Source organism: Hymenobacter sp. CRA2 (assembly GCF_002007105.1).
Classification (GTDB): Bacteria; Bacteroidota; Bacteroidia; order Cytophagales; family Hymenobacteraceae; genus Solirubrum.
Genome location: NZ_MVBC01000003.1, coordinates 57,672 through 115,342, shown reverse-complemented (window position 1 = coordinate 115,342; position 57,671 = coordinate 57,672). Strand labels below are relative to the sequence as shown.

Annotated in this window: 44 protein-coding genes (2 of these 44 cut by a window edge); 21 read left to right on the top strand and 23 right to left on the bottom strand. The window is 65.2% G+C overall.

Features of this window, described 5'->3' with window-relative positions; genetic code table 11:
• The 3 genes from B0919_RS06860 to B0919_RS06850 form a co-directional block, all read right to left on the bottom strand.
• On the bottom strand, positions 1–608 hold the 5' portion of the coding sequence (locus B0919_RS06860) for a pectinesterase family protein (RefSeq protein ID WP_078011492.1). It extends 346 nt beyond the left edge of the window; 608 of the gene's 954 nt are visible here — the first part of the coding sequence; its start codon is at positions 606–608; its stop codon lies beyond the left edge, outside the window.
• On the bottom strand, positions 605–1,423 hold the full coding sequence (locus B0919_RS06855; RefSeq protein ID WP_078011491.1) for a rhamnogalacturonan acetylesterase: 819 nt from the start codon (positions 1,421–1,423) through the stop codon (positions 605–607). The genes B0919_RS06860 and B0919_RS06855 overlap by 4 nt, the downstream gene beginning before the upstream one ends.
• Positions 1,424–1,598: 175 nt before the next feature.
• Positions 1,599–2,375: a rhamnogalacturonan acetylesterase gene (locus tag B0919_RS06850; protein WP_078011490.1), complete on the bottom strand. Its 777-nt coding sequence runs from the start codon at positions 2,373–2,375 to the stop codon at positions 1,599–1,601.
• Positions 2,376–2,626: 251 nt separating this feature from the next.
• Here B0919_RS06850 and B0919_RS06845 point away from each other — a divergent pair, with 251 nt between their 5' ends.
• Complete coding sequence (locus tag B0919_RS06845) at positions 2,627–3,052, top strand: hypothetical protein (RefSeq protein ID WP_139361963.1); 426 nt, start codon at positions 2,627–2,629, stop codon at positions 3,050–3,052.
• Between the two features lie 166 nt (positions 3,053–3,218).
• Here the strand turns inward: B0919_RS06845 and B0919_RS06840 are convergent, their stop codons facing one another.
• A complete protein-coding gene (locus B0919_RS06840; protein WP_078011488.1) occupies positions 3,219–4,172 on the bottom strand; it encodes an aldo/keto reductase in 954 nt (317 codons plus the stop codon).
• Positions 4,173–4,538: 366 nt separating this feature from the next.
• On the opposite strand from B0919_RS06840, the gene B0919_RS06835 reads away from it, so the two are divergent.
• Together B0919_RS06835 and B0919_RS06830 are read left to right on the top strand one after the other, a co-directional pair.
• Positions 4,539–5,861 (top strand): hypothetical protein, encoded by a 1,323-nt coding sequence (locus B0919_RS06835; protein ID WP_078011487.1) that lies wholly within the window; start codon positions 4,539–4,541, stop codon positions 5,859–5,861.
• Between the two features lie 84 nt (positions 5,862–5,945).
• Positions 5,946–7,538, top strand: a complete 1,593-nt coding sequence (locus B0919_RS06830) for an N-acyl-D-amino-acid deacylase family protein (RefSeq protein ID WP_078011486.1) — start codon at positions 5,946–5,948, stop codon at positions 7,536–7,538.
• Positions 7,539–7,662: 124 nt separating this feature from the next.
• Here B0919_RS06830 and B0919_RS06825 read toward each other — a convergent pair whose 3' ends face one another.
• Positions 7,663–9,114, bottom strand: coding sequence for an alpha-amylase family glycosyl hydrolase (locus B0919_RS06825; protein WP_078011485.1), 1,452 nt, complete (start codon positions 9,112–9,114; stop codon positions 7,663–7,665).
• Positions 9,115–9,198: 84 nt separating this feature from the next.
• Here B0919_RS06825 and B0919_RS06820 point away from each other — a divergent pair, with 84 nt between their 5' ends.
• Positions 9,199–9,804: a DNA-3-methyladenine glycosylase I gene (locus B0919_RS06820; RefSeq protein ID WP_078011484.1), complete on the top strand. Its 606-nt coding sequence runs from the start codon at positions 9,199–9,201 to the stop codon at positions 9,802–9,804.
• A gap of 3 nt (positions 9,805–9,807) precedes the next feature.
• Here B0919_RS06820 and B0919_RS06815 read toward each other — a convergent pair whose 3' ends face one another.
• From B0919_RS06815 to ggt, 4 genes are all read right to left on the bottom strand, one after another.
• Positions 9,808–10,956 (bottom strand): acyltransferase family protein, encoded by a 1,149-nt coding sequence (locus tag B0919_RS06815; protein WP_078011483.1) that lies wholly within the window; start codon positions 10,954–10,956, stop codon positions 9,808–9,810.
• Between the two features lie 58 nt (positions 10,957–11,014).
• On the bottom strand, positions 11,015–11,470 hold the full coding sequence (locus B0919_RS06810) for a hypothetical protein (protein ID WP_078011482.1): 456 nt from the start codon (positions 11,468–11,470) through the stop codon (positions 11,015–11,017).
• Positions 11,471–11,483: 13 nt separating this feature from the next.
• Positions 11,484–11,936 carry a hypothetical protein gene (locus B0919_RS06805; protein ID WP_078011481.1) on the bottom strand — a complete coding sequence of 151 codons (453 nt, stop codon included), beginning with the start codon at positions 11,934–11,936 and terminating at the stop codon, positions 11,484–11,486.
• 96 nt (positions 11,937–12,032) lie between these two features.
• Positions 12,033–13,784, bottom strand: coding sequence for a gamma-glutamyltransferase (gene ggt, locus B0919_RS06800; protein WP_078011480.1), 1,752 nt, complete (start codon positions 13,782–13,784; stop codon positions 12,033–12,035).
• 125 nt (positions 13,785–13,909) lie between these two features.
• On the opposite strand from ggt, the gene B0919_RS06795 reads away from it, so the two are divergent.
• Both B0919_RS06795 and B0919_RS06790 read left to right on the top strand, forming a co-directional pair.
• Positions 13,910–16,012, top strand: coding sequence for an OmpA family protein (locus tag B0919_RS06795; RefSeq protein WP_078011479.1), 2,103 nt, complete (start codon positions 13,910–13,912; stop codon positions 16,010–16,012).
• 197 nt (positions 16,013–16,209) lie between these two features.
• A complete protein-coding gene (locus B0919_RS06790) occupies positions 16,210–18,279 on the top strand; it encodes an alpha amylase C-terminal domain-containing protein (protein ID WP_078011478.1) in 2,070 nt (689 codons plus the stop codon).
• A 254-nt stretch (positions 18,280–18,533) separates the two neighbouring features.
• Here the strand turns inward: B0919_RS06790 and B0919_RS06785 are convergent, their stop codons facing one another.
• On the bottom strand, positions 18,534–19,022 hold the full coding sequence (locus B0919_RS06785) for a DUF1905 domain-containing protein (protein ID WP_078011477.1): 489 nt from the start codon (positions 19,020–19,022) through the stop codon (positions 18,534–18,536).
• A 13-nt stretch (positions 19,023–19,035) separates the two neighbouring features.
• Complete coding sequence (locus B0919_RS06780; RefSeq protein WP_139361962.1) at positions 19,036–20,136, bottom strand: glycosyltransferase; 1,101 nt, start codon at positions 20,134–20,136, stop codon at positions 19,036–19,038.
• A 166-nt stretch (positions 20,137–20,302) separates the two neighbouring features.
• Between B0919_RS06780 and B0919_RS06775 the strand changes: the two genes are divergently transcribed.
• The gene (locus B0919_RS06775; RefSeq protein WP_254846505.1) at positions 20,303–22,756 is read left to right on the top strand and encodes a TIM-barrel domain-containing protein; all 2,454 of its coding nucleotides are present in this window, start codon (positions 20,303–20,305) and stop codon (positions 22,754–22,756) included.
• 119 nt (positions 22,757–22,875) lie between these two features.
• On the opposite strand, the gene B0919_RS25160 is transcribed toward B0919_RS06775, so the two are convergent.
• The 3 genes from B0919_RS25160 to B0919_RS06760 form a co-directional block, all read right to left on the bottom strand.
• The gene (locus B0919_RS25160; protein ID WP_176132904.1) at positions 22,876–24,129 is read right to left on the bottom strand and encodes an esterase/lipase family protein; all 1,254 of its coding nucleotides are present in this window, start codon (positions 24,127–24,129) and stop codon (positions 22,876–22,878) included.
• 95 nt (positions 24,130–24,224) lie between these two features.
• Positions 24,225–25,130, bottom strand: coding sequence for a T9SS type A sorting domain-containing protein (locus B0919_RS06765; RefSeq protein WP_176132902.1), 906 nt, complete (start codon positions 25,128–25,130; stop codon positions 24,225–24,227).
• A gap of 123 nt (positions 25,131–25,253) precedes the next feature.
• Positions 25,254–26,033 carry a rhomboid family intramembrane serine protease gene (locus B0919_RS06760; protein WP_139361961.1) on the bottom strand — a complete coding sequence of 260 codons (780 nt, stop codon included), beginning with the start codon at positions 26,031–26,033 and terminating at the stop codon, positions 25,254–25,256.
• 127 nt (positions 26,034–26,160) lie between these two features.
• On the opposite strand from B0919_RS06760, the gene B0919_RS25155 reads away from it, so the two are divergent.
• The 8 genes from B0919_RS25155 (at position 26,161) to B0919_RS06720 (ending at position 33,659) form a co-directional block, all read left to right on the top strand.
• Positions 26,161–26,520 (top strand): hypothetical protein, encoded by a 360-nt coding sequence (locus B0919_RS25155; protein ID WP_078011472.1) that lies wholly within the window; start codon positions 26,161–26,163, stop codon positions 26,518–26,520.
• Positions 26,521–26,624: 104 nt separating this feature from the next.
• Positions 26,625–26,837 (top strand): hypothetical protein, encoded by a 213-nt coding sequence (locus B0919_RS06750; protein ID WP_078011471.1) that lies wholly within the window; start codon positions 26,625–26,627, stop codon positions 26,835–26,837.
• Between the two features lie 23 nt (positions 26,838–26,860).
• Positions 26,861–27,298: a hypothetical protein gene (locus tag B0919_RS06745; protein ID WP_078011470.1), complete on the top strand. Its 438-nt coding sequence runs from the start codon at positions 26,861–26,863 to the stop codon at positions 27,296–27,298.
• 62 nt (positions 27,299–27,360) lie between these two features.
• Positions 27,361–28,656 carry a serine hydrolase gene (locus tag B0919_RS06740; protein ID WP_078011469.1) on the top strand — a complete coding sequence of 432 codons (1,296 nt, stop codon included), beginning with the start codon at positions 27,361–27,363 and terminating at the stop codon, positions 28,654–28,656.
• A gap of 5 nt (positions 28,657–28,661) precedes the next feature.
• Positions 28,662–29,303, top strand: a complete 642-nt coding sequence (locus B0919_RS06735) for a M15 family metallopeptidase (protein WP_176132900.1) — start codon at positions 28,662–28,664, stop codon at positions 29,301–29,303.
• A 249-nt stretch (positions 29,304–29,552) separates the two neighbouring features.
• On the top strand, positions 29,553–31,337 hold the full coding sequence (locus B0919_RS06730; RefSeq protein WP_254846504.1) for a glycoside hydrolase family 10 protein: 1,785 nt from the start codon (positions 29,553–29,555) through the stop codon (positions 31,335–31,337).
• Positions 31,338–31,497: 160 nt separating this feature from the next.
• Positions 31,498–32,406, top strand: coding sequence for an AraC family transcriptional regulator (locus tag B0919_RS06725; protein WP_176132898.1), 909 nt, complete (start codon positions 31,498–31,500; stop codon positions 32,404–32,406).
• Between the two features lie 95 nt (positions 32,407–32,501).
• A complete protein-coding gene (locus tag B0919_RS06720) occupies positions 32,502–33,659 on the top strand; it encodes an FAD-dependent oxidoreductase (RefSeq protein ID WP_078011465.1) in 1,158 nt (385 codons plus the stop codon).
• Positions 33,660–33,778: 119 nt separating this feature from the next.
• Here B0919_RS06720 and B0919_RS06715 read toward each other — a convergent pair whose 3' ends face one another.
• The 3 genes from B0919_RS06715 to B0919_RS06705 all read right to left on the bottom strand — a co-directional run bounded on the left by B0919_RS06715 (position 33,779) and on the right by B0919_RS06705 (position 39,878).
• Positions 33,779–35,065 carry a hypothetical protein gene (locus tag B0919_RS06715; RefSeq protein WP_078011464.1) on the bottom strand — a complete coding sequence of 429 codons (1,287 nt, stop codon included), beginning with the start codon at positions 35,063–35,065 and terminating at the stop codon, positions 33,779–33,781.
• A 44-nt stretch (positions 35,066–35,109) separates the two neighbouring features.
• Entirely contained in the window at positions 35,110–36,660 is a 1,551-nt protein-coding gene (locus B0919_RS06710) for a SusD/RagB family nutrient-binding outer membrane lipoprotein (RefSeq protein ID WP_078011463.1), read from the bottom strand.
• Between the two features lie 89 nt (positions 36,661–36,749).
• On the bottom strand, positions 36,750–39,878 hold the full coding sequence (locus B0919_RS06705) for a SusC/RagA family TonB-linked outer membrane protein (RefSeq protein WP_078011462.1): 3,129 nt from the start codon (positions 39,876–39,878) through the stop codon (positions 36,750–36,752).
• Between the two features lie 341 nt (positions 39,879–40,219).
• Here B0919_RS06705 and nagB point away from each other — a divergent pair, with 341 nt between their 5' ends.
• The 5 genes from nagB (at position 40,220) to B0919_RS06680 (ending at position 49,556) form a co-directional block, all read left to right on the top strand.
• Positions 40,220–42,142 carry a glucosamine-6-phosphate deaminase gene (gene nagB, locus B0919_RS06700; protein WP_078011461.1) on the top strand — a complete coding sequence of 641 codons (1,923 nt, stop codon included), beginning with the start codon at positions 40,220–40,222 and terminating at the stop codon, positions 42,140–42,142.
• 247 nt (positions 42,143–42,389) lie between these two features.
• Entirely contained in the window at positions 42,390–45,602 is a 3,213-nt protein-coding gene (locus B0919_RS06695) for a SusC/RagA family TonB-linked outer membrane protein (protein ID WP_078011460.1), read from the top strand.
• A 22-nt stretch (positions 45,603–45,624) separates the two neighbouring features.
• On the top strand, positions 45,625–46,938 hold the full coding sequence (locus tag B0919_RS06690) for a RagB/SusD family nutrient uptake outer membrane protein (protein ID WP_078011459.1): 1,314 nt from the start codon (positions 45,625–45,627) through the stop codon (positions 46,936–46,938).
• Between the two features lie 198 nt (positions 46,939–47,136).
• A complete protein-coding gene (locus B0919_RS06685) occupies positions 47,137–48,318 on the top strand; it encodes an acyltransferase family protein (RefSeq protein ID WP_078011458.1) in 1,182 nt (393 codons plus the stop codon).
• A gap of 53 nt (positions 48,319–48,371) precedes the next feature.
• A complete protein-coding gene (locus B0919_RS06680; protein WP_078011457.1) occupies positions 48,372–49,556 on the top strand; it encodes an acyltransferase family protein in 1,185 nt (394 codons plus the stop codon).
• A gap of 167 nt (positions 49,557–49,723) precedes the next feature.
• Here the strand turns inward: B0919_RS06680 and B0919_RS06675 are convergent, their stop codons facing one another.
• From B0919_RS06675 to B0919_RS06665, 3 genes are all read right to left on the bottom strand, one after another.
• A complete protein-coding gene (locus B0919_RS06675; RefSeq protein ID WP_217701005.1) occupies positions 49,724–51,346 on the bottom strand; it encodes a 3-(methylthio)propionyl-CoA ligase in 1,623 nt (540 codons plus the stop codon).
• Positions 51,347–51,568: 222 nt separating this feature from the next.
• Positions 51,569–52,774 carry a hypothetical protein gene (locus B0919_RS06670; RefSeq protein WP_139361960.1) on the bottom strand — a complete coding sequence of 402 codons (1,206 nt, stop codon included), beginning with the start codon at positions 52,772–52,774 and terminating at the stop codon, positions 51,569–51,571.
• A gap of 338 nt (positions 52,775–53,112) precedes the next feature.
• A complete protein-coding gene (locus tag B0919_RS06665; RefSeq protein ID WP_078011455.1) occupies positions 53,113–53,772 on the bottom strand; it encodes a hypothetical protein in 660 nt (219 codons plus the stop codon).
• Positions 53,773–54,031: 259 nt separating this feature from the next.
• Here B0919_RS06665 and B0919_RS06660 point away from each other — a divergent pair, with 259 nt between their 5' ends.
• Positions 54,032–54,517 (top strand): DUF2059 domain-containing protein, encoded by a 486-nt coding sequence (locus tag B0919_RS06660; RefSeq protein WP_078011454.1) that lies wholly within the window; start codon positions 54,032–54,034, stop codon positions 54,515–54,517.
• Between the two features lie 43 nt (positions 54,518–54,560).
• On the opposite strand, the gene B0919_RS06655 is transcribed toward B0919_RS06660, so the two are convergent.
• From B0919_RS06655 to B0919_RS06645, 3 genes are all read right to left on the bottom strand, one after another.
• A complete protein-coding gene (locus B0919_RS06655) occupies positions 54,561–55,478 on the bottom strand; it encodes a helix-turn-helix domain-containing protein (RefSeq protein ID WP_078011453.1) in 918 nt (305 codons plus the stop codon).
• A 17-nt stretch (positions 55,479–55,495) separates the two neighbouring features.
• Complete coding sequence (locus B0919_RS06650) at positions 55,496–56,374, bottom strand: alpha/beta hydrolase family protein (protein WP_078011452.1); 879 nt, start codon at positions 56,372–56,374, stop codon at positions 55,496–55,498.
• A 484-nt stretch (positions 56,375–56,858) separates the two neighbouring features.
• Positions 56,859–57,671, bottom strand: the 3' portion of a protein-coding gene (locus B0919_RS06645) for an aldo/keto reductase (protein ID WP_078011451.1). The gene runs 183 nt beyond the window's last position; the window shows 813 of its 996 coding nt (coding positions 184–996); its start codon lies off the right edge, out of view; the stop codon is at positions 56,859–56,861.

The window sequence follows — 57,671 nt, the reverse complement described above, 5'->3', positions numbered from 1 at the left end:
GCCGTGAAGAAGCCGCCGCGCTTGCCAAAGAGCGTGCAGTTCTCAAACCACGCCGTGCTCGATCCGAAGATGAAATCCACCGTGCCCTCGATGTAGCAGTCCTGGTAGTACTGCCGCGAGCCGTAGCCGTAGGTGTAGAGCGTGTCCTGAAAGCCCAGGAAGCGGCAGTTTTTGAAGCGCGCTTTGTCGCCGGCTACCCACATGGCTACGGCCTGACCCACCGGCCCCGAGGAGTTTTCGAAGGTCAGGTTTTCGGCCGTGAAGTCGGCCCCGTAGATGTAGCAGCTCGACGAGCCCGAGGTGCCCTTGTCTTCGCCGAAGATGTTTTTCTTCTGGTTGTAGTCGTCGTAGGTCAGGATGGTCCGGTCCCGGTCCTCGCCGATGAGGCGCACGAAGTTCTTGGAGCCGGCCAGAATGAGCTTCTCCTTGTAAGTGCCCTTCTTGACGAAGATGGTGGTGACTTTCTTGCGAAAGTCCGGTACGGCGTTAAACGCCTCCTGCACCGTGCGAAACTGCCCGGAGCCGTCCTGGGCCACCACAAAATCGTAGCCGAAGGCGCGGCCGAGCACGAGCCAGCTCAGGCACAGGAGGGACAACAACTGCTTCATGGCGTGGTGGGTTGGGCGTCTTTGCCGGTATTGGTGGGCGGCACGGCGTTTTTGGCCGTGGGCCGGGCCAGATGGTCGGCCAGGCCCGGCAGCTTCTGAGTTACTACCTGGCTGACCACCAGCTGGGCCATCTTGCGCCCACCCAGTTCCGAGAAGTGCGTGTTGTCCTGCCTGCCGTAGGGGTAGTTGGGATGCTCGCCGGGCTGCAACTGCAGGAAGAGCAGCTTGCTGGTTTCCTCCCCGAACTGCTGCAGCAGCTCCCGGCTCAGCCCGTCGAGGTCAATCAGCGGCACCTTCAGTGCCTGGGCCACTTCCGTGGTCACGCGCGAGTAGTGCACGTGGGTTTCCTGCTGGCGGCCGTCCTTGAATTTGCGCCGCGTCACTGGGGTGATGAGCACCGGATTGGCCTTCTTGCGCCGCGTCTCCGTCACGAACTTGATGAGGTTCCGGCGGTAGTCCTCGGGTGAGGTGTAGCGGTCCGGATGCGCTTCCGATTCGTCGTTGTGGCCGAACTGAATCATGACGTAGTCCAGGGGCTGCAGCGCGTCCACGATGGGTTGCCAGCGGTTTTCGGCCAGAAAGGTGCGGGTGCTGCGCCCGTTCTGGGCGCGGTTGTCCACCACCACCGTCGAGTCGAAAAACGTCTTCAGTGGCATGCCCCAACCGGTTTCGGGAAACACCTGCGGAATTTTCTGCGCAATGGTGGAGTCGCCGATGAGGTAAAGCGTGGTTTTCCTGGGCGGGGCCGGAGTGGTGAAAGCCGCGAGCAGCAGTAGCAAAAGCAGCGGCCCGAAGCGGCGGAAGTGAGTAGGCATAGAGTGAGTGGGCATTACGAAACGGTCATCCTGCCTCTGGCGTACCGCGCAGCCAAAGGGCTTTACTACGCGAGAACAGTCGACGTCAGGGAGTTACCTATCCGGTGTGAGAAGGTCCTTCGCAAGCTCAGAGACCAACAATTGGCTTGCGGCTCAGTGTGACTGACGGAAGAACTTACCGGGCCTGCGCGTCCACCGTCTTTTTCACCTCGCGCTTCACGATGCGCTCGGCCAAATCCAGCTTCAGCGCGCGGATGTCGGCCAGCACCAGCTCGGCCATGCGGCGGGCGCCCAGCTCCGAGAAGTGCGTGTTGTCGTCGCGGCCGTCGGGGTAATTGGGATGCTCGCCGGGAGCCAACTGGTTGTAGAGCAGCCGGGAGTTTTCCACTCCGAACTGCTGGAGCAGCGCCATGCTGGTCTGGCTCAGGTCGATGAGCGGCACGTTGTTGGCGCGGGCCACTTTGCGCACCAGCTCGGCGTAGGCCGCGTGGGTGTCTTCCACCTTGCCGGCGGCGTCGAACTTACGGCGGGCCACCGGCGTGATGAGCACCGGCGCGGCTTTTTTGGCCCGCGTTTCCTGCACGAAGCGCAACAGGTTCTGCTGAAACTCGGTTTCGGTGGTGTACGTCTTCTTGGTGGGCACCTCGTCGTTGTGGCCGAACTGGATGAGCACGTAGTCGCCAGGCCGTAGCACGTCGTACACCGACTGCCAGCGGTTTTCGCTGATAAAGCTCTTGGTGCTGCGTCCGTTCTGGGCGCGGTTGTCCACGGTCACGGTTTCATCAAAGAATACCGCGAAGGGCATGCCCCAACCGGTTTCGGGGTAAGCCTTTACCTCTTTGACCGACATGGTGGAGTCGCCGACGAGGTAGACTTTGATGGGGGCCGGGGCGGGGCGGAACGCCGCCAGCAGCCCCAGCAGCAGGGCGCCGGCAACCAGAGAAAAACGCATACGCAAACCAGAAAGTGGGAAATGCAAGCAGCCCACGACGCCAATTCTGTGCCTGTGGGCAACGGATCGACGCCGGGGCATTTCACTCACCAGCCGATAGTTGCAGGTTTCGCGCGCGGGTAGCAAGCCGGCCCCGGGTTTTTTCTGCGCAATCGTTATCGGGAACGTTGCCGGAAAAAAGCCACTGCCAACACGTAGGAGTAGAAGCGCTACGTCCCCGTATACTACCTTCGTACCTCTCACCAATGCCTATGACTTCACACGACCCTTCCACCCCGGGTACGCTGTTGTTTGAAAATGCCGCCGGCTGTGTCTACCACCAGGAGGCCGGTTACCTGCATCTCGCCTGGAGCCGCAAGCAAGCCCGCGACGCCGACGTGAAAGCGCTTTACGAGGCTACCGCACAAGCCCTGGGCCAGTACAAGTGCACCCGCATCCTCTCGGACCACCGCCATATGCCGCCGGTTTCACCCGCCGTGCAGCGCTGGCTGGCCGATGTGTGGGTGCCCGGCACCGTACGCGACTACGGCTACAACCGCGGGGCCGTAATTCAAGCGTTTAACGTGTTCAACCGGCTGGCCACTAATCAGATAGTGACGCAGATTGCCCACGTGCCACTCGCTGTCAGCAATTTCGACAACGAACACGAAGCCGCCCGCTGGCTGCTGGAAGAGTAAGACTAGCCGGCACCCCGAGCCACATTGCTGGCGCTGACGCGCTACGTGTGGTGCAGCCGAAACTTTAGCTCCACTCTTTCCCTTGCCCATCAACCCAAATAAAGCGCCCCGGCCGTGAGTTCACGGCCGGGGCGCTTTATTTGGGTTTGCGGGCTGAGCACCGGGGCTAGGCGCTGGCTTGGTTTAGCCGGTCCAGCTCGGCCGGGCTGAGCGTGAGCTGCAGGGCGGGCAGCAGTTCCTCTACCTGCTGGGCGCTGGTAGCCGAGGCAATAGGCGCCGTCAGGCCGGGTTGGGCCATAATCCAGGCCAGGGCTACCTGAGCCAGGGTGGCGCCGGAATGCTGAGCCACTACCTCGTCGAGGGCGGCGATAATGCGCAGGCCGCGCTCGTTCAGGTACTTGCTGCCTACGCCCCCGCCGCGGGCGCTTTTCTGCAGGTCGGCTTCCGTGCGGTACTTGCCGGTGAGGAAGCCCGCCGCCAGGCCGTAGTAGGGAATCACGCCGAGGCCGTACTGCTGCACCACCGGCAGCAGCTCTTTTTCGAAGTCGGCGCGGTCGTAGAGGTTGTAGAGCGGCTGCAGGGTTTCGTAGCGGGGCAGGCCGTGCTGCTCGCTGGCCTGCAGGGCCTGGCCCAGGCGCTCGGCCGAGAAGTTGGAGGCCCCAATGGCGCGCACCTTGCCTTCCTTGATCAGCTGCTGGTAAGCTTCCAGGGGCTCCTGCACCGACACGGTCTCGTCGTCCTTGTGCGACTGGTACAGGTCGATGTAGTCGGTTTGCAGGCGCTTCAGGGAGCCTTCCACGGCGCGCAGGATGTAGTCCTTTTTCAGGCCCTTGTTTTCGGCGTTGACTTCCCAGCCCACCTTGGTGGCGATGATGACGTCGTCGCGGCGGCCGCGGCGGCTCAGCCACTTGCCGATGATGGTTTCGGACTCGCCGCCCACGTGGCCCGGCACCCACACGGAGTAGCCGTCCGCCGTGTCGATGGCGTTGCCCCCGCCGGCCACGAAGGCGTCAAGGATCTGAAAGGAAGTGGCTTCGTCGGCCGTCCAGCCGAATACGTTGCCGCCCAGCACGAGCGGCGCGATGCGCAGGCCGGAGCGGCCCAGTTCACGTTGTTGCATGATTCGGAGTTGATGGAATAGCTTGTATAACTGCGGTTGATAGCCCAGGGTTTAGCTGTAAAGGCTACTGGAAGGCGTTGCCGCCGAAACCCAGGTATCGACGCGACGGGGAGCCTGCGGGGCAATGGCTGCGCCGCGGCCCGGGTGGCTGTCAGCACTCCGTAGTAATCTTTAAGTAACTGAAACTAGAGGCACATGCCGGCTTGGTAAGACCATGGTGTAGGGGGTAAACTGCTTGACAGAGAGTCAGCGGCGACTGATTCGGGCGCCGGGCTGGTGGCCAACGCCAGGTGGGGGGAGGCCCGCAATAGCCTATATTCGAGCTGCCACGCAACTAGGTAAACGCGCTTATTCCGCCGCTTCATCATGCCCAAGACTTCGCTGAACACCATCCGACTTGTTTTGCTGCTTCTGCTCGGGTGGGCTGAAGTCCGGGGGCAGGCCAAATCCCAATTCGTCACGTCCGACATCGACCACTTCTGGCAAGCCTACGATAAAATCACCGCGACCCAGGACAGCGCCCAGCAGTACGCCTACCTCAACAGCCTGTTTATTCAGCGGGGCTCCCCAGGCCTGAAAGCCCTGATGGAGGTGCGGGACTATACCGCCCAATCGTACCTCGAGGCCATCCGCCGGTACCCGCGGTTTTGGCAGGCGATGCGCCAGAACACCGGCCGCGCAAACCAGCTGGCCCGCCAGGCCGGCAGAGAAATCCGCAAGCTGCAGCGGCTGTACCCCGAGGCCAGGCCCGCCACCGTCTATTTCACAGTAGGGGCGCTGCGCTCGGGCGGTACCAGCCAGGGTCGTATGGTGCTGGTTGGCAGCGAAACGGCCTTAGCTACCCCCGCCACGCCGACCACCGAATTTGGTCCGGAGCTGGCGCACCTGCCGGCGCATTTCAAGACCAAAACGGACGCAGACGTACTCTTTACCGTGGTGCACGAGTACGTGCATACCCAGCAAAAGACCACCGTCGGCACTACGCTATTGGCGCAGAGTGTGCTGGAGGGCGTAGCCGAATTTGCGGCCGTGACGGCCACCGGGCAGCCTTCGACTCTGCCTGCCATGCACTACGGCCGCGCCCACGCCGACGCCATTCGGCAGCGGTTTGCGGGGCACATGTTCAACCCGTTTGCCGGCTTCTGGCTGTACAGCAACGCCCCGAACGAGTTCGACAACAGCCGTGACCTGGGCTACTACGTCGGCTACGCTATCTGCGAGCTGTATTACCAGCGGGCTGCCGACAAGCAAGCGGCCCTCAAGGCGATGATTGAGCTGGACTACAACGACGAGGCCGCCTTGCGCGCTTTCGTGGACCAGGCCGGCTATTTCGCGCAGCCAACCGCCCAACTATACGACGCCTTTCAGGCCAGCCGGCCCCGCGTCCTGCGCTTTGCCCGTGCGGCAGGCCCAGCGGCCGGGGCCGGGACGGCTACACTCACCCTCACTTTTTCCAGCCCGATGGACCCGGCCTACCGCAACTTCGAGCTGGGGCCCCTGGGCCGGGACCACCTGATGCGCATCAAAAAGCTCCTCGGCTTTTCCGACGATTACACCTCCGCAACGTTTGAGATTGACGCGCCCCAGCCGAACCGGCGTTATCAGTTGGTGGTCGGCGAAGGGTTTCGGAGCCGCGACGGGCGACCCTTGCAGCCTTTCCTGATTGACTTTTCGACCGACGCTAAGTAACCCCGGCGGCGCAAACATGGCGTAGCCCCAAGGCAGCTTGCGGCGAACCGCACCAAAGTCCGGGGCAAATCACAACTTTCGCTTATGACGATTTTTCGGCGGCTATGGCCGCTAGTGTTACTGCTGGGCACCACCCTGACCACCGCCGCCCAGCAGCCCCGTGCCGACGTGCTCATCCGCAACGGCCGCGTGCTCGACGGCACCGGCAACTCCTGGTTTTACGGCGACGTGGCCGTGCGCGCCGGCCGCATCCTGGCCGTAGGCCGCCTGCCTACCGACTACCCCGCCGACACCGTGCTTGACGCCCGCGGTTGCGTAGTGGCGCCCGGCTTTATCGACGTGCACACCCACATCGAGGACGACGAGCTGCGCCAGCCCACGGCCGATAACTTCATCTACGACGGCGTGACAACGGTGGTGACTGGCAACTGCGGTTCCTCGCGCCTCGACCTCGGCCGCTACTTCCAGGTGCTCGACAGCGCGCGGCTGTCGGTGAACGTGGCCTCGCTCATCGGCCACGGCAACGTGCGCAAGGCCGTGCTGGGCCGTGCCAACCGCCAGCCCACCGAAGCCGAGCTGCAACGCATGGAGCAGCTGGTGGAGCAGGCCATGCGGGCCGGGGCGGTGGGCTTGTCGTCGGGGCTGATTTACATTCCCGGCACCTACTCGCGCACGCCCGAGCTGGTGCGCCTGGCGCGGGTGGCTGGCCGCTACCACGGCCTCTACGCCACCCACATGCGTAGCGAGTCGGACAGCGTGGAAGCGGCCATCCGCGAAGCCCTGCGCGTAGGCCGGGAAGGCGGGCTGCCGGTCGAAATTTCGCACTTCAAGATCGGCGGACCGCAGAACTGGGGCCGCACCGACCGCACCCTGGGGCTGGTGAAGGAAGCGCGCCTGAGCGGTCAGGAAGTCACCATCGACCAATATCCCTACACGGCCAGCTCCACTTCGCTGAGCACCCTGCTGCCCGACGACGTGCAGGCCGATGGCCGCGACTCGCTGCGCGCCCGCCTGGGCCGCCCGGCCGTGCGCGCTGCCGTGGAAGCCAGCATGCTGCGCCGCCTCAAGGCGCGCAAGCAGCGCCACTTCGACTACGCCGTAGTCACCAGCTTTCCGCCCGATACCAGCTACAACGGCCTGAGCGTGGAGCAGATCAACCAGAAGCTCGGCCGCAAGCATACCGCCCGCGCCGAGGCCGGCACCGTGCTCGACCTGGTGCTGCAGCACGACCCCGGCGCCGTGTTTCACGTCATGAGCGAAGACGACGTGCAGCAGATCATGCGCTACCCCTTCAACATGGTGGCCTCCGACGCCAGCATCCGGGTGTGGCAGGAAGGTGTGCCGCACCCGCGCGGCTACGGCTCCAACGCCCGCGTGCTCGGCCGTTACGTGCGCGAGCTGCACGTGCTCAGCCTGGAAGAAGCCGTGCGCCGCATGACCTCCTTGCCCGCCCAGACCTTCGGCTTCGCCGACCGCGGCCTGCTGCGCCCCGGCATGGTGGCCGACATCGTTGTGTTCGACCCCGACAAGGTGCAGGATAGGTCCACCTACGAGCGGCCGCACCAGTACAGCGCCGGCATGCGCTACGTGCTGGTCAATGGGCGTATGACGCTCAGCGAAGGCCGCCACCTGGGCCGCCGCGCCGGGCAGGTGCTTTACGGGCCGGGGCGGCAATAGGACGCCTCTCCGCGGCGAGGGAAGGCCAGATGTCAGCAATGGAATGGATGGCAGTGGCTCTGCTACTCCAAAGTCGTAGGACCTTTATCGTTGAACGGTTCATCTGCCGGCAGTGGCCGGGCTGCTACTGCGGATTACGCTCCAACACCCGCCAGCCGTGCGCCGGCACACTTAGCTGCGCGGCCGCGTCGAGCGTCAGGGTTTCGCCGCTGAATACATCCTGCCACGTGCCGGCTTCACCTGCCTCCAGCGTGGTTGGTTCGGCGGCAATATTGACCACTGCCAGCACGGCCGCGGTGCCCTGCTCGCGCACGAAGGCGTACTGCGCGGGGCCGCAGGGCAGGCGGCGGAAGCGGCTGTTGATGTCGCCGTTGCGCAGGGCGGGGTGGCGGCGCTTGAGCTGCAGCAGGCGGGTGTAAAAGTCCTGCAGCGGGTAGCCATTCCACGGAATCGGGTCCTTGTCGAAAAACTTCAGCCGCTTCTGCAGCGCCGCTTCCTGCCCCGAATACACCATCGGGATGCCCGGCAGCAGGGCCGTCAGTACGGCCTGGGCCTGCACGTCGGGCCCGAGTCGTTCGTACTCGGTGCCGCTCCAGCTGTTCATGTCGTGCGAAGAGGTAAAGTTCATCAGGTAGGCCGTGGGCGGGTACTTGCGGCGCTCGGCCTGCAAATACGTATCGATAGCCGCTACGGGCTGCTGGCCGCGGCTGATGCTGTCGAGCAGGTAGCGCAGGCGCAGGGCGTAGGTGGCGTCGAAGGCCTTTTCGAGCAAGTGGGTGTTGGGGGTGAACTCGCCGGCCTTGAGAAAGGGCGGCTCGTGCAGCTCGTCCCATTCGGCCAGCATAAACACCGGCTTGATTTGCTCCAGTGCGGCGCGCGAGTCGTTCCAGAACTCGGTAGGCACCAAGCCGGCCACGTCGCAGCGGAAGCCATCCACGTCGGCCTCGCGCACCCAGTACACCAGACTTTCCGTCATGTAGTGGCGCAGCTCCGGTCGGCTGAAATCCAGGTCGATAACGTCCTGCCAGTCGGCCACCGGCGCCACGAAGCGGCCCTGCGCGTCCTTGGTAAACCACTCCGGGTGTTCCCGCGCCAGCTTACTGTCCCAGCTGGTGTGGTTGGCCACCCAGTCGAGGATGACGTGCATGCCGCGCCGGTGCGCTTCGGCTACCAGGTGCCGCAGGTCGTCCAGGCTGCCCATTTCGGGGTTCACGGCGCGGTAGTCGCGCACCGAGTAGTAGCTGCCGAGCGTGCCTTTGCGCTTTTGCTCCCCGATGGGGTACACCGGCATCAGCCACAAAATGCCCACACCCATTTGCTGCAGGCGCGGCAGGTGCGCCTCGAAGGCCCGAAACGTGCCCTCCGGCGTATACTGCCGGATGTTGACCTCGTAAATGCTGGCCTGCCGGGCCCAGGCTGGCTGCCTGACGCGGAATTGCGGGGGCGCGGGCGGGCAAGCGGTAGCTGCCGCGGGAGCGGAAGGCGGGGCGCTTTGGTCGGTGGGCTGCGACTGGCAGGCGCTGAGCAAACCGGCCGCCAGCAGGCTGCCGCCGAGAAGCGGGAGAAAAGGACGCATACCTAAACATACATTGCAATTGCTCCCCGCTGAACGTCGGCCGCTACCCCACGTTTGTTGATAAGAGCATTATTCGCCCCACCCATGCCCCTTTCCCGCTGCCCCTGGGCCGAGTCGCTCCCGCTGCTGCGCGCCTTCCACGACCATGAGTGGGGCGACCCGGTCAGCGACCCGGCCATCCTGTTTGAGTACCTGGTGCTGCACTCGTTTCAGATCGGCTTCGACTTTCCGGTGGTGCTGAGCCGGCGCGAGGGGTTCCGGGAGCTGCTGGCGGGCTTCGACCCCGCGCGGCTGGCCCGCTTCACCGACGGTGAGGTGGACGAGCTGCTGCAGAATCCGCGCATCATCCGCAACCGCCGCAAGCTGCAGGCTACCGTGCGGAATGCCCAGGCCTGGCTGCGCCTGCGCCGCGAGTTGGGCACCGATGCCGCGCTGCTGGCTTTCTTCTACGCCTTCGTGGGCGGCTACCCGCAGGATGCGGCCCGGGCGGCCGGGCCACTGCCCCTGCGCACGCCCGCCAGCGAGGCCATGAGCAAGGACCTGAAGCGGCGGGGCTTCGCCATGCTGGGGCCAGCCACCTGCTACAGCCTGATGCAGACGGCCGGGCTCGTCAACGACCACCTGCGCACCTGCCCCCGCCACGCCGAGTGCCAGCAGCTGGCGGCGCAGTGGCAACCACCGACGCAGTAAACATCAAGCCTGTTCGGCCAGCGAAGGGGCCCGCAGCCAGCGGTTCAGCGGCTGCTCCACCAGGTAGTACAGCCCGATGGCCACCGCGTTGAGCAGCAGGAAGAGCCCCGCCGAGCTGGTGGTGACGTACTGCTTCAGCAGCTCCTGCACCAGCCCCAGGTGAATCAGGTAGAACACGTAGGAGCTGCGGCCCAGCAGCTGCAGCAGCTTGGTGCTCAGCAGCCCGCGCAGCCAAGTGGCTTCGGTGAGCAGGCCCGCAAACAGCAGCACAATGCCGGCGGGCAGGGCCACGTTGTTGAGCGCAATGCCCACCGGGTGTTCCTGCCCGTAGGCGTAAGGCCCGCGCACCCATACCAGGGCCAGCACCACGGCCGCCATCAGCACCAGGCCCGCGGTGGTGAGCAGGCCCGGCAACCGGGGCGCCCGCAGCTGCCCTTGCCGAAACCACAGCGCCAACTGAATGCCCGCGAAGAACTCCACGGCCCGGCCGAAGAAGGTAAAGAGCAGCATGAAGCGGAAGTTGCCGAACAGGCCGTGGTGCTCCAGCCGGCCCAGCGTGAGTACCAGCAGCGAGCCAAAAGCCACCAGCGCCACCGGCAGGGCCCACAGCAGCCGCGGCCGGCGCCGTAGCAGGGCAAAGGCCACCGGAGCAAACAGGTAAAAGCACTCTTCCACCGTCAGCGTCCAGCCCTGCGGAATGCCCGTGTACTTGTACTCGTCGAAAAAGCCGCGTAGGAACGTGACGTTGAACAGCCACGTGCGAAAGGCAAATACGCCCTCCTGGAAGTAGCGCACCCCGAAGTAGAACGTGGTGAGCAGAAAGAACATGGGGTAGATGCGCGCCACCCGGTTGCGCAGGTAGCGGCCCCACCAGCCGCGCGTCCACTGCTCGGTGCCGGCGTAGCGAAGCGTAATTAGGAAGCCGCTGAGCACGAAGAACAGCGGTACGCCCACGTGGAACTCCAGCACTAGATCATACAGGAAGCCGCTCAGGCCTGGGCCTTCGTGAAAGGGATTGAAGTGGTGCAAATACACCATGTAGGCGGCCACGGCCCGCACCCCCGTCAGGGCCGGCAGGTAGGGTACGGCGGCCGTCAGCGGCGGCGCAGCCGGGCGCGAAGTAGTGGGAGCGGAGCGGGTAGAAACGGACATGAACGCGACGGGCCACGGGGTTGCAGCCCGTAAGTTATCAGCTTTGCGGGCCAGCGGCTCAGCGAAAATCGCGCAGGCGCTGCTTGCTCAGCTCGTAGCTCAGGATGGCCGGGATGTAAAACGTCACGTCGGCCGCGAGCTTGGCCAGCAGAATGCCCAGCGAGAAATGGCCCACCCACAGCGGCACGTAGTACATCAGCGCCGGCCGGATAACGAAGCTGTCGGCCAGCTCGGCCACGCCGAACTCCACTACCAGTGCGCGCACGTTTTTGCCGAAGGTGCGCCAGGTGTAGGCTTGCCCGGCGGCCCGGCGCACCTGCCGCGCCCGCCACACGTCCGTCAGCAGAATGGTGCCGAAGTAGAGCACGTTGCCAGCCCAGGTGCCCGCCAGCGCCGCCGTTACGCGGCTGCCCGTCAGCGCCAGGGCCAGCGCCGCCGCGGCCAGCGTGCCCAGCAGCGACAGGATTTCGGCGGGCAGGTAGCGGCGCAGCCATTCGCGGAGCTTACGTCTCATGCGGCGGTACGGTTCAGATAAGCATCCAGCCTGATACGAAATACGCCAGCAACAGCGCCACGTATGTTCCCGCCAACGGCAATACCCAGCGCCGCGGTGCCACCGCCAGCAACAGCAGGGCTACGGCGGGCACCAGCACGCCCGTCACCAAGGACACTGCCACGTAACCGAGCCCGGTGTAGCGGCCTGCCAGCTCCAGGAACCGGATGTTGTAATCGTAGAACCAGCGGCTGAGGCCCGTGAGGCGCTGGCGCTCCGTCAGCAGCCCGGCCGTGAGCAGGAGCAGGCCCAGCGGCAGCCACCACAGCGGCGGCCGGCGCAGCGCCACCAGCAAAAGCCAGCTCAGCGGTGCCAGCAGGCAATACACCAGGATATTTAGCTCCGGGTACGTAAGCCCCGTGGCCCGGCCCGTGGCCCGGCCCGTGGCCACAAAGGCCCGCACGATGTCGTCGAAGAATTGCTGCACGCAAGCTGGGGCCTGAAGAATGAGACAGAACGCAACAAAGTAAGCAGCAGGCACGGGCCGAAGCAGAACCTGCCGCCGACACGGCGCCGGGCCAGGTCAATACCCCGCCGCCGTGTCGTCGCCGCGCGGGTCGGCGCCGCCGCGCAGGGTGCCGTCGGGCTGCCGCTCGATGATGTCGAGCCGGCCCCAACGCCCCCGCGGATTCAGCTTGTAGCCGCGGCGCGTCAGCTCGGCCTCGGCGGCGGGCGTGAGGGCACCGACTTCCGCGTCGATTTGGTCGGGCAGCCACTGGTGGTGCAGGCGCGGGGCGGCCACGGCCTGCTGCGGGTCGAAGCCGTAGTCGAGCACATTCAGCGTGGCCTGCAGCACGGAGGTAATGATGGTGCTGCCGCCGGGCGTGCCCACCACCAGCCGCACTTTGCCCTTTTCCGTCACGATGCTTGGCGTCATCGACGAAAGCATGCGTTTGCCGGGCTGAATGGCATTGGCCGTGCCGCCGGTCACGCCGTAGGAGTTGGGCACGCCGGGCTTGGCCGAGAAGTCGTCCATCTCGTTATTGAGCAGGAAGCCCGCGCCGGCCACCACCACTTTGGAGCCGTAGGCACCATTAAGCGTAGTGGTGCAGCTCACCGCGTTGCCCGCGGCATCCACGATGCTGTAGTGCGTCGTTTGGTCCGATTCGTAGCCCGGTAGCCCCGCGCCGGCCGTTACCTGGGCCGAGGGAGTGGCCGGGCTTTCGGGCGTGACGCCGCTCATGCGCTGCTTCAGGTAATTGGGCATCAGCAGCTGGCCAACGGGTACCCGGCCAAAGTCCGGGTCGCCCAGGTAGGTAGCGCGGTCGGCGTACACGCGCCGCTCGGCTTCGGTAATGAGGTGGACGGCCTCGGCCGAATGCCAGCCGAGCTTGCCTAAGTTGTAGGGCTCCAGCATCTGCAGCAGCTGCAGTAGCGCTACGCCGCCGGAGGAAGGCGGCGGCATGCTGATGACCTCGTACTGGCGGTAGCGCCCACGCAGCGGCGTGCGCCAGGCCGGCTGGTACTGGTCGAGGTCTTGCTGGCTGATGATGCCACGGCCGCGCTGCATTTCGACCAGCAGCAACCGAGCGGTTTCGCCCTGGTAGAAGCCGGCCCGACCTTGGTCGCGGATGCGGCTGAGCACCGTGGCCAGCTCCGGGTACTTGATAACGTCGCCGGCCTGCCAGGAGCGGCCTTCCGGGTAGGCGTACACCGGCACGTGCTGATTAAGCCTGATAAATTCGGCGCGGGTGCCGTTCAGGCCGGCTGCCTCCTTGGCGCTGAGCGTCACGCCCCGGGCCGCCAGCTCGGCGGCCGGCGCCACCAGCTGCGCCCAGGATAGCTTGCCCAGCTGGTGGTGCAGGGCCACCATGCCGGCCACGGTGCCGGGCACGCCGGCGGCCAGATGCCCGTCGGTGCTCAGGCTGGGCACCACGTTGCCCTGCTTGTCCAGGTACATGTCGCGCGAGGCGGCCAGCGGAGCTTTTTCGCGAAAGTCCAGTGCCCCCACGCTGCCATCGGCCCCGCGGTATACCACGAAGCCGCCCCCGCCGATGTTGCCGGCAGCGGGCAGCGTCACGGCCAGCGCAAACTGCACCGCAACGGCCGCATCGTAGGCGTTGCCGCCCTGGCGCAGGATTTCCACGCCAATGCGCGTAGCCTCGGGGTGCGCCGATACTACCATTGCCTGCCGGGCCGTGACGGGCGCGGCGGCCGTAGGGGCAGGGGAGGCGGTGGCGCTGGTAGAAGCGGCGGGCGCGGAGCCGCGGTGGCAGGCGGAAGTAAAGGCCAGCACGGAAGCCAGGCCCAGGGTAAGCACGGAGCGGTGGAGCATGCAGCTAAAGTACGAGAGTTGGTGTTTTTGGAGTAAATGAGGAATGAAGAGTGAGGAAAGAAGAATTAAGTGTTCGGGCTTCCGCAGATCTTTACTTCTTATTCCCTATCAGAGCTTACGCCGTTATGCGCCACCGTTACCGTCTGCTGTTGTGTTGTCTGCCCGGGCTGGCCCTGCTACCGGCTGCGCGTAGCGTGGCCCAGGCGCTACCGCCCAACCTGCTGCTCGACGACACCTTCGACGACAACCGCCAAGGCTGGCGCACCGGCACCGACGCCACCGGCACCTTCGCCCTGGAGGCCGGTACCTACCACCTGCGCAACCGCCAGGGCGTGAGCCTTACGCACCAGGCGCTGCCACTCAACAGTGCCGCCGACTACGCTCTCGAAGCCACCGTGCAGCAAGCCGGCGCCGGCCGCGGCGGCCTGTACTGGGGTGCCGCCGACGACGACAACGGCAACGTCTTCGCCCTCGAAAACGACGGGCGGCAGTACGTCATTGGCCGCTGGCAGAAGGGCAAGTGGGAGGAGCTGCACCCGGTGGCGGCCGTGCCCGGCGCAGCCGCCGGCAAGCCCCACGCCCTGCGCGTGACCATGCACAACGGCGAGGCGCGCTACTTCATTGATGGCACCGAGGTATGGAAGCAAGCGTCGGCCCGCAGCTTCGGCCCCGAAATAGGCCCCTACGCCAGCCGTGAAGCCGACCTGCGCCTCGACCGCCTGCGCGCCTGGCACACGGCCCGCATCCGCCTTGCCCCCGATGTACCCCTGAGCCTGGAGCGCACCGCCCTCGGCGCGGCTATCAACGAGCCCCGCGTGCGCGAAACCAATCCGCGCGTCAGCCCCGACGGCCGGCAGCTGTACTTCGCCCGCGACGTGGGCCAGGCCGCCGGGCAGAACCTCGACATCTTCGTGGCCCAACGCCAGCCCGACGGCCGCTACGCGGACGTGCAGTCGGTGGGGCGTCCGCTCAACAACGACGGTAATAACGCCGTGGAGAGCATCACGCCCGATGGTAACACGGCCCTGCTGATGAACCTGTATCAGCCCGACGGCAGCACCCGCCCCGAGCGCGGCGCCTCCCTGGCCCGCCGCCGGCCCGACGGCCAGTGGGGCGTGCCCGAGCCGGTGCGCTTTCGGGCCCTGCCACCCACCGCCAAGCGGGCCGACTACTTCCTGGGCGCCAGCGGTAGCGTGATGCTGCTGGCCCTCGACGCGCCTACGCACCCGCAGAAGTGCGACCTGTACGTAAGTCACCTCACCCCGCGCGGCGACTGGACCGAGCCCAAGCTGCTCGGCCCGACCATCAACACGCCCGGCGACGATTACGCCCCCTTTCTAGCCCCCGATGGCAAGACGCTCTACTTTGCCTCCAGCGGCCACGCCGGCTTCGGCGGCGACGATATTTTCGTGACCACCCGCCTCGACGAGACGTGGACCAAGTGGAGCGAACCAATGAACCTCGGCCCCGGCATCAACACCCTGCAGGACGACGGCTACTTTTCCGTGACGGCCGCCGGCGACTACGCCTTCCTCGTGGGCACCAACGAGCAGGGCGACTACGACCTGGTGCGCGTGGCCCTGCCGCCCGCGCTGCGCCCCAAGGCCACCGTGCTGCTGCGCGGCCGCGCCGTGGACGCCCGCACCAACCAGCCGCTGACGGCCGCGGCCGAGGTGCGCGCCGAGCTGCTGCCCAAAAACACGCCCGCCGGGCAGGCCACCGCGGCCGCGGGTGGCAAGTTTCAACTGACCCTGGCCGGCGGCGCCAGCTACACCCTGAAAGTCACCGCCCCCGGCTACCTGCCCGCCACCGACGCCCTGGACCTGACCGGCAACACACAGTACGGCGAAGTGGCCCGCGACATCCTGCTGACGCCCTTGGCCGCGGAGCAGCGCCTGGCCCTGAACAACCTGTTTTTTCAACAAAGCAAAGCCGACATTCTGCCGACCTCCAAGCCTGAGCTGGACCGGCTGGTACAGGTGCTCAAGGACAATCCGGAGCTGAAAATTCGTCTGGAAGGCCACACCGACAACCAAGGCGACCCGAAGCTGAACGTGAAGCTCTCGGAGGAACGCGTGCAGCACCTACAGCAGTACCTGGTGGGGCAGGGCATCGGGGCCGAGCGGCTGCAGACCGTCGGCTACGGCGGCAGCAAGCCCGTGGCGCCGAACGACAACGAGTACAACCGCCGCAAGAACCGCCGGGTGGAACTGGTGGTGCTGGAATAGCCCCGCAGCGGGTGCTGGTTTGGCTGCGGGCGTAACCGGCATCAGGATGTGCTGAAAATTGATGGGCTACCGAAACCCCGTCTGTTGGCCGTTCAATCGATTGCACGGCCGCAGCCCGTGGGCGTGGCGTAGCGGAGGCGTGCCATACGATGGCGCGGCGGGTTACATTTGCCTGAAACCAAACGCCTCCCGTGCCAATGGAAACCGCAGCTGCCGATACCCTGACTACCTCCGCGTCCGACGCTTCCGAGCCGCAACTGCCGCTGATTCAGCAAGACCCGTGGCTGGCGCCCTACGCCGACGTTATCCGGCGCCGCCTCGCTCGGTTCGAGGCCCGCAAGGCCGAAATTGTGGCCCAGGCCGGTTCCCTGACCAAATACGCCTGTCGCCACCAGCACCTCGGCCTGCACTACGACGCCCGCCGCCGCGGCTATTGGCTGCGCGAGTGGGCCCCCGCCGCCCACGCCCTGTTTGCGGTGGGCGACTTCAACCAATGGGACCGGGCCTACACTCCGCTTACGCGCGGCGCCGACGGCGTGTGGGAAGTGTTTCTCTCCGAGCAGACCTTCCCCAATCTGACGCCCGGCTCGCGCTACAAAATCCACGTGCACGCCGCCAACGGCCAGCGCGACCGGCTGCCGGCCACCGTGCGCCGCGTGGTGCAGGACGAGCACACCAAGGACTTCAGCGCCCAGATCTGGCGCCCCGAGCAGCCGTTTCAGTGGACGGATCAGCAGTTTCGGGTGCACAACGCCGTCAAGGAGCCGCTCATCTACGAGGCGCACGTGGGCATGGCCCTGGAAGAAGGCCGCGTGGGCTCCTGGCGCGAGTTTGCCGACCACATTCTGCCCCGCATTCAGCAGGATGGCTACAACGTGGTGCAGCTCATGGCCGTGGCCGAACACCCGTACTACGGCTCGTTCGGCTACCACGTGGCCAATTTCTTCGCGCCTTCAGCCCGTTTCGGCCCGCCCGAGGACCTGAAATACCTCATCAACGAAGCGCACCGCCGCGGCCTGGCCGTGGTGATGGACGTGGTACACTCGCACAGCGTCAAGAACGAAGCCGAGGGCCTGGGCAACCTCGACGGTTCTGACAACCTGTACTTTCACCAGGGCGAGCGGGGCCGCCACCCCGGCTGGGACTCCTTGCTGTTCGACTACGGCCGGCCCGAGGTGCAGCAGTTTCTGCTGAGCAACCTGCGCTACTGGCTCGAAGAATTCCACTTCGACGGCTTCCGCTTCGACGGCGTCACGTCGATGCTCTACCACCACCACGGCGAGGGCACGGCCTTCACCGACTACGCGCAGTACTTCGGCCCCGAAGCCGATGAAGACGCCATCCTGTACCTGCAGCTGGCCACCGCGCTGGTGCGCGAGTGCAAGAAATCGGCCCTGCTCATCGGCGAAGACATGAGCGGCATGCCCGGTTTGGCGCGGCCCGTGGCCGAGGGCGGCCTGGGCTTTGGCTACCGCCTCGGCATGGGCCTGCCCGACTACTGGATCAAGACCCTGAAGCACCAACGCGACGATGACTGGAGCATGGGTGGCCTCTGGCACCAGCTCACCAACCGCCGCGCGGGCGAGAAAACCGTGGCCTACGCCGAAAGCCATGACCAGGCGCTGGTGGGCGACAAAACCCTCGCGCACTGGCTGCTCGACGAGCGGATCTACTCCAGCATGTCGCGCCTGCAGGGCGAGCCGGACCTGATTACTTCGCGCGCCCTGGCCCTGCACAAGCTCATCCGGCTCGTCACCCTGGGCGCCGGCGGCGAAGCCTACATGAACTTTATCGGCAACGAATTCGGTCACCCCGAGTGGGTCGATTTCCCGCGTGAGGGCAACAACTGGAGCCACCACTTCGCCCGCCGGCAGTGGTCCTTGGCCGACAACCACGACCTGTACTTCCACAGCTGGCTGCTCTTCGACCGGGCCATGATAGCGCTGGAGCGCCGCACGCGCTTTCTCACCGGCACTACCCAGCTGCTGCACCTTGACGAGGATAACAAAGTGCTGGCCTTTGAGCGCTGCGGGCTGGTGTTCGTCTTCAACTTCCACCCCGAGCGCAGCCTGACCGACTACCGCTTCTTCGCCGGTGCCGCCGGTAGCTACGTCCCGGTGCTGGATTCCGACGCGGTGAATTTCGGCGGCTACGGCCGCATCACGCAGGACGTGAAGCACTTCACCCTGCCCGACGAAAACAACACGCCCTTCCTGAGCCTGTACCTGCCCAGCCGCACCGCCCAGGTGCTGCAAAAGGTGAAGTAAAACGGCTACACTAGCTGTCATTGCGAGGAGACACGACATTCCGCGCATCAAGCGGCGTCAATCGGTCCTGATCAACGAGCAGACCTCAAAATGAGCACCGCCCGAAACCGTCGTATGAACGACTGGTTTCGGGCGGTGCTGTTTTCGGTTAGCAGGTATTGCGTCGGCGGTGCTACTAGAGGAAGGATTGCTTGACTACGTCGACCTCCGGTTCGCTCTGCTCGCAATGACAGCGGGGTGATACCGCAAGCTGGCTAGCTGCTGCGCTTGCGGCCGGCTTTGATCATCTCCACGGCTTTGCTGATGCGCTCAAAGCGGGTTTCCGTGTTCTTGGCTGCTTCAATCCAGCGGGTGTACTCCTTCTGGTGCGTGTAGGCCATGTCCTCAAAGCGCTGGCGCAGACCGGCGTTGGTCAGGGCGCGGCCAAAATCTTCGGATACTTCCGCCACGCGCGGCTCGGTGTCGCGGGCCAGCGCTACGGCCACCCTGTTGCCCCAGGTTTTGCCGATGGCGCCGCGAATCTGCTTGGGCACGCCTAGCAGGTGCTGCCCGTCGCCCATGGGGGTGAGGGAACCGCGGTAGGGGAAGCCGTCGAAGGTGACGAGCACTTTCACCTGGCCGCGGGTGCCGTAGGCCTGCTGCACATCGAAGGGAATGATGACGAATACGCCGCCATTTTCGCTTTCGAGCTCCAGCTCGGCGTCAAAGGAGTGTTCGGGGGTGAAAGCGGGGAAAGAAGACATGCAAGGGTAAGCGTTAAGCGAAAAAATGGGCGTCGAGCACCAGCGCGGCCGTGAGGTCGGGCGCGGTGCCGGGCGGCAGGATATGCAGGCGCACGGCTGGAACGCGGTAAAGCAGTTGAATGCGCGCCGCCGTGGCCTCGTCGGGCACCAGGATGCGGTCGGCGTGCGGCAACGTCAGCCGCTCCAGGGCCTCCGCCCAGCCCTGCTCGGCTAGCAAGGGCCGGTCGGCGGCCAGCTCCGTGACTTGCACCACGAGCGGGCGGCGCGTGAGTTGCCGCAGCTCCAGGCCGGCCAGCCACGCGGGCCAATCGGGTGCAAAGATGACCTCAAATTGGGCTTCGTGCGCCAAGCGAGCCGCGTGGCGGGCGTAGCGAATGATGCGGGCGTTGAGTTCAGCGGCCTCGGCAGCCGCCGCGGCTACCGCTGCGGCGGATGAAGCAGAGGAGGGCTGCGTCTCAGGTTGGTGCGGTGCGCTAGCAGTCAGCGGGGCTGCTTCGGCAGTTGCCTCGGGTAGCAGGTCCGGCGCGGCCTCCGCTACACCAGCCGCCTCGGCCAATGGTTCGGTATCGGCCGCCGGCGCCGTGGGCTGCCCGGTGGCGCTTAAGCTTGGTTGCTCACTGCTTAGCTCGGCGGCCTCGGCCGAACCGGGCTCCGCCATGGGCTGCTGAGCGGCGGCTTGATTGGGTGGCTCCAGGGCTGGCGTAGCGCCTAAATACGGCGCCGCGGGCACGGCAAATCCCTGGGCCAAAGCTGCTGCGGTGGCAGTGGCAGCAGGCGGTGTTCCGGCGGCGTCCGTAGCCGGCTCGCTGCTTCCTATATAGGGGGCAGCTGGTACGCCAAAGCCGGGGTGTGACGGTAAGTCAGCTCCTTCGCCGCGGCCCACGTACGGAAAGGCGGGTGCTGCCCGGGTCAGTAGCAGTTCCGGCGCCGGGGGCAGCGCGCTTTCGGCCAGCAGCTCCCGCACGGCGGCCGCGGCGGGCAGGGCCGCGGACGGCAGCGGCTGGGCCGCCCAGACCTGCGCCGTGGTGGCCGGCGGCAGGGCCCGCGCCACGGGCAGCGCGGCGGACGAGGCGTCCCAGCTGAGCAGCAACACGGAGGAGGGGGCGGCGGGCATCGGCATAGTAAGCGTACGTAGGCCACGAACCTACAGCCAGCCGGGCCGGCAAACAAGCCTCGCCCGCGGAAACCACCAGAAACATCCGTATTTTGCGGCTTCCTTCTGCTGAGCTTGGCCCGTCGGAAGGCTTTTTTCACTTCGTGCTTATGCTCCCCCTGAACTCATGAACGAGTCGACGATTCAGGATAATAATTACATGATTAACGACCTGGCCCAGAAGGGCCGCCAGGAATTCTTTCCGGGCCAGGTCATCCGCGCCGAGGTCGTGCCGGGTAAGGCCGATTTCCGCTTTACGGCCGCCAACGGGGTGGTGCTGCTCGTGCAGGTCATCAGCGACAAGGTGCTGCGCTTCCGCTACAGCACCGACGGCCATTTCGCCCCCGATTTCAGCTACGCCTTCGAGCAGGGCACGCCGCCCCGGCAGGAAGCTTCGCTGCTGGAATTCGTCGAAAAAGACGACCACTACCGCCTCACCACCGGCCGCCTGATCTGCATCGTGGGCAAGGAGGGCATGCACGTGCGCCTGCTGAACCGCTCCGGCATCGTGCTCATGGAGTACGAAAAGGGCTTCCACTGGGAGTACGACTGGGAATCCGGCAACGACATCGTCAAGATGAGCCAGCAGGTGCAGCCCGGCGTGCACTACTACGGCCTCGGCGACAAGCCCGCCAACATGAACCTGCGCGGGCAGCGCTTCTGCAACTGGGGCAGCGACACCTACGGCTACGAAAAAGGCTCGGACCCGCTCTACAAGAACATTCCCTTCTTCCTGGCCCTGCACCAGAAGCAAGCCTACGGTCTGTTCTTCGACAACTCGTTTAAAAGCTACTTCGACTTCGCCGCCGAGCGCGCCGACGTCACCTCGTTCTGGGCCCACGGCGGGGAGATGAACTTCTACTTCATCTACGGCCCCACGCTGCTGGAAGTCACGCAGGAATACACCAAGTGCCTGACGGGTACGCCCGAGCTGCCCCCGCTCTGGGCCCTGGGCTACCACCAGTGCAAGTGGAGCTACTACCCCGAAAAGCTGTTTCGCGGCATCGGGGCCGAGTTTCGCAAGCGCCGCATCCCCTGCGACGCGCTCTACCTCGACATCGACTACATGGACGGCTACCGCTGCTTCACCTGGAGCCCGGAGCACTTCCCCGAGCCCGAGAAAATGGTGCGCGAGCTGGCCGAGGACGGCTTCAAAACCATCGTCATTATCGATCCGGGCATCAAAATCGACCCGCAGTACCCGGTGTGGCAGGAAGGCTTCGAGCAGGACTACTTCTGCCGCCGCGCCGACGGCCCGCTGATGAAGGGCTCGGTGTGGCCCGGCCTCTGCCACTTTCCCGATTTCACCCGCCCCACGGTGCGCGAGTGGTGGGCGGGCCTGTTCAAGGGCCTGATCCAGGAGGTAGGCGTACGCGGGGTGTGGAACGACATGAACGAGCCGGCCGTGTTCGAGAAGGGTACCTTCCCCGACGACGTGCGCTTCGACTACGACGGCAACCCCTGCTCGCACAAAAAGGCTCACAACGTGTACGGCATGCAGATGGCCCGCGCCACCAACGAGGGCGTGAAGCGCTTCTCGTACCCGAACCGGCCCTTTACCATCACGCGCAGCACGTATTCGGGTGGGCAACGCTACTCCTCAGGCTGGACAGGCGACAACATTGCCTCCTGGGAGCACCTGTGGCTGGCCAACATCCAGTGCCAGCGCCTGAGCATCTCGGGCTTCTCCTTCATCGGCTCCGATGTGGGCGGCTTCATCAACACCCCCGACGGTGAGCTGTACGTGCGCTGGGTGGCGCTGGCAGCCTTCCACCCGTTCTTCCGCACCCACAGCTCGGGCGACCACGGCGACCAGGAGCCCTGGTCTTTTGGAGAGGAGTACACCGACCTGGCCCGGCACTTTATTGAGCTGCGCTACCAGCTGCTGCCTTACCTCTACACGGCCTTCTGGCAGTACGTGCAGCACGGCACGCCCGTGCTGCGCCCCCTGGCCTTCCTCGATCAGAGCGACATCGACACCTACCAGCGCATGGCCGAGTTCGGGGTGGGCGACAACCTGCTGGTGTGCCCCATCACGCAGGCCGGCGCCGACGGCCGCTGGATGTACCTGCCCAAGGGTCAGTGGTACTACTGGTGGACCGACGAGTTGCGCGACGGCGGCGTGGAAGTATGGGCCCCCGCCGGGCTGGACCGCATCCCGGTCTACGTACGCGCCGGCGCTGTCATTCCGGCCCGCCCCGTGATGCAGTACACCGACGAGCACCCCGTAACGGAGCTGACCCTGCACGTGTACTACAAAAACGGTGAGCTGACCAGCACCCTCTACGACGACGGCGGCGAAGGCTACGGCTACCAGCAGGGGCAGGCCACCGTGCGCCGCTACGCCGTAAGCGGCACGGCCATGAGCCTGCGCGTGCAGCAGCAGACGGAAGGCGACTGGGCACCTAGCTGGAGCACCTACCGCGTGGTGCTGCACGGTTGGCCCCTGACCACGGAAATCCTCACGGCCACCGTCGATGGCCAGGCGGTGGAGGTGAAGCCAGCGTACTGCGGTACCGGCGGGCAGGAACTGCCGCAGCTGGTAGTGCCGGCTGATTTCGCGGAACTGCTGCTGAAGTAAGCCTTTGCTGATGCACGAAGCCCCCGCCGCCGAAAGGCAGCGGGGGCTTTTTCTTTACAGCGGCGCAGCCAGTAATTGCTTTACACAGCCAGCCCAGGCGTGCTTCTCAATAGGCTAGTTCACGGCTGATACGGCTCTAGAATGCGCGTCCGCAGATACGCGTACACGTCGGTGTCGGCGAGCAGGGTGCCGTGGTGCTGGCGCGGAAACACGCGCACGTGCACCTGGGTGCTGCGCCGAAACACGCTGCCCGTGGCCGAGCCGCCGCCCACCAACCCGTCGCCGAAGTACTGCGACAGCACTGATTCGGCGTTTTTCAGCAGCGAGGCCGCCAGCACGTGGTACTGCACGCCGGGCAGCGGCGGCACGGGCGTGCGCGGCGGCAGCAGGTCGTCGGCGTGCGGGTTCTGCCAGTCTTCGTCCACGAGGCGGGCGTGGCGCAGGTCGCGGATGCCGTTGCTGCGCCGGTCGATGGTATCAGCCAGCAGGTGCGCCAGGCGCAGGTCGAAGCGGCGCAGGGCCAGCACCGTCAGAAAGCTGTTCTGCTCCAGAAAGGAGCCCTCGTTCGGCACGCCCAGCAAAAACACCTGCCGCAGGTAAGGCAGCCACGGTGCCGCGGAGTCGCGGAATGCAGCGCTGGATTCAGGCGCTGATTTCTCTGGAGCGGCAGCCGGCGCAGCGCCGGCCGGTGCCGCGTCAACTCCTATTTCTTCCTCGGTGTATCTATCCTGTCTTGAGCCCTCGGCATAGGCTAGGGCCGCGTCAACTCCCAATTCCTCCTCCTTCATTCTTCCTTCTTCATTCGCATAATACCCCGCCGAGCGAATCACCAGCCCGCCCATGGAGTGGCCCACCAGCACCAGGTCGGTGATGGCATCGGGCCAGGCCGTTATCAGCTGGGTAAGTAGGCGGTGCAGGTCGCCGCCGTTTTCGCTGATGTGGCGGCCGGTGTTGTAGCGCACGTACAGGCAACGCACGTCGGTGTCTTCGGCCAGCCGCGGGCCGTAGCGCAGCAGGCCCGCCGGGCCGGTTTGCCAGATGTGCTCGTCGCCCATCAGCCCGTGCAGAAAAACCACGGTGGGGCGGGGGCCATCGGTCAGGTTTAGGTCGATGGCCGCCACGTCCTGATCGTGGCGGCGGAAGCTGAGGCGGATGGCCCGCTGGTCGCCGCGCGCCGCCAACTGGTCGCCGATGGCACCGTTGAGGGCCGGCAGCAGGAAATGGCGGTAGCTGCGCCCGGTTTGGAGCAGCGCCTCCAGCCCGGCCAGCGGAGCCTTGGCCGCCTTGCGCACCGCCCCAAAGGCCCGCCGCCAACGCGGCTGGGAAGGACCGGTTGCGTCGTCGGGCGGAGTGGGGGAGAGGGGATTGGCCATGCGCAAACGAGGCGGGGAATAACGCCGCGCAAGGTAAACGCAAAACGGCCGACCCGGGCTGTCCGGGTCGGCCGCTTGCACAAGGTCAGGCAGGATTAATTCACCATGAGGCGCCGCACCACCGCGCCGCGCTCCGACTCCAGCCGCAGCACGTACATGCCGGCTCGCTGCCCGCGCAGGTCTACGGGCCGCCCGTTGGCTACCGTGGCCGCTGCCACGGCTGGCTGGCGCAGCACCGTGCGGCCGGTGGCGTCGGTGACGGTGAGCGTGCCGGCCACAATGTCATGGTCACGCTCGGCCCGCACCTTAAACTGGCCGTCGGTGCTGGGGTTGGGGTAGGCCAGCAGGGCGCCGGCGAGCATCGGCTCCTGGGCCGCCGTCACGGTGTTGGTGGGCACGATATCGTCGATGATGAAGGAGGCGCCGGCCGAGCCGCCGTTGGTAGCTATCAGGACAAACAGCGAATCCGGCGCGAGTGTGTTGGCGGCGTACCCCATGGGCAGTTGGCCGAGCCGGTAGCTAGTGCTGGTGCTGGGAAGCAGCACTTGGGCGCCGCCGCCGATTTCCTGCCGGGCAGTGCCCCCGCCGCGGGTCAGCACGGCCACCATCTGCACCGTATCGGCCGGCGTGCCCTGAAACTTGTACCAGAACTGGAAGGCTGCGGGGCGGGCGGTGTAGGCCATGCCCCCAGGATAATTTTGATCCGTGGCTAGGTCGAGGGCATTGCCCAGGATCAGCAACGACGGCAGCGAGGCGGGGCCAATGACTAAGTTCTGCAGCTTGGCGGCGGCCGTACCGCTGCGCTTATCGGCGGTGCTTTGCGTCACCGTGGAGGTCGGAAACCCAAGGAGTTCAAGATACAGTTGGTCGGTAGTCGTCCAGCCCGTTGGCACGTTGCCGTTCCAGGTTTCGAAGCCGCCGTTGGTAACGGGCGGTAGTGCCTGGGCGAAGGCGGCGGTGCCTGCGGCGGCCAGCAGCAGGGAAAGTAGAATGCGTTTCATAGCGCGGGGTTTGGGTTTAAGTGCCAGATATATAGTGCAGAACCGAGCGTGTGGTTGCGCATGGTGCAAAAATATCATGGCAGCATCCTGCGCTGCAATAGCATAAATGGGTGATGCCCCCGGTTAGCGCGCCACCCGGCGCAGCAGCGGCCACGCCAGCAGGGCCCCGGCCAGTAAGCCGCCCACGTGCGCGGCATGGTCGATGCCGGTGCCCACGCCGCCGGCAAAATTGGCCCCCACGATGTAGAGAGTGTGCACAAACAGCGCGGCCCGGGCCGGGCGGCTCAGGCGGGCGGCATTGGTGGCCGTAAGCGTAAGCATGGCTCCGAACAGCCCGAAAATAGCCCCCGAAGCCCCCACGCTGTTGACGCCACCCGTGTGCCACCACAGGCTGGCCAGGCTGCCGCCCAGCCCGCTGAGCACGTAGCTAACCAGCAGCCGTCCACGGCCCACCAGTGGCTCCAGCAAGGCCCCGATGACGAGCAGCGCGTAGGTATTCAGCAGCAGGTGCGCCAGCCCGCCGTGCAGTGCGCAGGCCGTGAGCAGGCGCCACCACTGCCCGTGCAGCGTCAGCGGTGAGAAGTTGGAGCCCCAGGCTATCAGGTCGCGGCCGGCGGGGTGCAGGGCATCGACGCCGCTGGCTACCATGAGCAGGAACACGAACAGGTTCAGGCCGGCGAGGCCGAGCGTAACGGCTACGCTCCCTATACCCGGGGTGGGGGCGGGGCGGGAAGCGGCCTGATCTGGTTCGGGCGGTGCAGGTATTTGCCCGCGGCGGCGCAGCTCGGCCCAGGCGGCTTCCACTAAAGCGGGCGCAAACGTGTGCGGGTGCTGCGTCAGGTAGAGCAGCTCCGCGTCGGTTTTGCGGGCGAAGGCGTCGGCCAGGGGCGAGCTGGGTTCCATGCCAATGGCCTCCGCTACAAGCCTGCCAAGCGGTTGGCATCGGCCAAGTTGGCAAGCTCGACCGGGAACCGCCTCGGCAGCCTGCCGTATAGCCAGAGCAACCCACCTCCTCAACCAAGACGACCTCATGGAACAAGACCCGGTTCAGCAAGAACCCTTCAACCAGGAAATGAACGCCCGCGAAGCCGGCCGCCAGTACGAGGCCGAAGCCACCGCTTCCGGGCAACCCTCGCCCGAGCAGGAGCGCGACCCGCAGGGCCGCTTCGGCATGGGCGACCGGATGGGCGTGCTCACCGGCGAAAACGCTGATGACAACTCCGGCAGCGGCGGCAACGTGGGCGGCAACGCGACCAAAGGCCACAACGTAAGCCGCAGCACCCACTACGACGCGCCCGGCAACGCCGGCGAAGGCGAAGTAGGCGGCAGCACCGCCTCGGCGGGCACCGGTACATCGGCGGGCCAGCCAGGGCAGGTTCCCGGACTTTAATTCGAAGGTGAATAGTGAAGTGACAGAACCCCAATCCACCATTTCACTCTTCACCACCTCACAATTTGACTTTGCCGCTTTACCCACCCACACCACTCACCGCTATGAACAAAGGACAAGGAAATTCGACCAATCAGGAGAGCAGCGGCGCCGACAAAGTAGGCGTAGCCAACAGCGGCCAGAACCAGTTTCCGCTAAAGAAAGACGCGCAGGACGACACCCAGCAGCAGGACAAGGAGCAGGGCCAGGCCAGCGCCGGCTCGCAGGTGCGCGACGAGGCCAAGCACCTGCGCCGCAACGACAACACTACCGACTAAGCCAACCGCTAAGCTTCCGCACCATGAGCACTTCCAAGAGCAACGACCCGAATGCCAACCGGCAGGTAGCACCCGGTCAAGCGCCCATCGATAAGACCAGCCCCGACGGCAACGTGAACCGCAGCGAGCAGAAGCACATCGGCAACGCCAGCCCCGGCGGAGCCAGCAGCTCCGAAGCCAGCCGCAGCACCACCGGCCAGCACGGCGGCAACCACGGCAACGATTCCGACAACCGGAATCAGCCCGCCGCCAGCGGCCAGAACGCCAAGGGCAGCAGCCACGCCGGTGCCCGCGTGCCCGACGACAACCGCAACCAGGGCGGGGGCCAGGATTCGGAGAAAAAGCAGAACCAGAGCCAGCCCAAAGGCGAGTCGGATTACTACGCCAACGGCAGCCTCTCGCGCAGCTCCGCCAACGACGGCGGCACCATCGACGATTCCAACAACCGCGACGCGAAGTAAGCGGCCGGTTTAGCCTATTGCAGCAACCGGTTCATCGGCGCCAGGAAGTATCTTCCGGCCTGATGAACCGGTTTTTTGCGTTTCTGCTGCTACTAGGATGCGCGCCGGCGGCATGGGCTCAGCGCCGCAACCCGCTCCCGCAACTGCTGCTTCACGACACGGCCGCCGTGGTACGCCGGGTGCTGGCCGATCCGGCCGCGCACCGGGTGCAGATCCTCTATACCCAGATTCGGCGCGACGAGCAGGGGCGGCCCTCGTTCAAATCGTACGCCTACCGACTGAAGCCCACGGAGTACTTCTACCCAGCCAGCACCGTGAAGCTGCCCGCGGCGGCGCTGGCGCTGGAAAAGCTGCGTGCGCAGTATGGTAGCACGGCCACCATGAACCGCGGCGTGCCCCTGATAAACCGCGAAACCCCGTTGCGCATCGACTCGGCTTTTACCGGGCAAACGGGCGTAGCGGTGGACAGCACCGCGCCGGCCCACCGGCCCACCGTCGGCAACTACATTCGCAAGGTGTTATTGGTCAGCGACAACGATGCCTTCAATCGGCTGTACGAGTACGTGGGGCAGGCGCCGCTGGCTTCCCTGAATGCGTACGGGTTGCCGCGCACGCGCATTATTCACCGGCTGTCGGTCGGGGACAAAGAACCCGGTTCGCGGCACACCAACCCGTTTGTGTTTCTGCCGAGCATGGGCGGCGCCACCGGCGAAGTGCATCAGGCGGCCGAATACAACGCGCAGCCCCTGCCGCGGCTGGCAGCCAAGAACTACCGCATCGGCAAGGCGTATATGGCCGGCGTGCAGCGAGTGAACGAGCCCATGGACTTCAGCACCAAGAACTTCTTCCCGCTCGCTGAGCAGCAGCAGGTGCTGCGGGCGCTGCTGTTTCCGGAGTTCGTACCGGCGCGGCAGCGTTTCGGGCTGGCGCACGACGACTATGCCTTTCTGCGCAAATACCTGAGCCTGCCGCCGCGCCTGAGTCAGTACCCGCACTACGACGCAAAAGAGTATCCCGACAACTACGCCAAATTTTTGCTGGCCGGCGGCCCGCCGGCACCGCTGCCCGAGGGCGTGCGCATCTACAACAAAATCGGGCAGGCCTACGGCTTTCTCATCGACAACGCCTGCATCGTGGATTCGCTGCGCGGGGTGGAATTCATGCTCTCGGCCGTGGTGTACTGCAACGCCGACGAAGTGCTCAACGACGACCACTACGACTACGACGCCGTAGGTTTTCCCTTCCTGCGTCGGCTCGGGCAGCTGGTGTATCAGTACGATCTGACGCGCACCGATGAGCGGCGCCGCACGCAGGTGCGGGCGTACTGGTCGGCCTCACACGAACGCGCCACGCCATGATAATTATGCCACAACCGCCCGCCGCCCCGCCGCAGGGCCCCGCCCGCGTCACCAGCGTGGCCGAGTACCGCCGCCAAGTGCAGCGCGACCCGCAGCAGGAACTGGTTGACCTAACCAAGGTCATTCCCGGCCTCAAGCTCGATATCCGCTATGCCACCGCCGACAACCTGGTAGGCCAGGTCATCTATCCGGAAGCGGCGGCCTTTCTGCGGCGCCCGGTGGCCGAAGACCTGCGCCGCGTGCAGCAGGACTTAGCCGCGCAGGGCTACGCTTTGAAGATTTACGACGCCTACCGCCCGTACGCGGCCACCGTGCGCCTGTTTGAGGCCATGCCCGATGCCACCTACGCCGCCCCGCCCACGCGCGGCTCCAAGCACAACCGCGGCTGCTCCGTCGACGTGGGGCTGGTGGACCTGCGCACTGGCCGCGACGTGCCCATGCCCACCGCCTTCGACGCCATGACGCCCGCCGCCCACTCCGATTACCAGCAGCTGCCGGCCGAGGCCAGGCGCAACCGCGCCATGCTGCACGCGGCCCTGCAGCGCCACGGCTTCGTGAACTACCCGGCCGAGTGGTGGCACTTCGACCACCGTGGCTGGGAGCAGTACCCGTTGATGGATTTGCCCTTCGCGGCGCTGCGGCGGTAGCTGTAGCGCGGACTGCAGTCCGCGTCCGGCAGATAGCAAGCTAAGCGCCTCGGCAAGCAGGCGCCAATAGTGGTAGTAAGTACTGCCCTTTGGCACCGCACTACCGCTTTGCGCCGCGACAATCCACTGAAAAGGCAGGCGCCGTAGCGGCCGAACTCCGTAATTTGCACCGGGCGACGCGCCGCCGGCTAGCTCGGGCCGGGGCCGGTCGTGGCCCACGGAGTCTTGTTGATGCGTTGTCGTTTGCTTTTGAGCGCCCTTGCGGCGCTGTTTGCCTGTAGTTCAGTTTCGGCCCAGCCGGCCGCGGTGTCCCCGGCGGTCAAGCCGTTTAAGAGTCCCGTCATCACGGTGCCCATCCCGTCGGCGCCGCCCAAGCGCGAGCTGCGCGGCGTCTGGATTGCCACCGTCGAGAACATCGACTGGCCCTCGCGCCGCGACCTGACGCCCGAGCAGCAGCGCCGCGAGTACCTCAAGCTGCTCGACGCCGAGCAGCAAGCCGGCATCAACGCGGTATTCGTGCAGGTGCGCCCGGCTTCGGATGCCTTCTACCGCAGCTCTATGGAGCCGTGGAGCAAGTTTCTGAGCGGCCGTCAGGGCAAAGACCCGGGCTGGGACCCGCTGCCTTTCCTCATCGACGAGGCCCACAAGCGCGGCATGGAGTTTCACGCCTGGTTTAACCCCTACCGCGCCAGCACCGACACCACCACGGCCCGGCTGGCACCCAACCACCCGTTCCGGCAGCACCCCGAGTGGTTTATGCGCTACTCCGGCAAGCTGCTCTACAACCCCGGCCTGCCCGAAGTGCGCAACTACATCACCGAGGTCATCGTGGACGTGGTGCGCCGCTACGACGTGGACGGGGTGCACTTCGACGACTACTTCTACCCGTACCCCGAGCCCAAGCAGGTCATCCGCGACGAAGTGGCCTTTGCCAAGTACAACGAGGACGGGCTGAGCCTGGCCGACTGGCGCCGCCAGAACGTGAACGAGTTGGTGGAGCAGGTGCACGACGCCATCGAGGACGAAAAACACTGGGTGAAGTTCGGCATTTCGCCCTTCGGCGTGTGGATGAACAGCAATGAGCACCCCGACGGCTCCGACACCCGCGCCTTTCAGGGTCACACCGGCCTCTACGCCGACGCCCGCGAGTGGCTGCGCCAGGGCTGGGTGGATTACGTGCTGCCGCAACTGTACTGGAGCACCAACTTCCGCGCCGCCTCCTATGCCACCCTGCTGGAATGGTGGAGCCGCAACCGCTTCGACCGGCACCTCTACATCGGGCAGGGGGCCTACCGCATGCTGGAAAGCACCAAGTCCGACACGACGTGGCGCAGCCCGCGCGAGTTGCCGCGGCAGGTGCGCCTGAACCGCTCGTACCCCACCGACATCAGCGGCAGCGTATTTTTCTCGGCCAAATCGGTGGTAAGCAATCCGCTCAAAACCACCGACTCGCTGCGCCAGAACCTGTTTCGCTACCCGGCGCTGCTGCCCACCATGCCGTGGAAAGACGCCGTGCCGCCCCGCAGCGTGCAGGGCCTCACGCTGCTGCGCGCCGGCGGCCCCGTTACGCTCACGTGGCGCCCCGGCCCCGCCGCTGCCGACGGCGACTCCGCCTCGGCCTACGTCGTCTACCGCTTCGCCCGCGGCGAGCAGCCCAGCCCCGACGACCCGCGCCACATCCTCGCCGTGCTGCCCGGCATGCATCGCCGCAGCCAGGCTTTTGTGGACACCACCGCCCGCTTCGGCACGGAGTACGCCTACTTCGTGACGGCCCTGGACCGCCTGCACAACGAAAGCGGCCCCTCGCGCGTGACGACCATCGGCTCGGTGGCCGGCCCCGTGCTGGCACAGGCCGAGCCGGAGCCCACGGCTCCCGCCGATTCTGCAGCTGCGCCGGCGGTAGCTTCGGGCCCGCCCATCATTATCAAGGACAAGCCCGGCGTGACGAAAACCATTTCGACGCCTGGCAACAACATCATTAAGGTCAAAACCAAACGCAAGAAAGGATTCTTCGAGCGGTTGTTCGGGCGGTAACTACCGTTGCGCTGACCTTTGCGTTGGGGCAAAAGAACGTCCTGCGGAGCTACGCCGACCTTCGGTTCGACGGGACTCCGCAGGACGTTCTTTTTAGCTTCGTGTTTTGCAATTTGCTCATATGGGTACCCTCGCTGCGCCCGCTGCCACCGGCCTCCGAATGCTGTCTGACCTAGCTGAAGCTGGGGGAGGGCTCTTAGTGGATGGCGTGCGGCACTTGCCGGACAGCATAGGCCACGGCTTTATCAGGCTGCTGGCGCCCGACCCGGGCCTGATGCTGGGCATCCACCGCTATACGCTGGCGCAGCAGTTCACCGTGCAGCGCCAGCCCGACTATGCCCAGCCCGAAACCCTGCTGGTGTCGTTTCAAGCCTTCGGCCCGGCCCCTGGCGGTGCGCTGCACCTGTCCACGGCGCAGATAGCCTCCACCAACATCGGCTTTGCCACCGTGCTGCCCGCGCACACGGAAATTTTCATGGTGGCCCTGGCCATCGAGAAACCGCTGCTGAACAGCTGGCTCCAGGGTACAGATAGCGCCCTGACTCCCTTGCTCACTGCCGCGCACCCGCTGGTACTCGATACCCTGATAACGCCCGCCATTCAGCAGGTGCTGCTGCAGGTAACCGAGCCGCGGCCGGCGCACCCACTCGATGCGTTTTTCTACCGCATCAAGGCGCAGGAGCTCCTGTACTGCCTGCTGCGGGAACTGGCCGGCCGCGCCGCTGCTCCCGCCCGGCACCTGCACCCGGCCGACGTGGAAAAGATTTTTCGGGTGCGCACGGAGCTCTTGGCCTCGCTGAGTGAGCCGCCGAGCCTGCCCGCGCTGGCGCTGGCTGCGGGCCTGAGCGAAACCAGGATGCGGCAGCTGTTCCGGCAGGTATTCGGGATGAGTCCGTACGACTACTTCCAGGCCGCCCGCATGGAGGAAGCGCGGCGGCGGTTGCCGTCCCAATCGGTGGCGGAAGTGGGCTACCAGCTGGGCTTTACCAACCTGAGCCACTTCGCCCGGCTCTTTGCCAAGCACTTCCAGCTGACGCCCAAAAAGTACCAAGCCACGCAGGGCCGTTAAGTGCCGCGGCATTGTTGAATGCGACTGTTTTTGGGCTAAATCAGGTTATTTAAGCCTGATTGGCTGCGCTTCCTTTGCTGAAAAGAACGAAAGCTATGAACCTCTACCTGCTTAGCAATAAGCAAATTGCCATCATCGGCGGCGGGCCTGTGGGCCTGACTCTCGCCCGTATCCTGCAGCTACGTGGCGCTGCTGTCACGGTATATGAACGCGACGCCAGCGCGGAAGCCGTGCGCACTTCGGGCGGCACCCTGGATATCCACGCCGAAGACGGCCAATTGGCTCTGGAGGCCGCCGGCGTCACGGACGAGTTTCGGCGGCTGGCGCGCCCCACGGCCGAGCGCATGGCCGATATCCACGGCGTCATCAGCATTGATGAGCCGGCCGACGCGCAGTTTGAGCGGCCCGAAATCGACCGGCTGGACCTGCACCGCCTGCTGCTCGACAGCCTCGCGCCGGGCACTGTGGTCTGGAGCCAGAACTTCCAGGTGCTGGAAACCCAGCCGGATGGCCGCTTCGTGCTCCGTTTCGCCGGCCAGCCCGACCGCGTAGCCGACATCGTCATCGGCGCCAACGGGGCCCGCTCGCGGGTGCGGGCTTACGTTACGGGCCTGGAGGCCGAATTCACCGGCACGGTGGCCATTCAGGGCCTCATCACCGACCCCAGCGCCCAATGCCCCGCGTTTGCGGCCTTGGTCAACGGCGGCAACCTGCTGGCGCGCGGCGAAGGCAAGATGCTCTTCGCGCATACCAAAGCCGATGGTGGCATTCACTACTACATTTCCAGCCGCCAGCCGGCCGATTGGTTTGCCCATCACGGCCTCACGCCCGAGCCGGCGGCCGTGGTGCCGTTTCTGGCTGCCGAGCTGGCCAATTGGGCACCGCTTTACCACGAAGCCTTTCGGGTCACGGCGGAGTTTGCCTTCCTGGCCGTTCAGCGCGTGCCGCTGGCCCCGGGCCGGGCCGTAACGCGCCCCATCACCCTCGTCGGCGACGCGGCCCACGCCATGACGCCCTTCGCCGGCATCGGCGTCAACATCGGGCTGGTGGATGCCCTCACGCTGGCCGACCACCTGACCAGCGGGCAGCACGCTACCGTGGAGGCGGCCATTCGGGCCTACGAAGCCGCGATGAACGAGTACGCCTACGCTGCGCAGCAGATGAGCGCCGAAGCCGAGCTGATTATTCACAGCAACCTAAGCGCGGAGGAAATGATATCCGCCACCCGCGGCCCGCGCGTGGACGAGCCGTAGTAGCGGCTCCATGGGTTAGGGGCGGTGTATGGGCCGCTGCCCGCTAGCGTGGTAAAATGAAAAGGGCCGCCCGGAGCTATTCCGGGCGGCCCTTTTGTAGCAGCTGATTACTGCATGGCTTACAAGGCGCGGTACTCGAAGGTGATGCGCCCGGTGCTACCGGAAGTGCTGGGCCGCACACCCACTACGCGCAGCAGCATGGGCTCAGCCCCGCGCACGCGCACGGCAAACACGTCGTTGACTGCTACCGGGCCGGGGTTAGCAGTCAGGGAAGTGGCGTTGTTGTACAGCAGCGTGCCCACCTCGTTGGCCGTAGCGGTGGTGTAGTAGCCGCCGGCTACCGTGGCAACCGGAATGCGGTAGTACACCGTGGTGTTTTCGGCCCGCATACCCACGGTGCTGGCGCCGGTGCTGGTGGCCGCTACGTAGGCGTAGGCATCCTTGGTGGTAGCCGCCGCGCTGTTGGCCACATTAGCACCCAGGCGCAAGTCGTACGAAGATGAATCCTGCGGAGCGCCGGCCCCGGCCGTGATGCGGCCCGTGCGCACCCGCGCCAGGGCTGCGGGCGCTACCACGTTGATGGGCGCGGCCGTGGCCGTAACGAAATACGGCCCGGCGTAAGCCGTGAAGGAGTACGTGACGGCCTGACCCCGGGCGCCAGCCGGCACCCGCACATCCACGGTGCGGGCGTTGGCGGCGCCGGTGCTCGGGTTCAGTACCACGCCCGCCCGCACCGGCGCACCCGTACCGATGCGGTAGAAGGTGGTCAGGCTGTCCACGTTTTTGAACAGCGTCGCCGTCGTCGGCGTGGTGGGCACAGTGGCAATGCCACCCTCGTTAATCACGAGGTTGTAGCCGATGATGTCGCCTTCGCTCTGGGCCGTGGCGGCCAGGTTATTGCGGAAGGTGGTAATGGCCGTAGGCGAGGCGGTGGTGCCGAAGCGCAGCGTGGGCGCGGCGGCCACGTTGTAGGTAAAGCGGCGCATACGGGTAGCGCCGTTTTCGAAGGTGGTCGTCACGTCCACGCGCACCGGGGTTTTGTTGGCCAGGTTGGCCGGTACCGTGTACGGCACCACCAGCTCCGTCAGGCCCGAAGTGCCGATGGTGCCGCCGGCCGGCGTGGTGCTGACCACGGCAGAGTCCTGGCGGTTGATGACTTGAAACACGGTCACGTTGCGCACCTGGTCGGCGGCATTGTAGCCCACCACCAGCCGCACGACTTCGCCGGGGGCATACTTGGTCACGAGGCCGCTGGGCGCAGCGCCCAGGGTGGCGAAGCCGCCTTCGTCCTGCACCTGGTAGGGCTTTTCGATTTCTTTTTCGCAGGCACCGAGGGTCAGCAGGCCGGCCGCCAGCAGCGGGGCCCACCGCAGCAGGCCGGGCCGCGGGTTAAACTGTATTTTCATGGGGAGAGCAATCAGAAGGGAAAAAACACGAATACCGCCGCTGCTTACGGCTGGTCCCACCACACCGGAATGGTCACGTAGTCCGGGCGGTTGCCGCCGGCCGCGTCCACGGCTTTCGGGTTGTAGAGCGTCTCGGTCTGCGGCGGAGCCAGGCGGCGCGGGAACTTGCGCTGGGCCGGGTCCGTGGGCGTCGGGTTCAGGATGGGGTTGGCACCCGCCGGGTAGGCGAAGTTCACGTAGATGTCCGGGCGGTAATCGTAGCGGCGCAGGTCCGACCACGACTCCGGGTTCAGGAACATGGCAATGTACTTCTGCTCCATAATGCGGCGGTCGGTCAGCTCGGCTGCCGTTTGGGCCACTGCGGGGCTGGCCAGGTAGGCGTCGATCTGGCCCTGCGTGATGAGCGGGAACGTCACCGAAAGACCAAGCGAAGTGTAGGTGCCGCCCACGCCGATTTTGCGGATGTGCGCCTCAATGCCCTGACGGTAAGCCGTGAAGGCACGGGCGCGGTTGCCAGCCTTCAGCGCCGCCTCGGCTTCGATGAACTTCAGCTCGTGGTAGGTAATGCCCTCGAAGTAGCCCAGGTCGCGGGCGTACCAGCTATAGTAGAAGTCGGCCACGCCGCCGATGGTGGTGCCGCCGGCTACGCCCGGGTTGGCGCCCTGGCTGGCCGTGTTGGCCATGACGGGCAGGCGCGGGTCCACCACACCGGGGTAGGTGGCATTGGCGAGGTTGCCGTTGAGGTAGCGCAGCAGGTTCAGCGAGTAGGTGCCGGTAGCGAAGTTGGCGCGGGTGGTGCCGAAGATGTTGGTGCTCGTCGTTATGGGCGGCACGGCCGTCTCGTACTGCAGCTGCGCGTCGTCGGTCGAGTTCTGGAAGCCCGCGTCCACGGCGGCCAGCACGGCGTTGGGGTTGTAGGTGCTCTTCTTGGTGAGGTGGTTGAGCTGGCGGGCCTTCAGCGAGTTGGCCAGCCGGATCCACTTCTGCACGTCGCCCTTGTAGAGGATGTCGCCGCTGATGCTGGGCGTGGTCTGATACAGGGCGCGCAGGTTGGCCGAGCTGGGTTTCTGCATCTCCGCAATGCCCTCATCGAGCAGCTGGAAGATGGTCTGGTATACCTGTTCCTGCGGGTCGTACTTGGGTGTGTAGTTGGCCGCGCCCTGCCAGGCCTCGGAGTAGGGCACGTCGCCGAGCATGTCGGTGGCGTGGGCCAGGCTCATGGCCAGCATGATCTTGGAGGCGCCCACGTAGTACGGCGAGCCTTCCTTCTGCGCCGCATCGATGGCCGCACGCAGGTTGCCGGCCGCGTAGAAGTACAGGTAGTTGAAGGTGTTGGTGCTGTTGCCGGTCGTGAAGTAGTACTGGTCGGTGCTGGCGGCCGGGGTGCGGCGCACCACGTACTGCGTGATATAGGCCGTGGTCAGCGAGGTAAACATCTGCTGCTGAAAGGCCTGCGAGATGCCGCCCGGCAACAGGAAGTTGGGCGTGGACGTGACCGGGTTGTTGGGGTCGGTATTGACGTCGAGGAATTTTTCGCACGAAGTCAGCGCCCCGCCGCCCAGCAGCAAGCCCAGGGCGAGAAGGTATTTTTTCATCGGATGAAAGCTATTTGATGCGTGAATGGCGGATTGACTGAATGATTGATTCCCAAGGGTATTCCATCATTCTCCCATTCACTCATTGATTAAAAATTGACCCGCAGGGCCATATCCATGCCGCGGGTGGCGGGGGTGCTGCCGTAATCGAAGCCGCCGGAGCCGCCGCCGCGCACGCCTGCGCCAGCCGAGGAGGTTTCGGGGTCGGCGCCGGAGTACTTGGTGAACAGCAGCAGGTTACGGCCGGTCACCGACACCTCCACGCCTTTCACGAAGGAGCCAGCCAGCCAGGTCTGCGGCAGGCGGTAGCTCAGCGTGGCGTAGCGCAGGCGCGTCCAGGAGCCATCTTCCACGAAGGCCCAGCCCGTGCCGGCGTACTGGTTGATGAAGTAGCCCTGCGTCAGCTCCACCGGGCGGGTGTTAGGCACGTAGTTGCCGTCGGGCTGGCGCACCACCCCGTCGATGACGGCGGTTTTGTAGCGGTCCAGGGTCCGTTCGCTCAGGCCGTTGCGCACCATCACCCACTCGTTGCCGTTGACCACCTTGCCGCCCTTGCGGAAATCAAGCAGGAAGGCCAGCGAGAGGCCTTTGTAGCTCACCGTGTTGGTTACCTGCGTGGTGAAGTCGGGTGCCCGGTCGCCGGCGTACACGAAAGTACCGGCCACCACCGAGGGTAGGCCCGTGGTGGGGCTGATGATTACCTGCCCGTTGTAGGGCGAGTTCGGGTCGTTGACGCGCTGGTAGTCGATGACGCCGATGGAGGAAATCGGCCGGTCGGGGAAGGCGCTGCCGCGGGCCACGTCGATAACCCAGGAATCCGACTGGTTGACCTCGGTCAGGAAGCTGGGCAGCTCCTTGGCGCGGTTCTCGTTGCGGTAGAAGTTGGCCAGCACCTCCCAGGTGAAGCCGTTGTCAAGCTGCACCGGCTTGCCCGACAGCGCGATTTCCACGCCCTCGTTGACCACCGTGCCGCCGTTGATGTACTGCAGAATAAAGCCCGAGGCCTGGCTCACGCGCGGAGCAATGAGCTGGTCGCGGGTTTCGGCGTAGTAGTAGCCCGCGTCGAGGCCCAGGCGGCCTTTCAGGAACTGCAGATCCAGGCCGGCCTCGTAGGAGCGGGTACGCTCGGGCTTGAGCTGGGTGTTCGAGCCGAAGAAGCCCAGGCGGAAGCCCCCGCCGATGTAGGTGCTCTGCGCTAGCGGCGACTCTACCCGGTACGGCCCGGTGTCCTTGCCTACCTCGGCCACCGAGAGGCGCAACTTGCCGTAGCTGAGGATGGGGTTGTTGTCGAGGCCCAAGGTGCGGGTAAACTCGTAGCCGGCCGTGGCCGAGCCGTAGAGGAAGCCCCGGCCGTAGTTCTTGTTCTTATTGGGGCGCGGCAAGGTCGACGACATGTCGTAGCGCCCGCTCAGCTCCACGGTCAGCTGCCGGAACAAATCGAAGTTCAGGCGGGCGAAGTTGCCCACCAGGCGGCGCGTGGAGTTGGTGGTCAGCGCGCCCCGGTTTTCGGTGTTGTTAATGGAGTTGGTGCCCGGCGAGCGGAACACCAGCCCGACGATGTCGGTGGCTTCGCGCGTGCTCTGCTCTATGGAGTTGCCCAGCAGCAGCGTGGCCCCGATGTTTTCGCCGAAATTGTGCGTGAACTGGGCCGTGAGGTAGGAGTTGAGCAGGCGGCTGCGGGTCGTCGTTTCCGAGATGCCGCCGTTCTGGTTGCTGGGCTGCGAGGTGCCAATGGCGCGTACCGAGCGCACTTGCTCCGTGTAAAGGTCGGTGCCCAGGTTATAGTTCAGCGTGAGCCATTGGGCGGGCTGGTAGGTCAGCTGGGCATTGCCGATCAGGCGGTTGGTGCGGTCCGTCACCGGGTTGCGCTCCGCCGTGAAGTAGGGGTTGTCGGGGTCGTTGGAGCCCACCCCGCCGATGAGGCGGCGGCGCGTGCCGTCGGGGTTCAGGTAGTTGCGCGCGTCGTCGTTGCGCGGCCAGGTGAGCAGGCTCACGAAATAGCCGCCCGTACCGCCGAACAGCCCTGGCCCCTGCAGGGAGCGGCGCCCGCCCGAGTTCAGGTACTGGGCCGAGCCCTGGGCGGTAATTTTGGGCGAAAACTTCATCGTGCCCGACAGGCGCACGGTGGTTTTGTCGAAGTCGGAGTTGGGCACCACGCCGCGCTGATCCAGGTTGGAGGCCGAGAGCAGGAAGGAGCCCTTGTCGGTGCCGCCGGTCATGGTCAGGTAATTCTGCCAGGAGTAGGCCTTCTGGAAGTAGTTACCCATGTTGTCGTACACCTCTTCGCCGGGCGCAAACTGCGGCCCCCACGACAGGCGGGTGGTCGGGTCGAACACGCCGTTGGTACCCTGCTTGTACACGCTTTGCAGCTTGGGCAGGCGGTTGATTTCGTCCACCGAAAACTGCGTGCGGTAGTCGATGCTCACCGCGCCGGCCTTGCCCTTCTTGGTGGTGATGATAACGGCCCCGTTGGCGGCGCGCAGGCCGTAGAGGGCGGCGGCGGCCGGGCCTTTCAGCACCGTCATGCTCTCCACGTCCTCCGGGTTGATGTCGGCGGCGCGGTTGGGCGAGGCCACCGAGCGGCCCAGGATGCCGTTGAAGGCCGAGCCCCCGCCCGGCGCCGTCGACTCCACGAAGGACGAGTTGTCCATGATGATGCCGTCGATGACGAACAACGGCTGGTTGTCGCCGTCGAGCGAATTGCCGCCCCGGATAACGATGGCCGCGCCTTCGCCGGGCGCCCCGCCCGAGCTGGTCACCTGCACGCCCGCCACCTTGCCCTGCAGGGCATTCACGATGTTGGGCTGGCGCGACTCGATGATGTCCTTAGCCGTGACCTGCTGGGCGCCGTAGTTGATCTGGCGGCGCTCCTGCTGAATGCCGAAGGCCGTGGTGATCTTAACTTCCTGCAGTTGGGTGGTATTGGCGGTCAGGGCCACGTCTACCGAAGCATTGTCGCCCACGGCGCGCTCCATGGCGTTGTAGCCGATGAAGCTGAAAACGAGCGTGCTACCTGCGGGTACTGGCAGCGAGAAGCGGCCCTCCGAGTCGGTTTGAGTGCCGGTGGTGCCGCCTTTCACCACCACGTTCACCCCAGGTAGGGGCGTGCGGTCGGCGGCAGCCGTCACCGTGCCGGTGATGGTGCGGGTTTGTTGGGCCTGAGCAGGCAACGCCAGCGCGAGGCCGGGTAGCACAGCAGACCATAAAAGTTTGTGCATACAGGTGGGAAAAAGTGTGGGAGAAAGGCAAAAGCAGAACGCGCGCCGCTATATAGGGGCGCGCGTATCCAAAATAGGCCGGGAAAGCCGAAAACAGCAGAAGAAGGGGCAAACGGCTGGCATAGAGAAGAAATCAGCAGGGAAGAAAAGCAAATGCCGCGTGAAATTGCCCCGTGAAAAGCCGCGGCTGGCGGCTTTTCAGCTTAAAGAGGGATTAAAGTTAACTGTAGGTTACTGTCGTGTCAAGGCAAAACAGGCGTTAGTTCTTTGATTGGTGCAAGTTGGCGGCCACCGGCAAAAGCTTTTACCTTGTCGCCACCCATCATCCCAGCCCTTCAGCCATGCACCCCGTTGCCAACGCCGAGCGCCTTCCCGTCCAGCTCTACTCCGATTCCGAACAAGCCTCCGTGGCTGTAGCCCGGCAGATTGCCGAGCTGATCCGCGAACGGGCCGCCCAGGGCCGCACCGCCGTGCTGGGCCTGGCTACCGGCTCCACGCCCACGCGGGTGTACGAGGAGCTGGTACGCCTGCACCGCGAGGAAGGACTCTCGTTTCAGAACGTCGTCACCTTCAACCTCGATGAGTACTTCCCCATGGCGCCTGACTCCTTGCAGAGCTACGTGCGCTTCATGCACGAGTACTTGTTCGACCACATCGACGTGCCGGCCCAGAGCATCCACATCCCCGACGGCACCATCCGGCCGGAGGAAGTAGGGGAGTACTGCCGCCGCTACGAGGAACAGATTCGCGAGGCCGGCGGCATTGATCTGCAGCTGCTTGGCATCGGGCGCACCGGCCACATCGGTTTCAACGAGCCCGGCTCCGGCGCCCAGTCGCGCACCCGCCTGATTACCCTGGACCACATCACCCGCACCGATGCGGCCTCCGACTTCTACGGGGAGGAAAACGTGCCGCGCCGCGCCCTGACCATGGGCGTGGGCACCATCCTGGAAGCCCACCGCATTGTGCTCATGGCCTGGGGCGAGGGCAAGGCTGCCGTGGTCAAGCGCATGGTGGAAGGCGAAATGACCGACTCAGTGCCGGCCACCTACCTGCAGCGCCACCCCGCCGTGCAGGTGGTGCTCGACGAAGCCGCCGGCGCCGAGCTGACCCAGCGCAAAACGCCCTGGCTGGCCGGCCTGCCCAGCAACTGGCAGGACGCGGCCACCGTGCGCAAGGCCGTAACCTGGCTGGCCCGCCAGCTGCAGAAACCTATCCTGAAGCTCACCGACGAGGACTACAACGAAAACGGCCTTTCCGACCTGCTGGCTACCTCCCACACCCAGGCCTACGACATCAACATCCGCGTCTTCAACCACCTGCAGCACACCATCACCGGCTGGCCCGGCGGCAAGCCCGACGCCGACGACAGCAGCCGCCCCGAGCGCGCGGCGCCGTTTCCCAAGCGCGTGCTCATCTTCTCGCCGCACCCCGACGACGACGTCATCAGCATGGGCGGCACGTTGCTGCGCCTCGTAGATCAGGGCCACGAGGTGCACGTAGCGTACCAGACCTCCGGCAACATCGCCGTGTTCGACGACGAGGCCATTCGCTTCGCCGATTTCGTGGCCGACTACGACCAGGCCCTGCGCCTGCCCGGCGAGCAGCCCGCCGAGCAGATGTATCGCCGCGTAACGGAGTTTCTGCGCAGCAAAGCCCCCGGGCAGGTCGATTCGGCGGAGGTGCAGCAGATCAAGGGCCTGATCCGGCGCGGCGAGGCCAAAGCCGCCTGCCGCAACGCCGGCCTAGACCCCGAAGAGCGGGCCCATTTCCTGGACTTGCCCTTCTACGAAACCGGCCGCGTGCGCAAAAAGCCGCTGGGCGAGGAGGACATTCAGATTACCATCGACCTGCTCAACCGCATCCGCCCGCAGCAGATTTACGCCGCCGGCGACCTGTCGGACCCGCACGGTACGCACCGCGTGTGCCTGGCCGCCATCATGCAGGCCGTGCAGCGCCTGAAGGCCGAAGGCGCCGACTGGCTGCAGGACTGCTGGGTGTGGCTGTACCGCGGCGCCTGGCAGGAGTGGGACATCGACCAGATTGAAATGGCTGTACCCCTGTCGCCGCAGGAGCTGACGCGCAAGCGCCGCGCCATCTTCAAGCACCAGTCGCAGAAGGACCGGCCGCTGTTTCCCGGTGCCGACCAGCGCGAGTTCTGGCAGCGCGCCGAGGAGCGCAACCGCACCACCGCCAAGATTTACGACCAGCTCGGCCTGCCCGAGTACGAGGGCATCGAAGCCTTCGTGCGCTGGCAGTACTAGATAGACGGTGGCGCTAAGCATGACGGGCTGAACAGGCAATTGACCCGTGGGCTCTAAGGGCCACAAAAAAGCCCGGCTGTGGCGCAGAACATTCCTGTTCTGCGCCACAGCCGGGCTTTTTTGTGGCCAGCGTTGTGCTTTGGGACAAGGCTACAAGTGAATAAAGTGTTGTATTATATAAATAATTTATATTGTATATTAACGAAGAGTTGCAGCTCTTTCCCAATCATTTCCCCACACCTATTCTATGCGAAACACGTACGTTTTTGGTCGGCTGGTCCTGCTATGGGGCTGGCTGATAGCGGGATTGTGGCTGGCGCTGCCAGCAGCCGCGCAGCCCGGCGGTGAGCGGCAGCAATACATTCTGCAGGGGCGCGTCACCGACGAGCGGGGACAGGGCGTGCCCGGTACCACGGTACTGGTTACTGGTACCACGCAGGGGGCTTCCACCGATGCGCAGGGCGACTACCGCTTCACGGCCCAGCTGACGCCCGGCAGCCACACGCTGCAGTTTTCGGGCATCGGCTACGGCGCCCAGAGCCGTACGCTGACGCTGAGCAGCGGGGGTGGGGAGGTAACCACCAACGTGACGCTGTCGGAAGCGCGGCAAAGCCTTAACGACGTGGTGGTCATCGGCTCTACCGTGACGGTGAGCCGGCGCGAGCTGGGCAACGCCATCAGCACGGTGTCGGCGCGGGAGCTGACGCAAACCGGCTCGCCGCAGGTGCTCAATTCGCTGCAGGGCAAGGTACCGGGCGCGCAGATCGTGCAGAACTCCGGCGACCCGGGCGGCTCCATTTCGGTGCGCCTGCGCGGCATTCACTCCCTGGCCGGCTCCTCCGATCCACTCTACGTCGTTGACGGCGTCATCGTGAGCAACAACAGCACCAACGTGTCGCAGCTGGCCCTGTCCTCCGACGTGGGCACGGCCAACGTGGGGCAGAACCGCCTCTCCGACATCAACCCCAACGACATTGCCAGCATCAACGTCATCAACGGGGCGGCCGCGGCGGCGCAGTACGGGTCGCGGGCGGCCAACGGCGTAGTGCTCATCACCACCAAGCGCGGGCAGGCCGGGCAGGTGCGCGTATCGGCCTACGCCAGCTTCAACATCAACGAGCTGCGCCACATGGTGCCGGTGAATACCTACGGCAAGCAGTTCGGCTTTGCCGGCCTGCGCCTCTACACCATCGGCGGGGTGACGCCGGCCCAGGTAGCGGCCAACCCGGGCACAACCACCGTGGGCATCACCCGGGCCGGCGTGACCACGCAGCTGGCCAGCAACCTGGTGGACGTGACGCGCTACAACTACTTCGACGAGGTGTTCCGGACCGGCTACGGCACCGAAAACGGGGTAACGCTCACCGGCGGCTCGGAGGGCACGCAATACTACGTGTCGGCGGGCTACCTGAAAAACCAGGGCATCATCCGGGGTACGGACTTTACGCGCTACAACCTGCGCACCCGCCTCGACCAGCGCATCACCAAATGGGCCAAGTTGACGGCCGGGCTGGCTTATAGCAACAGCTTCGCCAACGAAAAGGCCAACGGCAACGTGTTTTACAGCCCGATTAACTCGGTCAACATCACCAACAACATCTACGACATCACCCAGCGCGACGCCAACGGCGACCTGCTGGCCGTGGAGCCGACGCGCGTCAACCCGCTCTCGACCATCGAGGACATGAAGTTTACGCAGCGCGTGAACCGCACCATCGGCGACGTGCAGCTGAACCTGACGCCGCTCAAGAACTTCACGGTGGACTACCTGCTCGGGGCCGACGTGATTTCGCAGGCCGGGCAGGGCTACATCCGGCCTTACCCGTACCAGGCCACGGCCGGCCTGCCCACTCAGCGCTACCCGCTGGGCTTTGCTTCCAACGGGCTGCTCAACGCCCTGCAGCTCAACTCCGACATCAACCTGGGTTACTACTACCAGGTGACGGAAAACCTGAAGGCCACGCTGCTGGCCGGCTACAGCTACCAGTACAGCCGGCAGGAGCTGACGCAGACCCGCGGGCAGAACCTGGCGCCCTTCATTACCAACGTCAGCGGAGCGGCCAGCAACACGGTGGTGTCGTCGTTCGACGTGGACCAGTTCGATCTGCAGGGCGCCTACCTGCAGGGCACCTTGGGCTTCCGCAACTTGGCCTTTCTGACCGGGGCCGTGCGCCGCGACGTGTCGTCGAAATTCTCGCCGGCCGTCAGCAAGCAGTATTACCCCAAGGTCAGCGCCTCGGTGGTGCTGTCGGACCTGGACTTCTGGCAAAACGCGACTTACGCCAAGGCCTTCAACACCCTGAAGCTGCGCGCCAGCTACGGGCAGGCCGGTGGCCTGACGGGCATCAACTCCTATGCCCGCTTTTACCAGTACCAGCCGGTGGGCTTCCTGGGCCGAAGCACCTATCTGCCCGGCTCGCAGCTGGCCAACGCGCGGGTGCGGCCCGAGCGGCTCAAGGAAATCGAAGTGGGGGCCGACCTGGGCTTCCTGAACGACCGGCTGAACCTGGGCGCGACGGTGTACCGCCAGAAAACCGAAAACCTGCTGGCCACCCGCAACCTGGCGCCCTCCACCGGCGGCCTGACCATCGTCAACAACGTAGCCAGCCTGGAAAACAAGGGCCTGGAGCTGCAGCTGACGGCTACCCCGGTGCGCACGGCCAACTTCAGCTGGGACGTAACGCTGCTCTACAACCGCAACCGCAACAAGGTGGTGGACCTGCCCGGCTCGGGCGGGGCGCAGCAGGCCATTTCCATCGACAACGTGGCCGGGGCGCCGGTGTACCTGCTGGCCGGGCAGCCGGTGGGTGTGTTTTACGGCTCGGGCTACGCCCGCAACTCCGATGGCTCGCTGCTGCTCACGCCGCAGGGCTTTCCGCAGGACGAGCGCACCACCGGGCAGGCCGTGGGCTCCACCGGCTTTGTGCCCGCCCGCGAAGGCAGCGGACAGCCCAGCTACGCGCCGGGCACGGCCCTGGCCAACGTGCTCATCGGCAACCCCAACCCCAAGTGGACGGGCTCGTTCACGACCAACCTCACCTACAAGAAGCTGACCCTGCACGTGCTGCTCGACGCGGTACAGGGCGTGGACGTGTTCAATGCCGACTACCGCACCCGGCAGGGCGTGGGCCTGGGCGATTTGGCCGAGAAAGAGCTGCGGGGCGAGCTGCCGCGCGGCTACATTTTCGCCGTGTACAACACCCAGGAGTTTCGCATTGACGACGGCTCCTTCGTGAAGCTGCGCGAGGCCTCCCTCAGCTACACCTTGCCCAAGCTCGCCAGCTTCCTCTCCGAGCTAAGCGTCTCGCTGGTGGGCCGCAACCTCTATTCCTGGGACGACTACAAGGGCTTCGACCCGGAAACCAGCGCCGGCGGCTCCTCCGACCTGCTGCGGGCCATCGACTTCGGCAACGTGCCCATTCCGCGCACCTACCAGCTGCGGCTGTCGGCCTCGTTCTAACCTCCACTTCTGCGCTTTTCCCATGAAACGATACATCCTGCTGCTGGCCCTGCTCGGGCTGGGCCTGGGCAGCTGCAACAAAGACTACCTGAACCCCAGCTCGGCCAGCGAGGGGCAGGTCATCACCTCCGCCGACGGGCTTATCACCGTCTGCAACGGGCTGCAGTACCGCTACACCACCAACGGCTTCGTGAGCGTACTCTACAACCGGGTGGCCGCTGGCGGGCTGACCACCCGCGAGCTGACCATCCTCAACGTGGGCAACATCGAGGAGTACAACGTGAGCCTGGGCGGCGGCAACCTGACCAACAGCAACGCCGTGGCGCGCAACCTCTGGAGCCAATGCCAGCTTATCCGCTCCAACGCCGACCTGGTGCTGGCCAACGCTGGCAACGCCGCCGACCCCGGCACGCGCAGCGGCATCGTGGCCTACGCCAGCATCTTCCGCGCCCTGGCCCTGGGCACGCTGGCCGAGTTCTTCGAGCAGGCCCCGCTGACCACGGGCGAAAACGCCGCCTTCGTGCCGCGGGCGCAGCTGCTGCAAGCGGCCGTGACGCAGCTGGAGGACGCCGCCACGCAGCTGGCGGCCAATCCCGTGTCGGCCGACTTCAACAGCAAAATCGTGCCCGGCATCAACCTGCCCAATACCCTGCAGGCGCTCATTGCGCGCTACAGCCTGTTTGCCGGCGACTACGATAAGGCCCTGGCCGCCGCGGGCCGCGTAGACCTGGCTAGCCGCTCGGTGTTCAGCTTCGACGAAAACACCCGCAATCCGCTGTTCGAAACCTCGTTCGGCAACCGCAACGTCTTCGAGCCTACCGATGTGAACCTGGGCCTGCCCGCGGCGCTGGCGCCCGAGGCCGGCGACCGGCGCATTCCGTTCTACACCCGCGCCGCACCTACGGCCACCCAAAACCGCGGCACCGGCTTCTATACCGCCGCCAGTGCGCCCATCCCCGTGTACGTGCCGGGCGAGATGCTGCTGATCCGGGCCGAGGCCTACGCCCGCAAAAGCGACCTGCCCAACGCCGTAACCGAGCTAAACCGGGTGCGCACCAGCACCGCCGCGGCTACTACGGCCAACGGGTTTCCCACGGCCCCTCCCGGCGCCGGGCTGGCGGCCTACGCCGGTCCGCAGACCCAGGACGCCATCCTGACGGAAATCTACCGCCAGCGGCAGGTGGAGCTGGCCTTTGAGGGCTTCCGTCTGGAGGACAACCGCCGCTTCGGGCGGCCGGGCCCCGGCACCGCCGCCGAGCGCAACCGCAACTTCCTGCCGTACCCGCGGGTGGAGCGCGAAAACAACTCCGCCACGCCCGCCGACCCGGCCATCTAGGCCGCAGATGGAAACGGATGGCTTGAACGGATAAGGCAGATTCGTTCGGCAGTGCAGGCGGTGCCACGGCTTCAAGTCGTGGCACCGCTATTTTTAAGCCTTACTTTTCGAAACGGCCAGCAGCGTAGCGCAGCCATAGCATTATCTTCCGAACGGCATTCGTTCCGTCCGTTTCTGCATCCGTTTTCATCTTTGGTCATGCAAACCACCACCCAAGCCGCCGTCGAAACGACCCACGCGGTGCCATTGGCCGAGGCCTCGCAGCCCGGGCGCCTCGTCTCGCTCGATGTGTTCCGGGGCATCACCGTCATGGCCATGATCCTAGTGAACAACCCCGGCGACTGGGGCCACATCTACGCCCCGCTGGAGCACGCGGAGTGGAACGGCTGCACGCCGACCGACCTGATTTTTCCCTTCTTCCTCTTCATCGTGGGCGTGTCGTTGGTGTACGCTTTGGACGGGGTAAAGCGCCAGGGAGGCCCGCTTGGGCCGGTGCTGGCGCGCGTGGCGCGGCGGGCCGCCGTGCTCTTTGCCCTGGGCTTGTTTCTGTCGTTGTTTCCGAAGTTCGATTTCAGCACGGTGCGCATTCTGGGCGTGCTGCAGCGCATCGGGCTGGTGTTTTTCGCCTGCAGCGCCTTGTTTCTGACCACCTCGCGCCGCACGCAGCTGTGGGTGCTGGCGGGGCTGCTCGTCGGCTACAACGTGCTGCTGCAACTCGTGCCGGCGCCCGGCGAAACCCAGGCCCTATTGTTGCCCGGCCACGGCCTCGGCGCCTGGCTCGACCGCACCCTGCTCACCGAGGCGCACCTGTGGAAATCCAGCAAAACCTGGGACCCGGAAGGCCTGCTGAGTACCCTGCCGGCCATCGGTACCGGGCTGCTGGGCGTCATCACCGCGCAGTGGCTGCGTCGGCGCGATGTGCAGCCGGCCGAGAAAGTGGTGTGGCTGTTTGTCGACGGAGCCTTGTTTATCGTGCTGGGGCTGATCTGGAACAGCTGGTTCCCCATTAATAAAAGCCTGTGGACCAGCTCATACGTGCTCTACGCCGGTGGCATAGCAGTATGTGCCCTGGCTACCCTCTACTGGCTCTGCGACGTGCAGGGCTGGCGCGGCTGGATCAAGCCCTTTCTGGTCTACGGCGTCAACGCCATTACCGTGTTCTTCCTCTCGGGCCTGATTCCGCGCATCCTCAGCCTGATCAAGATGCCCGGCGCCGGGGGCAAGGAAATCGGGATGAAGGAATGGCTGTACCAGCACGGCTTCGTGCCCTTCTTCGCCGACCCGCGCAATGCCTCGCTGGCCGGGGCTCTCACGCTGGTGCTGCTGTGGATGGGCATTTTGTGGTGGATGTACCACAAGCGCGTCATCATCAAAGTCTGATTCGCGCCGTAAGTTCGAAGCCGCTCCCGCCGAGCGGCTTTTTCTTTATCCCTATGCTTCTTTCGACTAGTAGCCGCGCTGCCGCTGCTCCCGATCAGTTAGACTCGGCCAGCCCGGTGGCGGGCCCCAGCCGCCTGGTTTCGCTCGACGTATTCCGTGGGCTGGCCGTGGTGGGCATGATCCTGGTGAACAGCGCCGGCGACTGGCAGCATTACTACGTGCCCATTTCGCACGCGCCCTGGCACGGCTGCCGCCCCGGCGACCTGGTGTTTCCCAGTTTCCTCTTCATCGTAGGCGTGTCGTTGGTGTACGCGCTGGGCGGCGTGAAGCGCCAGGGAGGTCCACTCGGGCCGGTGCTGCGGCGCGTGGCGCGGCGGGCGGCCGTACTGATTCTGCTGGGTATTCTGCTGGACCTGATTCCCAACTTCTACTTCACCTCGTTCCGCATACCGGGCATTTTGCAGCGCATCGGGCTGGTGTTTTTCGCCTGCAGCGCGCTGTTTCTGACCACCACCTGGCGCACGCAGCTGTGGGTGCTGCTGGGCCTGCTCGGCGGCTACAACGTGCTGCTGCAACTGGTACCAGTGCCCGGCGTCGGGGCTGCCAACCTGGAGCCGGCCACCAACCTTGGCGCTTGGCTCGACCGCCTCGTGTTTACCAAACGCCACCTCTACCAGGACCAGCAAGGCTGGGACCCCGAGGGGCTGCTGAGTACCCTGCCGGCCATTGGTACGGGCCTGCTCGGCGTCCTGGCCGCGCAGTGGCTGCGCCGGGCCGCCGCGCCCGCCGTCCAAACGGCGTGGCTGTTTGTGGCGGGCACGGGGCTGATTGTGCTGGGACTGATTTGGGACGGCTGGTTTCCGATCAACAAGCAGCTCTGGACCAGCTCCTACGTACTCTACACCGGTGGCATTGCGGCCGCGTCGCTGGCGACGCTCTACTGGCTCTGCGACGTGCAGGCGCGCCGCCGCTGGGCCATCCCGCTGCTCTGGTTTGGAAGCAATGCCATTACGGCCTTTTTTCTTTCCGAAGTGGTGGACCGCCTGCTGCATAAAATCAAGCTAAAGAACGCTGCCGGGCAGAAATTCGCCGTGCGGGATTGGCTCTACGAGCATCTATTCACAGCTCATATCTCCAATCCTTACCACGCTTCGCTGGCCTGGGCGCTGGTCTACCTGGCCATCTGGACGCTGCTGCTCTGGTGGATGTACCGCCGCCGAATCTTCATCAAAGTATAATCACGGATTCAGACGGATTGATCGGATTCCACGGATTTTGTAGCCGATTAAACATGAGTGGTGCCACGGTTTTAAGCCGTGGCACCACTCATGTTTAACAGTCATTACCTTGAACGATAATCGTCCACAGAATCCGTGAAATCCGACGAATCCGTCTAAATCCGTGATTAAAGCTTGTAGCCGGCAAAATCCTGGCGCAGCTGGGTCTTGAGCAGCTTGCCGGTGGCCGTGTGCGGCAGCTGATCCACGAATTCTACGGCGTTGGGCACCCACCACGGCGCCACCTTGCCCTCGTAGAAGCGTAGCAGCTCCGCCGCCGATACGTCCTGGCCGGGCTTGCGCACCACCAGCAGCAGGGGCCGCTCGCTCCACTTCGGGTGCGGCACCCCGATGACGGCCGCTTCGGCCACGGCCGGGTGCGCCACGGCCAGGTTTTCCAGCGCAATGCTCGAAATCCACTCGCCGCCCGATTTGATGACGTCCTTGGAGCGGTCGGTTATCTGCATGAAGCCGTCCGCGTCGATGGTGGCCACGTCGCCGGTGCGAAACCAGCCGTTCTGGGTAAGCTGCCCGGGCTGCGCGGCGTGGAAATAGTCGCCCACGATGAAGGGCCCGCGCACCAGCAGGTCGCCGAAGGCCACGCCGTCGTGCGGCAGTTCCTGGCCCTGGTCGTCCACTATTTTCATGTCGACGCCGAAAATGACGCGGCCCTGCTTGTTGCGCAGGGCTTGCTGCTCCTCGGCCGGCAGCGCGAGGTGCTTGCTCTTCAGCGTGCTGACGGTGCCCAGCGGCGAGGTTTCCGTCATGCCCCAAGCGTGGCGGATTTCCACGTGCAGCTCGTCGGCAAAGGCTTGGAGCAGCGCCGGCGGGCAGGCGGCCCCGCCCACAATCATGCGCCGGAGCGTGCCGAACTGCCGTTGCCCCTCGCGCATGTACTGTAGCAGCCCGAACCAGATGGTGGGCACCCCCGCCGAAAACGTGACGCCTTCCTGCTCAAACAGCTCGTAGAGCGAGGCCGCGTCGAGGCCCGGGCCGGGCAGCACCAGCTTGCAGCCGTTCAGCGGCACCATGTACGGAATGCCCCAAGCGTTGACGTGGAACATGGGCACCACGGGCAGCACCACGTCGCGGGAGGAGCAGTTGAAGCAGTCGGGCAGGGAGGCCGCGTAGCTGTGCAGCAGCGTGGAGCGGTGGGAGTAGAGCACGCCCTTGGGCTGGTCGGTGGTGCCGGAGGTGTAGCACAGCGAGGAAGCCGTATACTCGTCGAACACCGGCCACTCGTACGCGGCGGCTTGAGCGGCCAGCAGGTCCTCGTAGCAAAGCAGGCTGGGCAGGGCCGTGGCAGCAGGCAGGTGGGCGCGGTCGGTCATCAGTACCCAGTGTTCCACCTGCGGGCAGTGCGGCGCCAGTTTTTCCACTAGTGGCAGAAAAGTCAGGTCGAAGAACAGCAGTCGGTCCTGCGCGTCGTTGATGATGAACAGGAGCTGATCGGCAAACAGGCGCGGGTTGATGGTGTGGCACACCGCGCCCATGCCCGATACCGCGTAGTACAGCTCGAAGTGACGGTGGTTGTTCCACGCCAGCGTGGCCACCCGGTCGCCGGGGCCGATACCCAGGGCCGCCAGGGCGTTGGCCAGCTGCTGGGCCCGCAGGTGGGCGTGGTGGTAGGTGTAGCGGTGCAGGCCGCCCTCGGTGTTGCGCGACACAATTTCGGTGTCGGCGTGCCACTTGGCGGCGTGTTCGAGCAGTGCCGCAATGCGCAGCGGCGTCTGCATCATCAGACCGAGCATAAGAACAAAGCGTGTGAGATGGGAACCAGGAGCGTAGGAGGTAAGCTACGGATTTTGCCCGCTCCTCTGCGCCTGCCCACTCATGCGCAGCCAGGATGCTCGGCTTTGAGCTTCGGCAACCGCGCAATCCCGGGCCTATAAGCAAAGACGTCCCGGCCGTATGGCCGGGACGTCTTTGCTGGAATTACCAAGCAGCTGGCGGTGCAGGGCGCCGCCGCAGGCTTAGCTTTTCTTGTTGACGGTGTAGCGGGTGCGCTGGTCCTGCACCACCACGCTCAGCTCCTTGGCCAGCTCGTTGTAGCGCGAGATGTCCAGCAGCTTCAGCTTGGCCAGCAGCCGCTCGGCTTCGTCGAAGTTGTTGAGCCACAGGTTGGCCTCGGCGGCGTTGAAGAGCGTGGCGGCGGTTACCTTTTCGTCGATGCGGGCTTTCTTGTCCTTGGGGTTCGACTCGGCCAGCGCCTTATTCCACAGCGCTATGGCTTCGCCGATCTGCTTTTGGGCGTCGGCGGTGCGGCTCGGGTCGGCCAGCAGCTTGTAGCCCATCAGGGCCTTCTCATAGGCCTGCGGGAATTCGTCGTAGTTGACTTTCTTGTCCGTTACCACCACGATGGAGGTGTTGCGGGTGACGGGGCGTTGGCCGAGCTTGTTATCCAGGTACTCGGTGGCCAGCTTCATGTTGGCCTTCAGCTGCGTCTCGTCCAGCTGGCGCATGAAAGCATTCTGGTTGGCGCGCCAGTACTTGTTCAGGCCTTCCTCCGTGGCAAAAGCTTCGGTTTTGGCTTTGGTGTAGGTGTTGGTGGCTTCCACCAGTTCGTCGAGGAGCACGGTGCCGTCCTTGGCCGTCACCTTCACCGCGATGGGCAGCTTATACGACACTTCGTAGGCGTGCCGGATACCGTCGCCCGTGGATACTCCGCCCAGCTTTACCTGGGTGCCCTGCACCGCCAGCGGGGTGATGGGGCCCTGCGTGAAGCCATCAACGCTCACCGTAACGCGCAGGTCACCGTCGGTGCCCTGCGCCCGTTGCAGGCCGCTCAGGCTCACGTACGTCGAGGCCAGGGTCTTGGCGTCGTACACCTGCGCGGTGTAGTCGGCGGGCGGGATGACGGCGTCGCCGGGCTTACGCTCATCAAGTACGATGCGGTTCAGGGCCTTGGCGCCAAACGACTGCGCCTTGTACTCCTGTTTCTCTTTTTCCGCCTTGGCTTTGGCGTCGGTGACGGCTTGCTCGCGGTCAGCCTTTTGCTGCTTCACGGCGTCTTCGTAGCGCAGCACTACCTCGGGCATGAAGGTGTGGGTGCCGGCGGGCACGGCTACCAGCGGCAAGCGCACGTAGTCGAAGGTGATTTTTTGTGGATCAATACTCTGAGCCTTCGCAGCGGCGGATAGCAACAGGGCAATTCCAAGAAGGGTAGAAGTAGCGCGCATAGGCGTGCAATAGAAGGTAAAAGAAGAGAAATAGACCATGCCCGCAGTTTGGGCGGCACAAGTTATTCATAATTTGGAAGATAACGAGGATTTAATAGCGTTGAGCAGGAATTAATTGTAGTGCTTTTCCGCTGGGTATATTTCAATAGCCGGTAGCCCAATCGTGATGGGACGGGGCGTTCTGTTTATTGCGCCTGCTGGTGCCTGGCCTTGTGCCCCACCTATCGGCCTTTTTCGCACCCAATCCGGCCAAGAACCTACAGGCCTAAACGCAAAGCGGGCGGCCCCAAGGGGTGCCGCCTGCTTCACCATTTTCACTCACCATTCGAACGCGGCCGTTACTGCCGCGTCCAGACGGCGCCGCTCACTTCCTCGAAGCGCACGACGCCGTTTTCCTTCGTGTAGTACACCCGCCGCAGTTGCCACTGGCCGGGGGCCTGGGGCTCCATGCGGGCGTACTCCAATACATTCGAGTAGGTGCGGCCGCCAAACCGGGCCGTGGGCAACAGGCGCACGCCCGTGGGCAGGTGCGCAAAATCGTCGGCGGCGGGCAGGGCCAGGTGCACCCCGCCCCAATCGAGCTGGGCGGAGGCTGCCGGCTCATGCTGCGCGGCCTTGGGTATGGCAGCCGTCATGCTAAAGCGGGCGGTGTACTGCACGTTGTCGGCCCGCATTACGTAGCTGGAATCCACGCGCTCCAGGCGGGCCCCGAGGCCCTGCTGGTAGTAGCCCACGCGCTTAGTGCCCGTGACCAGGCCCGGCAGCTGCTGGTCCGACAGGCCTTTCACCTGGTAGCGCCGCTCGTAGCCCTGCTCGTTGCGGAAGCGCCATTCCTGCCCCAGGCGGTAGGGCGTGGCCCATTCCTGCTCGGGGGCGCTGAGCTGGTACTGCGGCAGTTCTTGTTCCTGTTGATCAAGCCCGGGCACAAGGCCGGTATTGCAGCTGGAGAGGAGCAGGCTGGCGGTGGCTGGCAGCAACAGGGTAAAGACGGTTTTCATGGCAGAAGGCAGGAGCGGGGTGGCAGGCTGGCCGCCGCAGCAAGCCAACGATGCAAAGATGGGGCGTAGCGCAGCGCGTGTAAATCGCATAACCATGTGGTAGCCAGAATACGAAAGGCCTAATGTCCGCCGTCGGCGCGCCGAATAAGCGAGGCGCTGCGCGGGCGGAATTCACTGGTACAGATACCAGCCCGATCCAAAAGGTTGCTTACCGGTTCGGCCCTACGGCCATTTGCGGCCGGCTCCCGTACCAGCAGGTATGAAACAGTTGCTCATCCTCGCCGCTGGCTTGCTGCTAGCCGCCCCGGCCGCCTCGGCCCAAACTACGGCTTCGGCCAGCACGGCGCCGGTGCCCGCCCCCCAACGCAAAGCCGCCGAAGAGCTGCTGACCGTGATGCAGATGGAGAAAACCACCGACAACGCCCTCGACCAGATGGTGACGGCCCAGCTGGTGCAGCGCCCCGAGCTGAAGCCCGTGGAAACCGAAATGCGCAGCTTCCTCACCAAGTACATGAGCTGGGCTTCGCTCAAGGACGACATGGTGGATCTGTACGCCCGCGAGTTTTCGGAAAAGGAGTTGAAGGACCTCAAGAAGTTCTACGCCTCCTCCACGGGGCAGAAGTTTGTGGGTAAGCAGGGCACGCTGATGGGCGCCGGCATCGAAATCGGGCAGCGTCGCATGCAGGAGCACATGCCCGAGCTGCAGCAGGCCATCATGAACAAAATGAAAGTGGTGCAGGAGTAGCCTCCTGCACCGCCGAAACACCCCGCACCGGTGCGGCCCGGGCCTAATGCACCGACAGCCGAAACGCCGCGGGCGTGAGGCCGGTCTTGCTTTTGAAAAGCCGGCTGAAGTACTGCGGGTACTCGAAGCCCAGCTGGTACGCCGTTTCGTTGATGCTCAGGGCCGTGCCGCGCAGCAGCAGCTTGGCTTTGGCAATCAGGGCCTGATGAATGTGCTGCTGGGTGTTTTGGCCGGTGAGGGCACGCAGCATGTCGCTCAGGTAGGCCGGCGACACGTGCAGCGCGTCGGCGAAGTACTGCACCGTGGGCAGCGGCTGTTCGGCGTTTTCCTGGTTGAAGTACGCCGTCAGCAGCGCCTCGAAGCGGGTAAGCAGGTCGTGCTCGGCCGCGCGGCGCGTCAGAAACTGCCGGTGGTAGAAGCGGTTGGCGTAGCTCAGCAGCACGTCGAGCTGCGACACGAGCACGTCCTGGGTGAAGGCATCAACGGGCTGCGCGTGTTCCTGCCGCAGGCTGTTAATGAGCCCGTCGAGCATCTGTTCTTCCGCCGCCGAAAGGTGCAGGGCCTCGTGCACTTCGTAGGAAAAGAAACCGTAGGTGGTGATGTTGCGGGCCAGCGGGTGCCGCAGCAGCAAGTCGGGGTGAAACACCAGCATCCAGCCGCTCATTTCGGAGAGGTCGAGCGAGTCGTTGCCTTCGCAGAGCTGCCCCGGGGCGTAGAAGCCCAGCACGCCCTGGCTGAAATCGTAGGCCTGCCGACCGTACCGCAGCTGCCCTTTCAGGCCTTTTTTCAGCGAAATGATGTAGAGCTGCCGCAGTGCCGCGCCCTGCATCGGGGGCGGGGTGCGGTGATTGGCCAAATCGATGACCGTGAACATCGGGTGCAGCGGGGGCGGAAAGCCGAAGTGCACCGTGAAGTCGCTCACCGAGGCGAGCAGGCGGAAAGGCTGGGCGGCAGGTTTCATAAGCTACTAACAGGCTTTCAGGTATAACGGGCCAGAAAAGCACGCACTTCGGGGAAAAACGCCTCGTGGAAGCGCGCCCGGCCGAAGCCGGGCGGGTCCTGCGAGGGCGGAAACGCCGGGCTCACCCGCGCCGGCGGAAACGGCGTCAGAAAGGCAAAGTGCCCCGCGTTGGGAATAACCCGGAAGTCGACCGAAGCCGCGTCGGCCACACCGCGCACCACGATTTGGGCCTGCTGTGGTGGCGTGTGTTCATCCTGCTCCCCGACGGCCAACAGAACTGGTACTTCCACTTGCCGCAGGCTGCCTTCGGCCTGAAACCAGGGCACGGCCGGAGCCAGCAGCACCAGGGCTTTCACGCGCCCATCGGCTGCCGGCACGGATATCGGATGCGGCTTATCGTCGGGCGTCCACTGCGGCGGCACCACGGGCTGGCCGCCGGCCAGAGCTAGGGCGGTGTAGCCGCCGAGCGAGTGGCCGATGAGGGCTACGGCGTCCGGCTTGAGGACGGAGGCCAAACGGGTGTCGGCAAGCAGGGCGTCGAGGGCGAGCTGCAGGTGGCGGGGGCGGGCCTCCAGGTTCGGCAGGGTATTGGCCCAGCTGTTGTCGTTACGGTTGTTGTGCGGGTGCTCGGGCAAGCCCACCACGAAGCCGTGCTGGGCTAGGTAATAAGCCAGCGAGCGGTACACCAGACCCGAGCCGCCGGTGCCGTGTGAGAGGAGCACCAGCGGAAAAAGCCCGGCTGACACAGGCGCGTCGGCGGCTACGTTCAGGGTGTACATGCCCACGCTGGCAGGGGCAGCGGGCGCATCCGTGGGGTAGAGCACCGCCAGCGGGAAAGTGAGGCCTAGCGCCGCATCCGTTACTTCCAGGGCGCAGTAGCCAACCGAATAGTCCATTGTCGTTTCGTTAGGCTGGCAAGTACGCCATCGGGCGCTTATGTCGTATCCGCCGGCGCTTTGGCCGCGCAGCCAATAACGCCGGCCCGGGAGTTCGGCAAACGCCTGCCTACAAGCTTAGCGGGGCATTTCCCAATCGGCAACGCGCCCCTAAGGCCCTAGCCAAGCGCTGCGCGACTGGCAATGCTCCCCTAAGCGCTTAGGGGAGCATTGTCCAAACGGAAACCCCGATCCTAAGCGCTTAGGGGAGCATTGTCCAAACGGAAACCTGATCCTAAGCGCTTAGCGCCTACCCGCCAAAGCGGCACCGGCTGAAATAGGCCATCATGTCGGGCTTGTCGAGACATCTCGCGTGCTGATGCCCGATAGTAACTCAAGGAGAAGCATACTAGCCAGCGAGATACCTCGGCTGCGCTCGGCATGACGACCTGGACTTTCCGGATAGGCGCTCAGGGAGGCATTTCCAACACAAAAAGCTTATGCCTTAGAACATGGCCGGGTACGCCTCGCCGGCCGCGCTGCCCACCGGCATAATGGTCTCCAGCTCGGCCAGCTCGGCCGCGCTCAGCTCCAGGCTGGCCGCCGCTACGTTTTGCTCCAGGTACTTGCGGCGCTTGGTGCCCGGAATGGCCACCACGTCCTGCGCCAGCACCCAGGCCAGCGCGAGCTGCGCCGAGGTGACGCCTTTGGTGGCGGCCAGCGCGTTCAGCTTATTCACCAGCTCCAGGTTCTTGTAGAAGTTCTCGCCCTGGTAGCGCGGAAACAAGCGGCGCGAGTCGTTGGGTTCGAAGTCGTCGGGCGTTTTGATGTCGCCGGAGAGAAAGCCGCGGCCCAGCGGCGAGTAGCCCACGAAGCCGATGCCCAGCTCCCGGGCCGCTTGCAGGGCGCCGGTTTCCTCCACGCCGCGGTCGAAGAGCGAGTATTCGGTTTGCAGGGCCGTGATGGGATGCACGGCGTGGGCCCGGCGCAGCAGCTCGGGCGGCGTTTCCGACACGCCGAGGTAGCGCACCTTGCCTTCCTCCACGAAGCGGCTCATCGCACCGATGCTCTCCTCGATGGGCACCTGCGGGTCGGCGCGGTGCAGGTAGTAGAGGTCCACATAGTCGGTGCCGAGGTGGCGCAGGGAGCGTTCGATGCACTTGCGGGCGTAGTCGGGATGGCCGTTGAGCTGGCCCGTCCAGTTGCCCGCGTCGTCGACTTCGAAGCCGAACTTGGTGGCGAGGATGACTTCCGGGCGGCGGCCGGCAATGGCGCGGCCCACCAGCCGCTCGTTGTGCCAGGGGCCGTACAGGTCGGC

Coding starts and splice junctions, on each gene's coding strand:
- B0919_RS06855 (WP_078011491.1), bottom strand. CDS start 1,423: ATGCCTACTCACTTCCGCCGCTTCGGGCCGCTGCTTTTGCTACTGCTG.
- B0919_RS06850 (WP_078011490.1), bottom strand. CDS start 2,375: ATGCGTTTTTCTCTGGTTGCCGGCGCCCTGCTGCTGGGGCTGCTGGCG.
- B0919_RS06845 (WP_139361963.1), top strand. CDS start 2,627: ATGACTTCACACGACCCTTCCACCCCGGGTACGCTGTTGTTTGAAAAT.
- B0919_RS06840 (WP_078011488.1), bottom strand. CDS start 4,172: ATGCAACAACGTGAACTGGGCCGCTCCGGCCTGCGCATCGCGCCGCTC.
- B0919_RS06835 (WP_078011487.1), top strand. CDS start 4,539: ATGCCCAAGACTTCGCTGAACACCATCCGACTTGTTTTGCTGCTTCTG.
- B0919_RS06830 (WP_078011486.1), top strand. CDS start 5,946: ATGACGATTTTTCGGCGGCTATGGCCGCTAGTGTTACTGCTGGGCACC.
- B0919_RS06825 (WP_078011485.1), bottom strand. CDS start 9,114: ATGCGTCCTTTTCTCCCGCTTCTCGGCGGCAGCCTGCTGGCGGCCGGT.
- B0919_RS06820 (WP_078011484.1), top strand. CDS start 9,199: ATGCCCCTTTCCCGCTGCCCCTGGGCCGAGTCGCTCCCGCTGCTGCGC.
- B0919_RS06815 (WP_078011483.1), bottom strand. CDS start 10,956: ATGTCCGTTTCTACCCGCTCCGCTCCCACTACTTCGCGCCCGGCTGCG.
- B0919_RS06810 (WP_078011482.1), bottom strand. CDS start 11,470: ATGAGACGTAAGCTCCGCGAATGGCTGCGCCGCTACCTGCCCGCCGAA.
- ggt (WP_078011480.1), bottom strand. CDS start 13,784: ATGCTCCACCGCTCCGTGCTTACCCTGGGCCTGGCTTCCGTGCTGGCC.
- B0919_RS06795 (WP_078011479.1), top strand. CDS start 13,910: ATGCGCCACCGTTACCGTCTGCTGTTGTGTTGTCTGCCCGGGCTGGCC.
- B0919_RS06790 (WP_078011478.1), top strand. CDS start 16,210: ATGGAAACCGCAGCTGCCGATACCCTGACTACCTCCGCGTCCGACGCT.
- B0919_RS06785 (WP_078011477.1), bottom strand. CDS start 19,022: ATGTCTTCTTTCCCCGCTTTCACCCCCGAACACTCCTTTGACGCCGAG.
- B0919_RS06780 (WP_139361962.1), bottom strand. CDS start 20,136: ATGCCCGCCGCCCCCTCCTCCGTGTTGCTGCTCAGCTGGGACGCCTCG.
- B0919_RS06775 (WP_254846505.1), top strand. CDS start 20,303: ATGAACGAGTCGACGATTCAGGATAATAATTACATGATTAACGACCTG.
- B0919_RS25160 (WP_176132904.1), bottom strand. CDS start 24,129: ATGGCCAATCCCCTCTCCCCCACTCCGCCCGACGACGCAACCGGTCCT.
- B0919_RS06765 (WP_176132902.1), bottom strand. CDS start 25,130: ATGAAACGCATTCTACTTTCCCTGCTGCTGGCCGCCGCAGGCACCGCC.
- B0919_RS06760 (WP_139361961.1), bottom strand. CDS start 26,033: ATGGAACCCAGCTCGCCCCTGGCCGACGCCTTCGCCCGCAAAACCGAC.
- B0919_RS25155 (WP_078011472.1), top strand. CDS start 26,161: ATGGAACAAGACCCGGTTCAGCAAGAACCCTTCAACCAGGAAATGAAC.
- B0919_RS06750 (WP_078011471.1), top strand. CDS start 26,625: ATGAACAAAGGACAAGGAAATTCGACCAATCAGGAGAGCAGCGGCGCC.
- B0919_RS06745 (WP_078011470.1), top strand. CDS start 26,861: ATGAGCACTTCCAAGAGCAACGACCCGAATGCCAACCGGCAGGTAGCA.
- B0919_RS06740 (WP_078011469.1), top strand. CDS start 27,361: ATGAACCGGTTTTTTGCGTTTCTGCTGCTACTAGGATGCGCGCCGGCG.
- B0919_RS06735 (WP_176132900.1), top strand. CDS start 28,662: ATGCCACAACCGCCCGCCGCCCCGCCGCAGGGCCCCGCCCGCGTCACC.
- B0919_RS06725 (WP_176132898.1), top strand. CDS start 31,498: ATGCTGTCTGACCTAGCTGAAGCTGGGGGAGGGCTCTTAGTGGATGGC.
- B0919_RS06720 (WP_078011465.1), top strand. CDS start 32,502: ATGAACCTCTACCTGCTTAGCAATAAGCAAATTGCCATCATCGGCGGC.
- B0919_RS06715 (WP_078011464.1), bottom strand. CDS start 35,065: ATGAAAATACAGTTTAACCCGCGGCCCGGCCTGCTGCGGTGGGCCCCG.
- B0919_RS06710 (WP_078011463.1), bottom strand. CDS start 36,660: ATGAAAAAATACCTTCTCGCCCTGGGCTTGCTGCTGGGCGGCGGGGCG.
- B0919_RS06705 (WP_078011462.1), bottom strand. CDS start 39,878: ATGCACAAACTTTTATGGTCTGCTGTGCTACCCGGCCTCGCGCTGGCG.
- nagB (WP_078011461.1), top strand. CDS start 40,220: ATGCACCCCGTTGCCAACGCCGAGCGCCTTCCCGTCCAGCTCTACTCC.
- B0919_RS06695 (WP_078011460.1), top strand. CDS start 42,390: ATGCGAAACACGTACGTTTTTGGTCGGCTGGTCCTGCTATGGGGCTGG.
- B0919_RS06690 (WP_078011459.1), top strand. CDS start 45,625: ATGAAACGATACATCCTGCTGCTGGCCCTGCTCGGGCTGGGCCTGGGC.
- B0919_RS06685 (WP_078011458.1), top strand. CDS start 47,137: ATGCAAACCACCACCCAAGCCGCCGTCGAAACGACCCACGCGGTGCCA.
- B0919_RS06680 (WP_078011457.1), top strand. CDS start 48,372: ATGCTTCTTTCGACTAGTAGCCGCGCTGCCGCTGCTCCCGATCAGTTA.
- B0919_RS06675 (WP_217701005.1), bottom strand. CDS start 51,346: ATGCTCGGTCTGATGATGCAGACGCCGCTGCGCATTGCGGCACTGCTC.
- B0919_RS06670 (WP_139361960.1), bottom strand. CDS start 52,774: ATGCGCGCTACTTCTACCCTTCTTGGAATTGCCCTGTTGCTATCCGCC.
- B0919_RS06665 (WP_078011455.1), bottom strand. CDS start 53,772: ATGAAAACCGTCTTTACCCTGTTGCTGCCAGCCACCGCCAGCCTGCTC.
- B0919_RS06660 (WP_078011454.1), top strand. CDS start 54,032: ATGAAACAGTTGCTCATCCTCGCCGCTGGCTTGCTGCTAGCCGCCCCG.
- B0919_RS06655 (WP_078011453.1), bottom strand. CDS start 55,478: ATGAAACCTGCCGCCCAGCCTTTCCGCCTGCTCGCCTCGGTGAGCGAC.
- B0919_RS06650 (WP_078011452.1), bottom strand. CDS start 56,374: ATGGACTATTCGGTTGGCTACTGCGCCCTGGAAGTAACGGATGCGGCG.